This window comes from Paenibacillus mesotrionivorans, from assembly GCF_046098205.1.
Lineage (GTDB): Bacteria > Bacillota > Bacilli > Paenibacillales > NBRC-103111 > Paenibacillus_AR > Paenibacillus_AR mesotrionivorans.
In genome coordinates, this window is sequence record NZ_JBJURJ010000006.1 from 229,828 (window position 1) to 287,498 (window position 57,671).

Here is a 57,671-nt window from a genome sequence, read left to right on the forward strand (position 1 = left end):
GTACGATTGGGCCAATTCTGCTTTTGCCACCACCATGATGGCCGCCGTTCTGCCGATTTTTTATATTGAGGTGGCCTCCAAGGGGCTGTCCTCCAGCACCTCCGCCTCCTATTGGGGCCTGACCCAGGCTGCGGGCATGCTGCTGGTGGCAATATTGGCTCCGGTGCTGGGGGCTGCCGCGGATTATGCCGGGAAGAAGATGTTTTTTCTCAGAGGCTTCTCCTATCTGGGCATCGCCGCTTCGTTTCTGTTCGTGTTTATCGGGCAGGGGGACTATCTGGCGGCGTCTTTGCTGTTCGTGCTGGGTACGGTAGGCTTTTCCGGAGGCAACAGCTTCTATGATGCTCTGCTGCCGGACCTGGTTCCGGAGGAGCAGAAGCGGGAATACATCTCCTCCAAGGGGTTTGCTTACGGCTATGTTGGCGGTGGACTGCTCCTGGTGGTAAATCTGCTCATGATTCAAAAGCCCGGGCTTTTCGGTCTGCCCGACGGTGAAGCCGGTACGCGGCTGGCCTTTGCCAGTGTGGCGGTTTGGTGGCTGCTATTTTCGCTGCCCCTCTTCCGGCACGTGAAGGACCGTACCGCGGATGCACCGATTCCGTTCCGTCAATATACGCGCATGGGCTTCTCCCGCACCTGGGAGACCTTGAAGAGTCTGAAGCAGTATCCCCAACTGCTGAAGTTTTTTCTGGCCTATTGGTTTTTCAACGACGGCATCAACACCATCATTACTATGGCTACCGCCTACGGCAAAGCAATCGGCATCGGGACCTCGGACTTGATCATGGCCCTGCTGATCACCCAGTTTGTAGGCATCCCCTTTACCCTTCTATTCGGAAAAATGGGGGAGCGGCTGGGGGCCAAACCCGCCCTCTACATCAGCCTCAGCATCTATTTGCTGATTGTGCTGCTGGGCTACTTTATGACCAGTGCCACCCATTTTTATCTGCTGGCCGTGATGGTAGGCTTCGTTCAGGGCGGAAGCCAGGCCGTGGCCCGCTCCTTGTTCAGCCGCCTGGTGCCGGCGGACCGGACGGCGGAGTTTTTCGGATTCCTAAGCGTATCCGGCAAGTTCTCCTCCATGGTGGGGCCGGCGGTATTCGCCGCGACGGGCCTGATCACCGGCTCCAGCCGGTACGGCATCCTGGCGCTGGCGCTGTTCTTCCTTGCGGGCATTGCGCTTCTGCGCACCGTGAATCTGGAGCAGGGCACACTGGAGGCCAAGAAAGCCGCCGCCGGGTCTGCTGCGCCTTCTTGTTAAAAGAGGCTGGCGGGTGCCCACGCAGGATTCTAATGGCGGTGAGAGCCTCTATTTCGGCCAAAATACCATTTCCAAACATCTACGGCGGCCACAGCCGCTATTTGGGCTCATTGCCCCGCCGAAAGCTCTTTTGGGCCCAATAAGGGCTTCTGCTTCCGTTAGCCTTTTTGGCAGCCCCTCCTTTTGGGGCAAATAGAGGCACTCAGCGCCGTTAGAAGCAAATGACCCGCAGCTGCCCCAATACTTGCTTCCGGCTGTTGCTCTTAGAAGGGAAGCGGATCCTCGTACCGGATGGCCCATTCCCCGCAAGCCCGTCCCGTCGAGTACGAGACATTCCCCAACAGGAACAGCAGCTCGGCTTCGGTTGTGGCGTTGCTGTCTCCTGGCTCCATTACCTCCAGCGCCAAAGGCAGCAGCTTGCCCGCCTCCTCCATGGCAGTCTGCCAATGATCCCAGAAGCCAGTCTGGTGCACAACCCCCTCTTCGGCAGGGTCCCGCCAGGACTTCCTTTCCACATTGCAATAATCCAAAGGCGGATTCTCCCGTTTGTAGACAAAAGGGGTGATTTGCCCTGCCGTCAGAACCCGCTTGGCTCCCGTGGGATCATGGAACAGCTTCAGCGCCAGCAGCATATCCCGAAAGCTCTCCTGCCATTGGCGGACTTTCACCTCTCCCGTAGCCTCCGAATAAAATTTCGCCGCCAGCTCCGATAGAACATTCGGCACTTCCTGGAACAACACACTGTCCCGGGGCAAAGCAAGCCCCCGCCAGACGGGAGTTTTCCACGTATCGATCCCCCTCATCCTCCGCGCAACTATGGTGTCTAGAATAATTTCGAACCGCTGGTGGTTCCATTTCTTAAAGCCTGACTTGGCAAAAATATAAGGATGGGCATTGCGGTCGAGAATATGATGCAGCAGAAAACCCGCCGCGTAGGGCCGCAATCGCCCCCCCTCCGGCTGCCCCGCCTTTCGGAGCAGCTCCATAAGGAAAGGCCCGCATTGCTCCTCATGCATCAGGTTTCCCAGGGTATCCATCCGCTTGTCCTTGCTCCAGGGCAGAAAACGGTAATAGAACAGCGGATCCGGTCCTTGGCATCCCCATGAAAACAGCCTGCTGTCCTCCTCCCGTTCCAGCCAATCCGCTTGGCCTACCGCCCGCAGCGCCTCCTGGCCAAAAATGATATGCGTCCATATATTCGGCATAACCTCATCCTCCTGTTCTTTAATCACCTGCCGGAATCGGTTCATGCATCTGCTTTCTCTAGCTACTCATTCGTCGGGCTCCACACAAAAGCCTCCGACCTCCGCCAGAAATGGCGTCAATCGAAGGCTCATGCAGGGAAATTATCCGGACCGACGTTCCGCTATTTTGAGGTAAGCGGGCGTTTTCGTTATTTCACGGACACAGGATCCCTTAATTGTTCATTTGTTCGCTAAGACAGGCCATTTTCACTCAAATAAGGTATCGTGTGTCCGTATGGCGATCCAACCGGTGGTTTTTCGCCGAATAGCGTCTCCTGAGTCCGCAGTATCGCTGGTGTTTGCCACAGGAGAGCTGTTTGCTGCACTAGTTGATGAAATCCGCAAACTTCAAGAGCCGCTTCAGCATAGCCGCCGCTTCTGCCCTCGTAGCCTGCGCCTCAGGAGCGAACCGGTTGCCCGAGGTTCCCTCCACCAGTCCTGCAGCCACACCGGCGTCAACTGCGTCAGCAGCCCACGCGAGAATTTTTCCTTCATCGGCGAATACGGCAGTGGCTCCCGACGGGGCCGATTTCCCGGCAGCCTTCAGGGCGCGGCTCATCATAACAGCCATTTGCGCACGGGTGATATTGGCTCCGCCGCGCAGTGTGCCGTCCTCGAAGCCATCCAGCAGTCCGGCCTTCACAGCCGCACCCAGAGCACCTGCGTACCACTCGGTGCTGTTCAGATCCTTCACACCTGATGCAGACGACGCATCCGGGGCCAGACCCAGCGCCCGCACCAGAAGGGCGGCGAATTCACCGCGTGTCACTTGGGCATCCGGCGCAAACCGTCCCGGCGCTTGGCCGTCGATGACCAGCTTGGCTGCCAGAAGCTCCACGTCCGGACGGGACCAGTGTCCGCTCAAATCCGCAAAGGCTGCTGCAGACGGTTTAACTACACCATAGATGCTGTTGGAGTTCCGCTTCATGGTGACTACGGTTTTACCGTCTGCTGTACCGAATACTGCCGGCACGAAGCTCATGCTGCCGCCGGCCGGGTCAAAGACAACCGCGGTGGCGGACGACGGGTCCACTGTGCCGGGGACGGTCAAGGTCCGGGACACATAGGTGCTGCCGAAGTGATTGAGCTCCACATGTTTGCCGCCTGCTTGCGCAGTGACGGTGTAGCTGACGGCTTCCGCCAGCAAAACCGCTCCGCTCTTCGCTGCGGCTGCTTCCACTGCCGCTTTGGCCGCGCCTGCCACTTCGCCGATGACCACCTCAATGCGGATATCGCCTGCCGCTGTTCCCAGTGCTGCAGCCAACTCGCTGGGCTTCACCACCGACAAGGGCAAATCATAGCTTTTGTCCGCTGTGCGGATGAGTACGGTTCCTTGGGTACTGCCAGTCAAACCGCTTACCGGAAGCACCACTTTCACCGAACCCTCCACCTCCGGCAGGATGATGATAGTTTTACCGGCTCCGGCTGCAGTCAGCGCCTTACTGAAGGAATCCGCTGCCAGGGTCAGGCTGTTGACGGAGGTACCATCTGCCGCGGTCTCCGTCTTCAGATCCTTGGTTTCCGGCTTCAGCTCCACACCGCCACTCACAACACCCGCTTCCACTTGAACACCCGGGTCCGGGGCAGTGGTGGCGGGAGGTGTGGTGCTGCCGCCGGCTGCAGGGGTGCCGGGGCTGCTTTCGTCATCATCGTCGTCGGGGTCAGACGTATTCAAACCCTTCACATCCACAATCCGGCCTTCCACTCCAGTATTGGAGGCAGTCAGCTCGCCCAGCACCTTCAGATACTGGATGAACACCTCGTAATCCGGCTTAAAGGGGTACTGCTCGCTGTACATGAAGTTGACGCGGCCCTCATTGTACGCTTTGCCGAAGGAGGCGTATGCGTCGCCGCCCTTAGCGGTAAAGATATTAGTTGCCAGGTTGTAGGTTTTCTTCAGGTCCAGCGGCACATAACCGCTGTCCGTTTTCACGCTGACGCTGGTCACCCGCTGATTGGCGGGTTTGGAGGAATCAAAAGTGAATTTCATGCCTGCCACGTGGGGGAAGCCGCCGTATTCGGAGGGCGCTTTGGATACGCCGTTCTCCAGCCCGTCCCGGATTTCCTGGCCGGTGAGCTCCAGCACAACCACATCATTATTAAAAGGAAGAATTTCCTGAACCGCACCTTGGGTAATATCCCCGGCCTTGAGATTGGTCCGGATGCCTCCGCCGTTTTGCAGGGCCATGTCCGCCTTGATCCCGGCTTGTTTCGCTTCATACAGCATACCGTCCACCACCAGATTGCCAATGGCGGTTTCCTTGGTGCGCACCGTCCGGGGGTTAGAGCCCACCGCTACCGCACCGTACAGATCCACACCGGAATGCCCGACTACCTTCTTATTCAATTCGTCCACCTTCGGCTTGTACTTGGCCAGAATGGAGGCTGCCTCCGGATCGGCTGCAAACACATACTCCGAACCGTTTTTCTGATCGATGGCGATTAGGGTGTTGTTGGTATTGTCGGTATTCTTCAGCTTCCCGGTTTCGTCTGCTTCCACATAAAGCAGCTTGCCGTCCTTATCGAATTCCACCTGGAGCTTACCCAGATTTTGCGCCCGCTCACCGGTTTGCACAATGAGCTTAGGTTCACTGTGGGTGTTGTCCACAATGGCTGCATCCAGCTTGGTATGGGAGTGGCCGCCGACGATAATGTCGATGCCCTCCACCTTCGCCGCAATCTTCCGGTCCTCATCGTAGCCCAGGTGGGATACGGCGATAATCTTGTTAATCCCCTGCTGCTCCAGCATCGCTACTGTGCTTTTCGCTTTCTCTTCCGGGTCCTGGAAGGTAACCGCGCCGGGAGAAGAGATATTGGCCGTATCCACCGTGGTCAATCCGAAGATGCCCACCTGTTGGCCGCCGATATCTTTAATGATGGCAGGGTAAATCTTACCCGACTCTGCGGGGTGACCAATGCTGCTCTGTACATACCCCTTCAGAAGAACATCCGCCGAAAAATCCACATTGGCCGATACAAACGGAAACTGTGCATGTTGGATAAAGTTCGAAAGTGCCTTAGAGCCCTTGTCAAACTCGTGATTGCCGAAGGTCATGGCGTCATATTGCATCAGATTCATAAATTCCAGGTCGGCTTGCCCTTCATATTCATTAAAATAGAGGGTTCCCGCGAACACATCCCCTGCATCCAGAAGCAGTGGATTCGGCGAGCTTGCCTTCGCCTGCTTGGTGGCCGTCACCCGGCGCAGCACATTGTCCGGGGAGCTGGTGGAGTCAATGTTGGCGTGGGTGTCGTTAGTGTGCAGGACAGTCAGCGGGAAATTGCCGTTGCCGGGGACGTTGGGGGTAATTTCGAATACCGCTACCGTACCCGATACCTCATTGCCCACCAGCAAAAGCGGCTTGCCTGTAGGACTGTCTTCAGCGGCCACAAACTGCAAACCCTCGGGGCCGGAATCCCCCTTCACCTTGTCGCTGAAATCCCGGGAATTTACATACCCGGCGAAGCCAGCTTGAGCAGGATCCGTAACATTGTAAGCCATAACACCGCCGATCCGCTCCAGACCGATAAAGGCATAGGTTTTGCCATTGATTACGCCAATTTCAGCGTCCTCGGGCTCCGGGCCTTTGTTGTCGCTGCGGTCATCCAGATTCACATTGTCGTTGGATGCGTTAAAATAAGCGGGCAGACGCTGGGCGATAATGGTCTCCAATTGGGAGCCGCTGTCAAACACCGGTCCCGCCGCAATATTGGCAGCGTCCCATATGGAGAAGGAGCGGGCGCCGAAGGCGTACAGCCCTTCATAGTAGGTTGCTCCGGTTACGGTATAAACGGAATTGGTGACGTTCAACCGGCCCAATTGTTTATTGTCGGTTAGAATGCTTTGCAGGTTCAGCTGCAGTTCATCCCACTCTGCGTCTGTATAACCCTTGTACAAGCTGCGGTTCAGCTTAACCTGGGCGGCGATATCCTTAATGCGTTTTTCCTCCGCATAATCCCCATACTCTCTGGCATCGCCCTCATTGGCGGTAACCAGATAGGTTTTCCCATCCTTTTGGAACAAGGACATGCCATCTGGCATGTACATACCCAGCACCGGCCATTTGGCAATGTGGATGGCATTGTCTTTGTCGGACGCATCCAGGCCGTTCCCCGACAGGGAGTGATCCTTTACACCAAGCCCGGATACCTTCTCAATCTTGCGGGTCTCCAAATTTAAAGTGGCAATGGCGTTGTTTTCCTGCATGGATACATAGGCATAACTCCCGGAAGAGTCCACTGCGATATACTCCGGCTCCAAATCCTGTGCCCGCTCGGTGGAATTGGTCGGTGCTTTGCCCTTGGGGAAGAGCCGGACATTGTCGCCGAACACATCGTCCGGGAGATCCAGGCTGATTTGCTCGGCAACAGCACTGCTTATTCCGTTGGAGAGATCAACTAAGGTAACGGAGCCCTCCGGGTCAAAGCTGTAATCGGAGTTGGGCTCGCCCTCGTTGGCGCTAAGAATTTTTTGGCCATCCGGGGTAAAGGTCACCATATCCGGCAGGTAACCGGCGCCGAATTCCTTGATGAGACTGCCATTCTGATCCAAAAGAAGCAGCTTGCCTTTGAGGGTTCTGTCCACAGCAGGAACGGCCAAGGCCACATATTCCCCTGAAGGGGACACGGCTACACTGGTCATATCATGGGTGCTCTTCGTAATGCCCAAGCCCAAATCTTCGAGGTAAACCCTCTTCTCAGCGGTAAGGGCGTACACCTCACCGGTTACGGTATCCCGGTGCTGCAGGCCGCCTAAATCCACAATATCCAATGAAATTTCTTTGCCGTTAATGACATAAGCCTTCATCGTTTCTTTGTTGTAGGAAACAATTTCAGCCGCGGTGCTTCCTCCCGGTGCGGTATACCGGCCGATCAGCTTCATGGACAGCTCATCGGGGGCTGTTTGTCCCCCGCTGCCTCCGGAACCACCAGTGACCGGTGCCAAAACGTACGGGAATTCCGCCGCCAGAGCGGGGACTGCCGCCCCAATCGTCAGAACCGACGACAATACAACCGATACTGCGCGTTTTCTCCACATCTGCATGCTTTTTTGCTCCCTCCATTACGAATGGACTCTATGAATCTTCCAGATCATCCCTAATTGTAACGAAGAAAGATTAACCAAACGTCAGCGCAATGTGGAGGTTTTGTAAAGACAACAAAAACCGCTCCCTCCGCAAAGCTCTGCTTTGCCGGAAGGAACGGCAGTTCTTCAAATGGGCCTTGGATTAAGGGGTGTCATCTCAGGCGCCTGAGGGTCCGGAATTGCTCACCCCCCGGCAATAGGCGGCAGCAGCGCAACCAAACTGCCTGCTTCCACCGTGCTGGTTTTCCGCGCCGATGCGCCGTTAACTGCCACCAGCACTCCATCAAAGCGGGCCTCGGGGTATTGGGAGGAAAGCTCCTCCAGCAGCTTTTCCACGGTTAGCGGCGCCCCGTTTATTTCCGTCTCCGTGCATTTGGTGTGGTTGGCCAAGCTTGCGTAAAACCGGATTTTAATCATTGCGCCTCATCCTTTCCTTGTTGAACGTTCTGTCCGGCGTCTTTGCGCGCAATCGGATATGCATCATCAGACTAAGATATGGCATGTTTACTTACATATACATTCCGTAATACATCCATTATAGTGAGTTGAGGAAATATAACAAGATGCTTTTTGTTATATTTTTTTGAGAAAATGGCTCGAAAACGAACAGAAACAATAATTTTATGGCGAAAGGTGATGTTTATGTTATGAAATATTACACATCCTAATATTTCATTCTGCTAACGAAAGCTCTAACGGACAGGATAGCCCCTATTTGCCTAATTTGGCGCCAGGTTGAGATCTAACGGACACAGGTGACCCTATTTGGCTGAAAAGAACCCTCCACCGTCCTTCCTCTCACAAATAGCGTCCCTCCGGTCCGTTCGTTTGCTAAAACACCCGTTTTTGGCTAAATAGCGTCTCTCAGGTCCGTTAGCCGCGGACGGGGGATTCCAGTGTGAGCAGCGGAGTATGGGCAGAGGGCGAGCGGCCAATGGCAGACGGCAGGGATGGGTGCGAGCGGCGGGGAGGCGCGCGGCAGATGGCAGACGGCGGGAGTTATATACTTTCAACGCAAAAAAAGACCCGGGAACCTAACGGTCCCGGATCTCTCCTATACGATTCGCCTTCCTACGCCTTTTGCGGCTCCAGAACAACCTGCTCCGCCGGAGCGGAGGGGCCTTTTTTGTGCTTGCGGATGAAGAAGGCAACGGGAATGGCCGCGGCGGCAATACAGGTGGCGATCAGATACACATCGTCCACACCCATAGTGACGGCGGACATCTGAATTTGCACCTTATCCCGTAAGCCCCCTGCCGCAAGCTCTTGGGCATGGGTAGCCGAACGACTGCTCATAATGGCGGTAAATATCGCGATAGCAAAGGAGCCGAATGCGCTCCGTGTCCAGTTATTGATGGACGAAGCATGACCGGAAAGCTCCTTCGGAATCTGCTCCATGCCATAGTTGCTGGCCGGCATCATCGTAAGGCCAATGCCCAAGCTGCGGACGACCATGCACCACAGCAGATAGCTGTGAGGTGTATTGACGGAAAGCCAGCTTAACGGAAGCGAACCCAGGGCCACCATGGACAGCCCGATTATCGTGAGAACCCGCGGCCCCACCTTGCCGTACAGCTTGCCGACGAAAGGCATGGAGATAGCCATAGCCAAGGAGGACGGAAGCAGGATCAACCCGGCGTCCATGGGCGAAACCCCCTGGATGTTCTGCAGAAATACAGGAGTCATCATCATGCCGGAATAGAGGCTGATGTTGAGAATACAGGTAATCACCAGTGCCATGGTATAACGCCCGCTGCGAAATACCCGGAGATTCAGCAGTGGAGACTTGGCGGTCAGCTCCCTCCACAGGAACAGCCCCAGTACGGCTAAGCCTCCGATCAATAGCGACAGCGTACCGGCAGAGGTCCAGCCCCATGCCCGGCCTTGGGACAGCGCGATCAGGATGGAAGCGGAGCTGGCAATAACCGTAATAAAGCCGATGCCGTCAAAGGATTGGGGAACCTTCATCCGGTAATAAGGCATAAACAGCTGCACCATAATAATCGCGATGATGCCGATAGGCAGGTTCATCCAGAAGATCCAGTGCCAGGACACATGCTCCAGAATCCAGCCGGAGAGGGTCGGGCCGATTGCAGGGGCCAGCATAGCGGAGGCCGACCAGATGCCGATGGCGACTGCCTGCTTTTCCCGTGGGATAACCTGATAAATTACCGCCATGGCGGAAGGCACGATAACACCGCAGAATACCCCTTGCAGTGTCCGGAAAGCAATCAGAGTTGCGACAGTGTTGGACAACGCGCAGAATACGGATGCCAAAGTAAAACCCGCCAAGCTGAATACGTACAGACGCTTATAGCTGAACCGTTCACCGAAATAGCCGGTTACCGGAGCAATAGTGCCCATAGCCAGCATAAAGCCGGTCATAACCCACTGGATGGTGTTCAGGTCAGTGTTGAAGTCCCGCTGCAAAACGGGAAGCGCAATATTAATGGTACTGGAAGCCAACGTGGAGAAGAAGCTTCCGAAGAACAGAGCGATCATAATCGGCCAAAATGCTTCACTGTGGGCAGCGGCCTGATCTGTTCCGGGAGCTCCTTTGCCAAGGGCCTGTTTTTTTGAGGACATACGGTTTTACCTCTCCTTGTCTTTATGTCTGTTTTTACATATAATGAATGAAGACTATGTTACACCCGCCCGATCGATATGTCAAACAAAACATATAGGGAGGAATCCATGAATAAGTTATCCTACGGCCTCCTCAGCCTCATTGCTGTGGAGCCTTGTACGGGATACGATCTCACCCAGCGGATCCAGCTGTTTTGGAACGCCAACCACAGCCAGATTTATCCGCTGCTGGCCCAACTGGAGGAAAAGGGTCTTGTCCGCTTCACCCTGGTCCCCCAAACCGATAAGCCGGACAAAAAAGTGTATACCATCACTCCGCAAGGGAAGGATGCCGTACGGCAGTGGATTACCGAACCTACGGACAACCCGGTGGTGCGTGATGAATTTGCGTTGAAAATCTTCAGCCTGTTCCTCGTGGATAAACCAGCCGTCCGCAATCTGCTGGAGGAAAAAATGCGTCTCCTCGACGAGAGGCTTGCCAGGCTGCATAAGCGGCTTCAGCAGTTGGCGGAGCGCCGGGAACCAGGCACTGAGCTTTATGACCTGGCCTCCCCCATGTTCGGAGCGCAAATTCTTATTGAGAAATCCATCGCCACCAAACACGCGGAGCGGGAATGGTGCTTGAGCATCCTCCGGAAGCTGGAGGAGCCGGAACAGGCGGCGTTATAAGCAGCGTTTTATCCCTTAATGCGCGGCACAGCCGGTTCTGCCATGAACGAAAACCTGAGCCGCGATCCGCCAGCTCCCACTTTTCTAATACAAACAAGACCCGCCGGGAATCACACACACCGGCGGGTCTTATTTACTTGCGGGGCCTACTCTCCCCTACAGATTCTGCAAAAACATGGAGGCCTGGAAATAACGCTTGGCCAAGCTTTGGAAATATGCCGTCTGTACGGACAGCATGGCAATAACCATACAGTTGCGGACCGCTTCCCGCTCCTGCGGGGAGAGCTCCGGCAGGGACGCAGCGAAGTCATCAGCTTTCTTTTTGACCAGAGCCTCCATTAAGTGGTCATGCTTGAAGTCCCGTCCCGGCGATCCCGGCAGGTCCAGCACCTGGTCGTTGTTGGGGTCAAGCTCCTCGAACAAGCCCGAATACGCAGCGTAGAAATCCACCGGGTGAATGAGGTCGTCGGCATCGCTGTCGCAATGGCGGAAGACCCGCAGAAGCAGCTTCCGGATAGACTCCAGATCCAGTGCCGCCCGCAGGTCTTCAATAATGAAGAGAATCGCAGCTTGCTGGAAGGAATATTTTTTGCCCAAGCGGGGTGACCCGATAATTTCCTTCAGGTCCCGTTTCACCCAGTTCTGAACAGCAGTGACGGCAAAATGGTTGTATTCGATCTGCCCCCCTAGGGCCACAATATCACTAAGCGACAACCCTGCTTCCTGGGCCGGGTTGATCTCCATCACCTTGGCCAGAATCGGCGAGATGGACGCGCCCACGTATGCATCAAAAGAGCGGCTCTCGCCGGGCTGCTCCCGCCGTGACTTGAGCCATATCTCCCGGAGGATGGCTTTTGGGGATTTCCCGGGCTGTCCGGTGAGGCTGATGAGCAGCTGGGACATGTCTTTGCGGGTCAATTGAAAGGTTTCCATCAGAATCCCCTCCATTTCCATTTCAAGTTCATATGAACTCATAATACGACGGAGTCCGTGAATTGTAAAGAACGGGGGTGAGGCTTTGCCTGGTCTGCCCTGACCTGCCCTAACCGGGGCTATTCTGCCGGATTTGGGTCGTTCCGGGGGATTTCGGACATTGAGCCGACGTTACATTTCCTGATAATATAGGTTCATAAGAACTTATAATGTGTAAGTTCATGATATAAATTCATTTTTATATCAAATCCATCAGATGGGAGTTTGTCCATGATCGTCCTAAATCTTCTTGCAGTCGCATTCCTGATTCTCGCCACAGCCTTTTTTGTGGGAACGGAATTCGCCGTAATCCGGCTGCGCGCCAGCCGGGTTGACCAATTGGTGATGGAGGGGAAGAAAAACGCCCTTGCCGTCAAACAAATCACCTCCAACTTGGATGGTTATCTGTCCGCCTGCCAATTGGGTATTACCATCACCGCCCTGATTCTGGGTTGGTTGGGCGAGCCTACCGTAGAAAAAATTCTTCATCCCGTATTTGAGCGTTATGAATTCCTCCATGACATAAGCGGAATCCTCTCCATCGTCATCGCCTTTGTTTTCATTACCTTCCTGCATGTAGTACTGGGGGAGCTGGCGCCTAAGACCCTGGCCATCCACAAAGCGGAAGCCATCAGCTTCCTGGTGGCGAAGCCCATTATTTTCTTCTATAAAGCCATGTACCCGTTTATCTGGGCCTTGAACGGCTCTGCCAACTGGATCGTGCATCTTTTCGGCATGAAGCCGGCCAAGGAGCATGAAGAAGCCCACTCTGAGGAAGAGCTGCGCCTGATCCTGGCGGATAGCTACGAAAGCGGCAAGATCAACCAAGCGGAATACGGCTATGTAACCCGCATTTTCAACTTTGACGAGCTGCTGGCCCGGGAGATTATGGTGCCGCGGACGGACATGGTCTGCATCGATCTGGATGTGGAACGGAAGTTCAACCTGCGGGTTATGAAAAAGGAGCAGTACACCCGTATCCCCGTGATGGCAGGGGACAAGGACCATATCCTCGGCTTTATTAATACCAAGCAATTGTTCATGCAGCTGAGCGATGACCCTAACCTGGATATCTCGACTCTGGTGCAGCCGGTGCTGTCCGTCTCTGAATCCATTCCGATCAAGAGTCTGATTCAACGGATGCAGCAGCAGCAAATTCACATGGCTATTCTGGTGGACGAATACGGCGGAACCTCCGGTCTGATTACGATCGAAGATATCCTTGAGGAGATTGTCGGGGAGATCCGGGATGAATTCGACGCCGAGGAAAAGGCGGACATCACCCGTATCGGTGAGCAGCACTATGTGGTGGATGGAAAGCTGAGCCTAGACCGGGTAAATGATCTGCTGAACACCCACCTGGAAAGCGAAGAGCTGGATACCATCGGCGGCTGGCTGTACACCAACCAGCCCACCATCAAGAAGGGCGGCGAATGGATGTATAACGGCATTAAATTTACCATTCGCGAAATGGACCGCCACCGCATCCGCCGCGTGGAGATTCTCAAAGTTCATTAATGATTGGGACAGCAAAACAAACAGCCTCGGGCATTTAGCCTGAGGCTGTTTGCTTATGTATGGTGCAGCGGTCAACTGAAATATGAAATGAGCGGCACCAACAGGGCAGCTATTACAACGGAGGGCAGCAAATTGGCCACATTGATTTTTTTGATTTCCAATATGTTCAGGCCGATGCCGATGATCAGAATGCCGCCGACGGAGGTTACCTCCGCGGTAATGGCGTCCAGCATCCCCGGGCTGATAAACGACGTAATCAGCGTGGCCGACAGAGCGATAGCCCCTTGGTACACAAGAACCGGAAGCGAGGAGAACAGCACCCCCACCCCCATGGTGGAGGCAAAAATAATCGCCGAAAATCCGTCCAGCATGGATTTGGTGTACAGCATGTCATGATTCAGACGGACACCGCTGTCGATGGATCCGAGAATAGCCATGGCTCCCACACAGTAAATCAGCGTCGTGGTTACGAATCCCACCGCCACCTTCCCCTTGGCCCGGCTTCCTACCAGACGCTCCAGCTGGCTACCCAGCTTTTCCAACCCCCGCTCCACCTGCAGCAGCTCGCCCAGCACACCTCCGATCACCAGACTTCCGATGACAATCAGCAGATTGCTGGTTTTAAACGCCATCATCAGCCCCTGCACGGAAACCGCCAGACCCAGCCCCTGCATAACCGTAGACTTGATGCCTTGGGACAGCCTTGGCAGCGCCAGCCCCAGAATGCCTCCCAGAATAATTGCAAACGTATTGACCAATGTGCCCCACAGTACCATAACCGCTCTCCAACCCTCTCCCGCTTCCGACTGCGTCTGTAATGTTCAACTGTATAATGCATTCATTATAACCGGGCGGTCAAGCCCTGGGAACCTACACAATAACTTAACGTGGCGCATATCCCGGCTTTACGAAGCCTTGCTACGATAAATTCCAGTAAAGCTGCATTTCCACCCCGTGCGAAAGGTGTGAGATGAATGACAGAACAGACGAATGCCGCCTTGAACCTCCGGCGTCTTACAGCAGGTCCGGCCCGGACGGATGATGATGTGGAAGGAGCACTGCGCCTGCGTTACCAGGTGTTCGCCGAGGAAGAAAAGAACCTGCGTCTGTACAATCCCGAAGGCCTGGAAACGGACCGGTATGACGAATATTGCGATCATCTGGTGGTGAAGGATGAGGACTCCGGACAGGTGGTGGGCACCTACCGGCTGCTGCCCGGCCCGAGGGCGGCTTTGCATGGGGGGTTTTATTCTGAGAGCGAGTTCGATCTGGCCGGCTACCGCCCTTGGATGCGGGAAACCCTTGAGCTGGGACGCAGCTGCGTCCACCCGGACTACCGCAGCGGCAGAGCCATCCGCCTGCTGTGGGAGGAGATTCTTCACTATGCCGACAATGGTGGTTTTTCTCGTCTGGTGGGATGCGCCAGTGTCCATTCCCGTACCCGTGACGAAATGCTGGAGACCTATTCGCTGCTGCACAAAAGAGGTGTCATTACCGCCCGGTACGGCATCAGGCCGCTGGACACGCATACGATCCCTGATCTGGCACCGGTGGAATTAACCGCTTCTGAGGAGGAGCTGTTCCGGCGGCTGCCGCCCCTGGTTAAGGGCTACCAGTGGCTCGGTGCGGAAATCGGTGGCGAGCCTGCCTACGATGCCCTGTTCGGCACTGTGGACTATTTCGTGATTCTGGAGAAGGCCCGCATCTCCCGCCGTTATCTCCGCCTGCTCCAAGGAGGCGTTTAGCCCATGTACCAAACCATCGCTCTGCTGACCCGGCTCCAGCAGGCTCAGGGCCGCGGACCTGTGCTGCTCCGCAGGGCACTGGGCAAACCGGCGCCGCTGCTGCTACCAGGGGCTGCGTTGGCTCTGCAGACCCTTCTGCGCGGGCAAACCGCGATGATCCGCCACAACATGGCGGAGCTGCTGCCCGCAGAAGGGCGCACCGCTGCGGAGCAGCAGGCTTACGTCAGCACCTGTGTAAGCGGATTTTACCGGCATGCCGCCCGAACCCTGTACGAATTGCTGGCGGCGGAAACACTGCTGCCCTCCAGAAGGGTGGACATCCGGCTGGAGGGCGAACACCATCTGGCCGAAGCCTTGAAGCAGGGCAAGGGGGCTATCCTATACGCGCCTCATACCGGAAATTTCTTTTACGGCTATTGGCATCTGTCGAGAACCTATCCCAGTTTAACCGTCGCCACCGCCTCCGACCCGGAGCTTGCCCCCTTATACCGGAGCTTCCAGCGGCTGGGCTGTCCCGGGTTAGATTATGATAAAACCCCGCCCATGCAGCTGGTCCGGAAGCTCAGGCACCATTTGGAGGGCGGAGGTGTTCTTCTGCTCCTTGGGGATTTCTACCGGCCGGGGTTTCCCCGAGCCCGCCTGTTGGGCCGAGCCACCCGCCTGCCCGCCGGAGCCGCCAAGCTGGGGCTGGAGCTGGGCACGCCAGTTGTGCCGGCCCGCTGTGTCCGGGAGGCTGATCATACCCACCGTTTCGTTATGGAGGAACCGGTGCAGCTCCGGGAGCGCTTCGGGCCAGGGGAGCAGGCAGACGCTGCGGCCTTCCTGAATCTGCTTCTGGAACAACAGCTGCTCAAGAACCCGGAGCAGTGGTTTTATTGGTTCAACGCCCACGAGAGGTTTGCCGGGGGTTCCCGGCGGGAAGGAGAATAATTCATGGATACAGCCAGCCATTTGCTGTTTGGCGCTACATTGGGTGGTCTCGCCTTTTTGCACCCGGAGGTCGCGGCCCAGCCCGGATTGCCCCAGGCAATGCTGCTTTGTACAGTGGTCGGGTCACACGCTCCCGATTTTGATACCATCGTCCGCCTGAAGAGCTACCGCCATTATCTGCGCTATCACCGGGGTGTCACCCATTCCCTGCCTGCACTTGGTATCTGGCCCGCCCTTATCGCCCTTCCGGCAGCCTGGGCCTTCGGAGTATTGGAATCCTTCTGGCTGCTTTACCTGTGGACCTTCGGAGCCGTGGTGCTCCATGTGTTTCTGGATTGGCTTAATGTGTACGGGGTGCAATGCTTCCGGCCCTTAAACCGCCGCTGGCACCATCTGGACATTCTGCCCCTCTTCGATCCGTTCCTGTTTACCCTGCATACGGCCGGACTGGCGGGCTGGCTGCTGGCAGGCTGGAGGGCAGCTGCCGTCTTCCCCGTTATATACGCCGCCTCATGCGTCTATGTCTTGCTCCGTATGCTGTACCAACGCCGGCTCCTGCGGCGTATCCGGTCGGAGTACGAGGCGGAAGCGGCAGCGGTTCAACTGGTCCCAGGTCTCATCTGGGGCTGGGGCCAGTTCCTGCTGGAGACGGAGCAGGAATACCGGACCGGCTCCCTGCTGCGGGGCCGCGGGGTTCTGGAGGGCGCCTACCCCAAGGGAAACGGCCATCCCGCCGTTGAGGCCACATTGGGCGGTGACAGCGTGCGGACCTTTCTGGGTTTTGCCGAAAAGGTGCATGTAAGCATCTCCGAGGGCCAGGACGGCTTTCTGGTGCAGTGGCGGGATGTACGGTTTTGGCATAACAGCAAGCTCCCCTTTGGGGTGGATGTGAAGCTGGACTCAGAGCTCCGGATCATGCGGGAGAGGCTTTATTGGAACAAAAAAGCATGGGATCCCCCTTACGTGTGAGCTTCGGGGCCACGGCGCCTCTGGAAGCGGGCTACTGTATAGAAAGCCGGCCGCCAGCGGAAAATAACCGTGGAAGCGCCAGAGCTGTTCATTGGGCTCGTGCTTCAGGAGCCGGTCCTGTTGGGGCCGGCTGCGCCGCACCGACGAATATGACGCGAAGCAGGAGGAATGTCCCTTGTCAGAGCAAAAGCGTATGGACCCCATGTCCGGGGAGCCGGTAGAGACGGACGGTGTGTATGAGAACGAATGGGGTCGGGAAGCGTATTTTAACCGCGGCGAGCTGTTTCCTGCGGATCCGCAGCTGGGCACCTCCACCTGGAAGCTGGTAGGCCTGGCCCATGACACCCATACCGGCATCGCCGTGGACCCCCGCTTCCGGGAGGAAATTACCTATCCCGACCGGTTCAAGGAGAAGGGCCACGATAAAGGGGATTGATTCGGACACCATCTTCGAAAGGAGGATGTTCTCTATGGCAAACGGCATTTATCCATCCAAACGGAAGCGTGAGGCCTCCGATCTCCAATCCAAGGCGGACCGCACCGGACAAGGCAAGGCCCGTGCCCGGGCAGCCCAATCCGAAACCGATCAGCTGGATCTGAAAAAGCACTAGGGGCTGTCTTCTCACCGGTAGATGAGCCGAAACCAGACCCTAGTTCCGGCACTTTTCCCTACCCTTCCAGCACCCATGCAGCACAAGGACAGGCTCACGCAGCCTGTCCTTTTCTGTCTTTTTCGCAAATTCGCCATGAACCCTCTTTTTCTGCGCGGCTATTCTATTGTATAATCGCAAATGTACCTGATCCTTTCATATGTTCTCGTATAATAGCAGGAATGGGCCTGCAAGTTTCTACCGGGGCACCGGAAATGCTCCGACTACGAGTGTTTACGTGTCTGTCCGTTTAGAGGGGAGCCTGTTCGCCGCCGCGTGTTTTGCGTTTGTGGTGCGCCGGGACTCTCAGGTGATACGGATGGAAGCCCGCGTTTATCCGACACTCGATTGCGTTGTCCCCGGAGGGGCTGCGTTTTGGAGTGTTTTTGTTTATTGACTTCGAGTGCTGGAAGGGAGAAAGCCGCAATGGAGCTGCTGAAGCAAAAGATTATGAAAGAAGGCATCGTGCTGTCCGGCCAGGTCCTGAAGGTGGATTCCTTCTTGAACCATCAAATGGACCCGCAGCTGATGATGGAGATGGGCAGGGAGTTTGCCCGCCGTTTTGCGAATGAGGGTGTGAACCGGATTCTGACCATCGAATCCTCCGGTATTGCACCAGCAATCATGACCGCCCTGGTGATGGAGGTGCCGATGATTTTTGCCCGGAAGCAGAAATCGCTGACCCTCCGTGACGATATCTACGTGCAAGAGGTGTTCTCCTTCACCAAGCAGGAGAAAAACGAGATTACCATTGCCAAAAAATTCATCAAACCCGGGGACCGGGTGCTGATTATCGACGATTTCCTGGCCCATGGGGAAGCGGCCTTCGGGCTGGCCCGGATCGCCGAGCAGGCTGGCGCGGTGGTGGCCGGCATCGGCATCGTTATTGAGAAGTCTTTCCAGCAGGGAGCGGACAAGCTCTCCGCCGCCGGCTACCGGGTGGAATCCCTGGCGCGGATCGCTTCGTTGGACAACAACGAAGTCCGGTTCGTGGAGGAGTAAGCGGGGAGTGAGCGGAAACCGGGAGAGAGTTGGCCCACAAACCGGTTTACGGGCCTGCCCCAAATTGTAACGGCGGCTACAGCCGCTATTTGGCCCAAAACCGGCCTTTGCCAATTCTAACGGCGGCCACAGCCGCTATTCGGAGGAAATGGCCGGGTTGGAGGTTATAAAAGCACAAATAAGGGCGCTCAGTTCCGTTAGAAACTGAAACGCCCTTTTTTAGCTACAATAACGGCTGTGGCTTCCGTTAGATTTCCCCGCTGTTGCACGTTATCCAACCGAATCACACTGTTTACAGCATCCGGGTTCTGCTCTGCAGGGCCTTCTCCTGAGCGTCTCCGCATTGCTCCCCCAGGAAAACGTCGAAGTCCCGGGTAATCGCCCCGTAGCGGAACTGCTCCTTGGCCCGCTTGTAGCCGGTTTCGGCCAGTCGCTCCGCCAGCGCCGGGTTCTCCCGCAGCCGGATTACTGCTTGGGCAATGGCCTCTGTCGAGGACGGGTCTACGATCAGCCCCGTCTCCCCGTCCAGCACCGCCTCTACCACACCGCCGGAGTTGCCGCCGATCACCGGCTTGCCGCAGCTGGAGGCCTCCATGTAGACGATGCCGAAGCCCTCCACATCCCCCTCCGCTGCGATATAACGGCTGGGCATCACGAACACATCGCACAGATTATAATACTTCACCAAATCCTCATCAGCGGCGCGGCCCGCAAACACCACACAGTCCGACACTCCGGTTTCCTTAACTAACCGCTCCAAAGCCTCTCGCTCCGGCCCGCCCCCTACGATGAGATACACCGCGTCAGGGATTGCTTTGCGGATTTCCGGCATGGCCCGGATTACCATATCGAAGCCCTTGCGGCCCACCAGCCGCCCAAGGGTCATGAGCACATATTTACCTTCCAGGCCGTGCTTGCGGATCAGCGCCGGGTCCTTCTCCATCCGGTCATACTGCTCCTCCACACCGGGATAGACCACCTGGAGCCGCTCTGCCTTGACGCCCAGCTCCATCATCAGCTTTTTCACGTAGGCGCTGTTGACGATCACCGCATCCGCCCGCTGGAGAATGGCCTTCACAATACTCCGCAGCACCGCATACCGGGTCAGCTTCAGCACATCCATACCGTGGACCGAAACCCCGTATTTCCGGCCGCGAAACACACTTTGGAACCACCCGATCAGCCCGTACAGAATATATCCGTACACCGTGATATCGATGTTCTCTTCCTTGATCACCCGGCCCACCTGGGGAATCATCCGCAGGGTATGCCAGGCACTGACCTTCTCATCTTGCAAAAAAGACTTCCGGATCACCTTGAAGGCTTGTCCCGCGTCGAAGGCGGGCGCCCCCTTGTAATCCGAGGCGAACACCGTGATCTTGTGCCCGGAATGCCGGCACAGATTATAATAATAGTTCTGCATGCCGCCGACTCCCGGCGGGAATACCCCGGCGACAAGCAGAACGTTGCGTTTTTTCATCATCAGGCGGCCATCCTTTTCCGAATAAGATCAATGCTGTTCAGCAGGGTGAAAAGCACCAGCTCCCCCATCAGATTCCAGATGCGCGTAATAATCGAAATCTGGGTCGCCACCGGTACAGGCACCTGGAAGGAAAGCAGGAACACCAGCGCCCCCTCGCGTATGCCGATGCCGCCGGGCAGCGGACTGATCAGGCCAATCAGCCACGAAACGGCAAAAATCCCCGCCGCCGTAACAATGTTAACTGACTCCACGCCGAAGGTCTGCAGCAGGAGCCAGAAGGCAATCCCCTGGAGCAGATGGCTCAGGAAATAATAGGACAAATACAGGAAAAACCGCTCCCTCGGCAAGGAAAGCTCCATTCCCCGGAAGCGTTTGGACAGCTTATGGATCATCTTTTGGCTGAATACCCGCACGGGCTCGTAAAAGAAATAAGCAATAGGCAGCAGCACCGCCACCGCCAGCAGCACCGGCAGGAAGATAAAGTGGAAGCTGTAGAGCAGAATAATGCCGTAGATCACCGACACAATGCCCAGCATCATATTTTCATAGAGAATCGCCGTCATCTGGGTTCCCAATACTACGCCGTGTTTACTGGTCAGATACACCCGCCCCACCAGGTTCCAGAAGCCGCCGGGCAGATACTTGGCGAACTGGGAGGTCATATAGATGACCAGCCCCCGGTAAGAGGAAATCTGCTTGCCGGAGTCATTCAGGATCTGGACCCAGATCCAGGCCTGCACCGCCAGGAAAACCACGAAGATGGACAACGCCAGATAAAAAAAACTCTTGGCTTGCAAGAGGTAGTCCACAATGTCCATGGGCCTCATTTTGAGGTTGACCACAATAAAATAGACGGTCGCCACCAGAACCACGACCTTCAATACGTTCAAAAGCTTTTTCTTCATAACCGCATCCTTTCTCTGTATGAAAGGGAGCCATTCCGCTGCCTGCAAAGTAATACCATCATTGTACACATCTTCATACCCACGCGCAACGAAGGCAAGCCCGCCCTAACCCGCAGTTTCCTTAGGAAAACCGCCGCTTTATTATCCATCGTTTCCAAAATCCCGCCTTCTAAGCCATCCAACAGGGTATGGGCATATGCCTACAAAAGTGACTTTGGTGCTTCTTAAATTTTTCTTAAGGTGTATACTGCTTTCTATAACAGTCGGAACAAAGGAGGAATACGCGATGTACATACGTGTACTTGAAAAAGAAGATGCTGCGCTCTACCAGGAGCTCCGGCTTATGGGGTTACAGCAATGTCCCGAGGCCTTCGGCTCGGATTACGACAGGGAGGTCCGTTTCAGCAGGGAAACGGTGATCGAACGGCTTCAGCCTGTGGACGACCAACAGGCCACGGTGGGAGCTTTTGGAGAGGACGGCCGGTTATGGGGCATTGCTGCGGCTATCCGTATGGGAACGGTGAAAGAGCGGCATAAGGCAGATGTCTGCCGGGTGTTTGTCCATCCGGAGGTCAGAGGCGGTGGAGCAGCCCGTCAGTTAATGACGGAGCTGATCCGGCTGGCCCAAGGCTGGACGGGGGTGGAGCAGCTGAGGCTGGCGGTAAATGCAGCCAACGAACCCGCCCGGCGGCTTTATATGGCCTTGGGTTTCCAGGTATACGGCACCGAGCGGGAGTCGCTGAAGTGGAACGGTGTGTATTACGACGAGGAATTGATGGTTTTGCGGCTTGTAAAGGCATAATGGGAGATTTAGGCCGCGTGATTCTGGGCCGCGTGGGGATGCGGGCTATAATGGAACACGCCATAACGGAACTAAGCGACTGTTAGAAGCTAATATCCGGCTTTTATCGCGTGTAACGGAACTCACCGACTCTTACAGGGGTCCCCATGCGCAGAAGTGGATGAATATCAGGCCTAAGAGCTTCTGAGTTCCGTTACATTTTCAAAACCGCCGATTTGAGCCGCTAAGAGCTTCTGAGTTCCGTTACATTTTCAAAACCGCCGATTTGAGCCGCTAAGAGCTTCTGAATTCCGTTACAGCAAAACTGTAAGCTGTCTGGATCGGCTGTTCTGCTGCTACCTCTACTCCTGCCGCTCCTTCCACCGCCGCTCCTTCTACCCCAACTGCTCCTCCTACCCCTGCTGCTCCTCCTACCCCTGCTGCTCCTCCTACCCCTGCTGCTCCTCCTACTCCTGCTGCTCCTACTAAATCTTCCAATCCTGCCGCTTAGATAGGCAATAACGGAATCTGCTGCCGGGTGCCGGCTTTTTCTACCATCTCCGTCCATGCGGCGGGTTTGTTAGGCAGAATGGCGTAGTAGGTGGTGAGGAATTGTGCTACCAGGCTGCCGGGCAATGTATCCGTCTCTTCATAGGGAAGATAACACAGGTCCAGCTCCCCTACCGCCTCTCCGTCACCCAGCCAGGAGGGATGGACATAGTCCATGTCCAGCTTGCGGTAGCCCAGATGAGCCAGCACCTCACGACGGACAAAAGGGTCCATCGGCTTAATCCCGCCGAAGCTGTGATCCTGAATCAGGTAGGGGTTATAGATTTCGGCGAACATGCCCTTCAGCCTCCGGCCGCTGCCTACCGCCCATTCGTTTAGTTCCTGCTGCCTGCGCTGCGCCAGAAACGGACCGATCCCCAGCCCCTCCCGCCCGATTATCGTAAAATCCGTCATCGCCACTTCCATCTCCGGGTAATAGCGGTATTCCGTGGCACCCACCACCTGGCCCCGCTCCACGGCAACATACACCCGCAGACCGTTATCCTGCAGCGGCTCCTCCCACAGGGGCGCCTCGAGCACCTCCTCCGGGGGAAACACCTCCTGCATCAGACGGTGCATCGCCGCAAAATAAGGATCATGAATGGATGTGATCCGGATAAATTCCATGGATATGTCTCCTCCTTGCAATTATGGCTGACGCCGATTGCCTGCTATTGTTACGGCGGTAGTTGGCGCATCTGGTTAAACACCGGTTATAGCACCCTTTTGAAACTACCGGTTGGCGCATCTGGTTAAACACCTGTTGAAGCATTTGTTGGAGCATTTTTTGAAACACTTTTGAACATCTGTCCGAAATAGGTGAACTCGATTTTTCATATTTAATTCTGCCTTGGCGTCGGTTTTCGTGCATTGTAGTCGGTTTTTCATATACATTCTGGCCGTTTCCCTGTCCTGTCCAGGCCGTTTTTGTATATGATTTTTCATATTTAATTGCCAAAAATGAGCGGCGAGCGGCTTTTATACTCGATTTTTCATATACAAATAGGTGCAGCAATGGGAGCGGAGACGTATAGCTGCAGCAATAGTAGGTATGTACCTCAACATCCGCGTAGCTCACCGGGTTGCACCATCCATAGGCTAGTATTCTACGACTTTCACGCCGGCCCTTATCTAGCCCCTTCAGTTCCATGGGCCCCGTTTACCGCCCCCTCCCCATCAACGTGCGCCGTCTATCCCCTCACCGTTCAAAAACGGGTTCCGCCACTCCATCAGCACCGCATGGTTCAGCGACTCCTCATCCTCCAGGTAGTTGTCCAGCACCGCCACCGGCGTCCGGCCGCAGCGCAGGAGGAAGGTAATCACCGGGTCCTTCAGCCGCCCGGCCAGCACCTCCTCTAGATACTGCTGCGGAGTCAACCGGTCCGCCCACTTATAGTAGCCCGACATCGCGCCGCCCAACAGACGCTCCAGTCCAAGCTGCACCACCACCTCGTACATGGTCTGCATCATCCACTTGCCCAACCCCAGCTTCCGGTAACGGGGCGAGACGCTAATATCCACCACATACAGGCTGTTACCTTGGGGGTTATGGGTACGGATGTACCCCTCGTCTGTGATCTCCGCCCAGGTATGCTGCGGATGGCCTTCGTCATAGGCCACCACCAGCCCGGTCATGGACCCGGCCAGCTCCCCCTCCACCTCCAAACACAGCGCCCCTTCCGGAAAAAGCGACACATGGTTGGCCAGCTGCTCCTTGTTCCACCACAGCTCCGAAGGAAACGGCGGCGGAAAGCATTCCGCCTGAATGCGGATGAGCCCGTCGAAGTCCCTCTCCGTATACCGCCGGATCACCGTCCGGTGGGGCTGACCCTCCGGGGTAAACGTGTATAATTCCTTTATCATAAAAACGCCATTCCTTTCCCCTACATCGACGTCCAATCGGGATACAAATCCGTCCGGCGGTCCCGCCACGTAGTTACGCTGCCCCGCTGGCGGACCTCCTCCAGCAGGCTCAAATCCAGATCAGCCGTGACGATCATATCATCATTGATTTCCCCCTCGGCCAGTACCCCCCGGGGAGGAAACGGGATGTCGTTGGGGCTTAAGATCGCGGCCTGGCCATAGTTGGCCCGCATAAAGTCCACATTTTCCAAAGCGCCCACCGTTCCAGTCGTCACCACATAAATCTGGTTCTCCACCGTCCGGGCATGGCAGGAATAACGCACCCGGTAAAACCCGTGCCGGTCATCGGTGCAGGACGGGCAAAAAATCACATCCGCCCCCGCGGCGCGCACCATCCGCACAATCTCCGGGAACTCGATGTCGTAGCAGGTCAGAATGCCGATCCGCCCTTTGGCCGTATCGAACACCCGCACCCCGTCCCCGGCGCTCATCCGCCATTCGGTGACCTCGGTCGGCGTAATATGCAGCTTGTCCTGACGCTCCACCCGGCCGTCGGGATAAAATAGGTGGGCCGTATTGTACAGCCGTCCCTCCCGCTCCGTCACATGGGTGCCCCCGATAATGTGCACGCCGTGGGTCTGTGCCAGCCCCCGAAACAAGGCCGTATACTGCTCCGTAAAACCCGGTAGCGCATGAATGGGCAGCCCTTCCCCTGCACCGTTGCCGATGGACAGAAGCTGGGTCGTAAAAAACTCCGGGAACAAAATAAACTCGGACCCGTATTCCATCGCCGTTTTCACATAATGCTCCGACTGTCTGGCGAAATCCTGAAACCCCTCCGCCTTGCGAAGCCGGTATTGTACGGCGGATACCCGCATTTTCAATGGAACCCCTCCTGTCCGCCGCCGGCCATCAGCCCGCAGCCCGTTATGCCGTTATGGTACCAAAGTTATCCGCCCTCCGCCACTTTCCGGATACTGTCCATGTTGGCCTTGGCACATTCGTAGCCCAGCTCCATACAGCGGTCCGCACAGGGGAAGTCAAGGATGCCGATGGAGCCCAGCTCCGGGGAGAGGATCAGCTCCGGGTAGCCGGAATCCGCCTGGGACATCCGGTGCAGACCGAGACTGACCGACCGGGACAAAATGGAGGAAAAGCTCCACTTGGACAGGTGCAGGGGCGCCACCGTCACCAAATCCACCGCCACAATCCGCTTGGCGCCCATAGCCTTCAGAGCAGCGGCCGGACAGTTGTCCATCAGGCCTCCGTCCACCAGCAGCCGCTCCCCCATACGCACCGGCCGGAAAATGCCGGGAATGGACATGCTGGCCATGACCGCATGGGCCAGACTTCCGTCCGGGACCACCTCACAATGGGGGCCAAGAATGCCCGTTTCCGCAGGACGGTTGGCGAACAGCACCTGGCAGCCCGCCGCCAGATCCGTGGCTGCCACCGCAAAGGGCAGCTGCAGCTCTCCGATCCGGCGGTCCCCAAGCAGCTCCTCCAGCAGCTTGGCCAGCCGTTTGCCGCGGATGAGCCCCGGCAGGGAGCCCTTCGGGGCCAGCCAACGGCATGCCAGGCCGGCATAATCCACATCCATCAGCCTGGCGCTGAGCCGGGAGGTCAGCACTGCCAGCTCCCGTGCGGTGGCACCGCAGGCCACCATAGCTGCGGCCAAGGCTCCCGCGCTAGTTCCGGCTACCGCCTGAACCGGGATGCCCTCCTCCTCCAGCGCCCGGACCACTCCGGCGTGGCAGCAGCCTGTTACCCCTCCTCCGCCCAATGCCAGCGCGATGCCCCTTTGCTGCTCCTGCTTCACGGGAACCCTCCTTTTTTATGGATGATGCTTATAGGGTTTCCGAACTGCCGGGACTTTACCGGAAGAAACGGTTATATCGGTGTTTCACCTAGAAGTCCGGGCTTTCACCGGGTATAATAAAATGAAGACTATTATTGAAGCAATCCGCAGGATAAGAATAAAGGAGGCCAAAACCCGATGAACTGCCCGGTATGCGATAATGTGAGAATGCGTGAAGTGGAAAAAGCAGGCGTTACCATAGACACATGCCCCCAGTGCAAAGGGGTCTGGCTGGACCGTGGGGAACTGGACAAGTTAATGAGCGACGTGCGCGAGGTCCGGGAGGACTTCAATACGTGGCAGAAGCAGCGTGACGATGATTACGAGCGCCGCGATTACGACCGTCGTGACGGTGAACGGCGCGACTACGAGCAGCGGAGCTACGAGCATAACCCCTCCTACGACAAGAATCATTACCCTCAGCAGGGCTACAAAGGCAAAAAGAAAAAGAGCATTCTGGACAGTCTGGGCGATCTGTTCGACTAAGAAGATACGTCTCCATTCCATAATTGCTATACTCGCAAGCTCACAGCAGTGTTTTATCGGAAACCAGCCGCTGCCCCCAGCACGGGGTAACAGTCGGCTGGTTTTCGCGTCATCATAACCGGGAGGATTGTTCCACATGTCTTCATCGAAACCAAAATTCAAGCTCCCCCTCCGGGAGTATGCGGGGCTTCTGGCGCAATACCTGATCCCCCAATGGCCCGCCATGACCGCTCTTGGGCTGCTGCTACTCTCTGGCATCGCCATGCAGCTGATCAGCCCCCAGCTGATCCGGTATTTTATCGACACGGCCCAGTCGGGCCACGGCGGTGAGAAGCTGATGCAGGCTGCCTTGTGGTTTATCGGCTTGTCCGTGCTGACCCAGGGTGTCCGTGTCATCGCTGCCTACATCGGAGAAAATGTGGGCTGGACCGCCACCAACCAGCTTCGCAGCGAGGTAGCCGCCCACTGTCTGAAGCTGGATATGTCTTTTCACAAGAAACATACCTCCGGGTCCATCATCGAACGGGTAGACGGGGATATTAATGCCTTGGGCAACTTCTTTTCCAACTTCGTTATTCTTCTATTAAGCAATATGGTGTTGATGACCGGTATCCTGATTTTGCTGTTCCGGGAAAATGTTCTGATCGGCGCTGTGATGACCATTTTCGTTATCTTCGCCCTGACAGTCATCCAGCGCATCCGGCGTTACGCCGCCCCCATGTGGACCAAAATGCGCCAGATCAGCGCCGAATTCTACGGGTTTCTGGGAGAGCATCTGGAGGGCACCGAGGATACCCGGGCCAATGGAGCCACTGCCTATGTGCTGCATCGTTTCCACAGCCTGCTGCGCACCTGGCTGCCGATCCGCATCCGGGCGTTTTTCGGCTTCGCCGCCATGTGGATCACCGCCATTGTGGTATTTGCCCTGGGGAATGCCATGGCCTTCGGCATCAGCGCCTATCTGTGGCGACAAGGGAGCATTACCATCGGCGCTGTGTATATGGTTTTTCACTATACGGAGCTCCTGGCTCAGCCCATCGAAAAAATCCGCCAGCAGCTGGAGGATCTGCAGAAGGCGGATGCCAGCATCACCCGGATCCGGGAGCTGCTGGGGACCGAGTCCTTGATCCGGGACGGCGACAGCGGCAGACTGCTTCCGGAGGGGGCGCTGTCGGTGGAGTTCCGCAGCGTTACCTTTGGCTACGAGGAGGATAACACTACTCTGGAGGGACTGAACTTCCGGCTCGAGCCGGGGAAGGTGCTGGGGCTTTTGGGCCGGACGGGAAGCGGCAAGTCCACCACTGCCCGGCTGCTGCTTCGTTTCTATGATCCCGGGGAAGGAGCCATTCTTCTGGGGGATACGGATATCCGGGAGGTGCACCTGCATGATCTGCGCAGCCGGATCGGCTTCGTTACGCAGAATATTGAGATTTTTCAAGGAACGGTCCGGGATAACCTGACCTTCTACGATTCCAGCATTGACGACACCCTGATCCGGCAGGTACTGGAGGAGCTGGGGCTTGGCAACTGGCTAGCCTCCCTGCCCAAGGGTCTCGACACCCTCCTGGAATCCGGAGGCGGGGGTTTATCCGCAGGGGAAGCGCAGCTCTTGGCTTTCGCCCGGGTATTCCTGAAGAACCCGGGACTGGTGGTGCTGGACGAAGCCTCCTCCCGGCTGGACCCAGCCACTGAGCAGCTGCTGGAGCGTGCAGTGAACAGGCTTTTGAAGGACCGCACCTGCATCATCATCGCCCACCGACTCTCCACCATCCAGCGGGCCGATGATATTCTGATGCTGGATGACGGGCGGATCGCCGAACACGGCAAACGGCTTGCGCTGCTGGCCGATCCCGGCTCCCGGTTCAGCCGGGTGATGGAAGCCGGACTCGAGGAGGTGCTCGTCTAATGAAAGCAACATCCGCTCAAACCGCAGCCGGAAACCGGCGCTTCAGCACCTTCCGGCTTTTTATGGGACTCATCCGTTATACGCCTTGGCTGTACAGCTGGAACCTGTTCAACTGGATTCTCATCACGCTGGTGCCGATTCTCCCCGGTTTGGTTACCAAGGAATTCTTCGATATCCTCTCCGGGGCATCGACCACCGGCTTTAATGTGGCGACGGTCATCGCTCTGCTGCTGGCTTCGGCTATGGCCCGGGTCGCCGCCATTCTCGTCGGCTTCCTCTCCGACGTCCACTTCCGCTTCCGGGCTGCGGGACTCTTACGCCGCAATATGCTGGAGCATATTCTCCGGGAGCCGGGGGCCAAAGCCATTCCCGGATCGCCGGGTGAAGCCATCAGCCAGTTCCGGGACGACGTGGAGCAGGTGGAGGAAGCGGTCAGCTGGTCCGTTGACGCCATCAGCATGATCTTTTTTGCCGCGGTATCCGTATATATCCTGGCCCGGATCGATGCCCAAATGACCCTGTGGGTATTCCTGCCTCTGGTTGTGGTTGTGGCACTGGCCCAGCTTTCCACCGGTTGGCTGCAAAAGTACCGTGCCGCCAGCCGCGAGGCCACCAGCCAGGTGACGGGGGCCATCAGTGAGATGTTCACCTCTGTCCAGGCCATCCAGGTGGCAGGCGCAGAGGACCGGGTAATCGGTCAATTCCGGGAGCTGAATGATACCCGGCGCAAGTCCATGCTGAAGGATAAGCTGTTCAGTCAGGCGCTGGACTCGGTTTTTTCCAACACGGTGAATCTGGGAACAGGCTTCATTCTGATCCTGGCCGGACAAAAGATGCAAAACGGCACCTTCCAGGTGGGGGATTTTGCGCTGTTCGTTTATTATCTGAATTTCGTCACCACCTTCATCCAGAATTTCGGCAAGTTCCTGACCTACTACAAACAAAGCACGGTTTCCACCGAACGGATGGGAGCGCTGCTCCAAGGGGCGTCCGGGGAAAAGCTTATCCGCAAGGCCCCGCTTTATTTGCGCGGAGAGATGCCTGGACCTGCTGAGATTGCGTCGGAGGCGGTGCCCGGCACTGCCTTTAAGGGGTCCGCCGCGGCTGCCGGTTTGGCGCTGGACGAGCTGAAGGTGGCGGGTTTAACGTACATGTATCCTGCGACCGGACGGGGAATCAGTGAGATTGATTTTACACTGCAAAAGGGCTCCTTCACCGTCGTCACCGGCCGGATCGGATCAGGCAAAACCACGCTGGTCCGCACGCTGCTTGGGCTGCTCCCTCCCGACGGCGGACAGGTGCTGTGGAACGGGCACCAGGTGGAGGACCCGGGTAATTTCTTCGTCCCGCCGGTGAGCGCATATACCCCGCAGGTGCCCCGGCTGTACAGCGACACCTTAACGGAAAATATCCTCCTGGGCCTGCCCAACGAGGGCGGACGGCTGCAGGAGGCGGTGCACGCGGCGGTGCTGGAGCATGACGTGGAGGAGCTGCATCTGGGGCTGGACACGGTCATCGGCCCCCGGGGCGTGAAGCTCTCCGGCGGCCAGGCCCAGCGTACGGCGGCCGCGCGGATGTTTGCCCGGGAGGCGGAGTTGTATGTGTTCGACGACCTGTCCAGCGCGTTGGATGTGGAGACGGAGCAGAAGCTGTGGGAGCGGCTGTTTGCCGGGCGCAAGGCCGCATGCTTGGTGGTCTCCCACCGCAAGGCGGTGCTGCAGCATGCCGACCGGATTTTGCTCCTGAAAGACGGCCGGCTCCACGCCTCAGGAACGCTGGCGGAGCTGTTGGATTCCAATGAGGAAATGCGGCGCCTGTGGAGCGGGGAAATTTCGTAAAGCTGGAATGTGCGGGGCAGGTACTATGAGAAGGCACTTTGGGGACGCATTATCCATAGGCACTAGAAGTTTGTCCGGGAAGTGAGTTTTGCCGCCAACCGATTCCCGCCCGCCTGCCTGCCTTCATCTAACGGACACCATGGATCTTATTTAGCTTAAAACCTGCCTTTTGCAAATCTTACGGACACCACAGCCGTTATTTGGCACTTTCCTTCTCCTGCTCAGGGTTTTGGGGAGGAATAAGTTCTCTCCAGTCCGTAAGTTCCCCAAAAACGCAATTTTCCGCTAAATAAGGTCTCTCCCGTCCGTTACGCCGACTTGCAAGACCGTACACCTGCCGCCATCACGTTACGACTGCTCGCGCATCCGCACGTCTGTCTGCCAACTCATCACGACTACTCGCCATCACGTTGCGACTGCTCGCGCGTTCGCTACCCCTACCGCTAATCCGTACGCTTGCCCGCGAGTAACTGCTTGCTTCCAAGGCCGCGGCGCCCTCCCCACCCTACAAACGGCACCCCTGGCCCCCATACCAGGGGTTTTATTGGCTTGCGCCCCGGTAAACGGATGTGTAAAGGCCAGGCGGAGCGGGTAATACTCTTTAGTGAATGCCTGCTTTGTGGTATGATATTAATCACAGTATCTAACAATTGTCACACTATTCAATCATTTTACCCAAGCTATGCGCTTTCATCCTCCAACTGTGTCTTTCTGTTATACTGTTTTCTGAATTCTGTTTCATTTCCATGGGAATGACGAAACTTGTCAAAAATCTATTTGAGGACTTTGTGACCGTTTTCACAACCTTATTTTTCCACCCTTGCGCCTCAAGGATTTGCTTTTGATTCGAAGAATTCGTTATTTGTAATGATTTTCACAAATACGTCACGAATGACCTCTTTTCAAAACAGCTAAACCGTATTATTCTATAGTCATAAGAACTGTATCAATAATTTAAATTATCTGTTTTCGGGAGGGTGACCGCAATGAAACAATGGGACGGATTCCAAGGCGGCGCATGGGAAAAGGAAATTAACGTAAGAGACTTTATTCAACAAAACGTAACTGTATATACAGGTGACGATGCTTTCCTGGCACCAGCCACGGATGCAACCAACCAATTGTGGAAGCAAGTCATGGATCTCTCGAAGCAAGAACGGGATAACGGCGGCGTGCTGGATATGGATACCGAGGTGGTTTCCACTATTACCTCCCACGGCCCCGGCTACCTGAACAAGGACCTGGAAACTGTTGTCGGCGTTCAAACTGACAAACCCTTCAAACGGTCCCTGCAGCCCTTCGGCGGTATCCGCATGGCAGAGCAAGCCTGCGAATCCTACGGCTTCAAGGTAAGTGAAGAAGTCAGCCGTATTTTCTCCGACATCCGCAAAACTCATAACCAAGGCGTATTCGATGCCTATACCGACGAAATGAAGCTGGCCCGTAAGGCCGCCATCATCACCGGTCTTCCCGACGCTTACGGCCGCGGCCGGATTATCGGCGACTACCGCCGCGTTGCTCTTTACGGTATCGATCACCTGATCGCCGAGAAAAAGAAGGACCTTTCCAACACTGGCCTGCGTACCCTGAGCGATGACATCATCCGCCTGCGTGAAGAGCTGAACGAGCAAATCCGCGCTTTGAGCGAGCTGAAGAAGCTGGGCAAGGCTTACGGCTTCGACCTGTCCCAGCCGGCACAAACTGCCAAGGAAGCCTTCCAATGGCTGTACCTGGGTTACCTGGCTGCCATCAAGGAACAAAACGGCGCTGCCATGAGCTTGGGCCGCACCTCCACATTCCTGGACATTTATGTAGAACGCGACCTGAAAGCAGGCGTCATGACCGAGCAACAAGCTCAAGAGCTGGTTGACCACTTCGTTATGAAGCTGCGTCTGGTGAAGTTTGCACGGACTCCGGAATACAACGAGCTGTTCAGCGGCGACCCCACCTGGGTAACCGAGTCCATCGGCGGTGTAGGCATGGATGGCCGTCCGCTGGTCACCAAGAGCTCCTTCCGCTTCCTGCACACCCTCGACAACCTGGGCCCGTCCCCGGAGCCGAACCTGACTGTGCTCTGGTCGACACATCTGCCTGAAGGCTTCAAGGACTACTGTGCCAAGATGTCCATCAAAACCAGCGCTATCCAGTATGAGTCCGATGATCTCATGCGCAACGAGTTCGGCGACGACTACGCCATCGCCTGCTGCGTATCCGCAATGCGTGTCGGCAAGCAAATGCAATTCTTCGGCGCCCGCGCCAACCTGGCCAAGGCTCTCCTGTACGCCATCAACGGTGGTGTGGACGAAAAGCTGAAGATTCAAGTCGGCCCGACCTTCGCTCCTATTACTTCCGAGTACCTGAACTTCGACGAAGTGATGAAGCGGTTTGACGATATGATGGAGTGGTTGGCCGAACTGTACATCAACACTCTGAACTGCATTCACTACATGCATGACAAATACAGCTACGAGCGCATCGAAATGGCTCTGCACGACACCCATATCCTGCGCACCATGGCAACCGGTATCGCCGGCTTGTCCGTAGCGGCTGACTCCCTGTCCGCCATCAAGTACGGCAAGGTAAAGACCATCCGTGACGATAACGGCCTGGTTGTAGACTTCACCACCGAAGGCGAGTTCCCGAAATACGGCAACAACGATGACCGTGTGGACCAACTGGCAGTGCAACTGGTAGAATCCTTCATGACCAAGCTGCGCAAGCACAAGACCTACCGGGATTCCGTACATTCCATGTCCATTCTGACCATCACCTCCAACGTGGTGTATGGCAAGAAAACCGGTAACACTCCGGACGGACGCCGTGCCGGCGAACCGTTCGCACCTGGCGCTAACCCGATGCACGGCCGCGACGAGAAGGGCGCATTGGCTTCCTTGTCCTCCGTCTCCAAGCTGCCTTACCAAGCATCCGTAGACGGCATTTCTAACACCTTCTCCATCGTGCCGCATGCACTGGGCAAGGATGACCATTCTCAAATCAAAAACCTGGTTGCCATTCTGGACGGTTATGCCGTGAAGCAAGGCCACCACTTGAACATCAACGTGTTCAACCGCGAGACCCTGACGGACGCTATGGAGCATCCGGAGAAGTACCCGCAACTGACCATCCGGGTATCCGGCTATGCTGTTAACTTCATCAAGCTGACCCGCGAACAACAGCAAGACGTCATCAACCGTACCTTCCACAGCAGCCTGTAAAACAACACGAAACGGAAGGCCCTCGAAAAGCCCGGAATGCGCCGCGTGCGTATTCCGGATTTTTTCCCCGGGGGGAACCGCGGCGCAAACCGGGAGGTTTATCCGGCTGCATCATATATGCAATACATCTCAATGACTGCAAGAAAGCACACTTGAATTTTTTTGCAAAATAGACTACTGGACACCCGGGTTTACGCATGCTATGCTGACGGCTTGGGATGATGTTCATAAAGGAGGCGGCATACGATGAAGGGAAATATCCATTCCATTGAAACCTTCGGTACCGTAGACGGACCCGGCATTCGCTATGTGGTGTTCACCCAGGGCTGTCTGCTTCGCTGCTTATACTGCCACAATGCAGATACATGGGAAATCGGCACGGGCAAGGTGATGACAACGGATGAGATTATGGCTGATTTCGAAAGCTACCTTCCTTTCATCGAAGCTTCCGGCGGCGGAATTACCGTCAGCGGCGGCGAGCCGTTGCTCCAGATGGATTTTATGGTTGACCTGTTCCGCAAGTGCAAGGCCCGCGGCATTCATACTACCGTGGACAGCTCCGGCGGCTGCTACAGCACCGAAGAAGGATTTCAGGCCAAGCTGAAGGAGCTGATCCAGTATACGGATCTGGTTCTGCTGGACCTGAAGCATCTGGACGACGATGCCCACCGCAAGCTTACCGGACGGAGCAACGCCAACATTCTGCAATTCGCCCGTTTTCTTTCGGATAACAAGGTGCCTGTATGGGTCCGCCACGTGCTGGTTCCCGGCTGGACTGACAGCGAGGATCATCTGCGGCGGATGGGGGAATTTATCAAGACCCTGGAGAATGTCAAGAAAATCGAGATTCTTCCTTACCACAAGCTGGGTGTCTACAAATGGAAAACCCTGGGCTACAAGTATGCTCTGGAAAATGTGGAGCCGCCTTCAGCCGAAAGCGTCCAGCTTGCCAAAGAGCTGCTTGGTGCCGCGGATTCCACTTTATCCGGTTCTGCAGCCAAATAAAAGAATACAACAAAGCCGGGACTGCCCTTGGGCGTGCTTGCAAACTCCTCAAGCGGATTTGCAAACACGGCCTAATGGGGCTGGCCCGGCTTTTCATCATTTTCCTTGCTAGAAGCGCGAATATAGGAGGTGCGCCCATGTGGCCTTCCCGTCCCAAACACCGCCATGCCCAATCCGCATCCTTGCCGGAGAACGAACCACGCCCGACCATTCCGCTGCCTGCCGAAGTCTATGTGGATCAGGACGCGGTTTCCGCAGGTCATACCCAAGTGGCCCATTGGCTGGATGAAAAATATGAGGAGTTCGTAGCCGGCGGCGGTCTGGATCGTCTGCCCGGCAAGGGCAAACCCCTGACGGTGCCCACAGGAGATGTGATGAACACCATCCTGAAGCAGGCCGGCGTCCCCCACCCTTGGGTGCTCCTAAGGCTGACCATCAAGGAATCCATCGAGGATATCGCACATCTGTTGAAGCGTGCACCGGATGATCCATCCATTGACGGACAGCTGGCGGAGGTGAACAAACGCATTGTCCAATACAATGTGGAGTCTCCGAGTATGGCATTACACAGGCGGAAGCTGACCCGGGAGAATATCCGGGCTGAGCTGGAGAAGTGGAAGTAACTGTTTAATTCTATCGCGGGTGCCTGCCGTACCCTCGCGGCTGCCCGATCAGCGGATACATCGATGGGCAGCTGAAGTTAACGGGTGAGCCGATGGACAGCTTAAGTTGGCGGGTTGCGCCGATGAGTAGCTTAAGTTAGCAGCATGAGCCAATAGAAAGCTTAAGTTAGCGGGTTGCGCCGATAGGCTGGGTAATTTGTGGGGAGGCATATCGTTGGGCAACTGCAAAAGTGCAGTTATTTCTACCCGTTCATCCGATTTCAGCCTGTATAACTGCAAAAGTACAGTTATTTCTCTAAATACACGGGAAATGACCCTGAAGTAAGCAAAATAACTGCACTTTTGCAGGATGCGACCGCGACGGGTTATTATCGGGAGAAATAGATGCACTTTTGCATTTCACGGCACCTTGCCAGCATATTTAACTCACCTTCAACCTAATTTCGCCCTCCCTTTCCCCCGCTTCCATCCACCTTTAATCTACTTTCAACCCGCCTTTACCCCCACTTTCAACTTACCTTTCTCGCCGCTTTACCGCAGCAGCATGTTTCCCGTTTTATACGAAGGCGTCCCTTCCGATTTTAGCCATTATCCCTCTCAGCTCCGATGAGCTCACACCCCCGGAGGTTCTTTGCGCTGACGGAAACCCGATAGGTCCGGGCAGATTCCAGGGGCTGCCGCCATATTGTGCGGGGAGAGGCTGGTTCCAACCGCTTCCCCCGATTATGGTGCGGTACAGCTTCGGGTAATCCGGGTGGACCACGATATCCATCAGATAAGCGGAGGTCTGGCTGAAGGGACGGCGCTTCCGGTTTAAGGACTCGATAATCTCCCCGCCCGTTTTGATGCCAATGCCATGTCCATAATAGAGACCGTTAAACATCAGCAGCACATTCTCCCCCTGCCATTCCGGGTGGTCCGGCGAAACATCGGGATTCTTGAAATACTGCACATCTCCCGGCACCGCATCCTGAGGTTTTTTGGAATCCACCAGCATCAGGTCCTCATCATAGTGCCAATCGTACAAAAGCAGTCCTCCGAACCACAGGTTAAACAGCCCGTCCCCAAGACTGTCCAGCATGCCTTTGTACAGCACAATCACCATGGCCGTCGCACACTCAAAGGCATACAGCGGCCCTTCCTGAAAAATATTGCGGATCCCGTCTGCAGGGGTCACATTCGGCAGAAGCCGGAAGCCCCCCCTTTCATCCCGCCTCCAATACAGGGGATTGCAGCGGGAATCCCGGAACACCGCAAATTGGGCTCCGCTTGTCTGCAAGGCCTGAGCCGCCTCTGTAAGCAGGACCCTGGTGCGGAGCTCAAAGCCCAGCTCCTCCCATGAAGCATACCGGTACATGGTCTGTTGGCCGGCCTTCATCCAGAAAATCTCCGTCTCCGCAGGAGTCGCTCCCGCCGGCGGCTGGTTTGCTATTGCACCTTTAACCTCAATCACGCTGTTTTCGCCCCCTCCTGTAGCATGAAGCCGCTCATTACGGGAACGTAAGAGCGGCTCTTTCGCAGCTGTACATGATATCAGGATATGGGCGAAAGCTTGAACAGGTTACTCCCCGGCAAAAGAAGCCCGGCTGCCAATCAGAAATCAACCGAAGAAAAAGTCCAGTGTGGAACCAAGCTCCCCCGATTTTTTACCCCGTAAAATATTCGGGTCATAAATCTCCACAAACCCGCAATCCGTGCACGAAACAAATAAGTAGTGATGATGCTGGATATCCAACAGCTTGGATAAGCCCGTTCCGGTCATCGCCACCTCCTGGATGCTGCTGGACCTGCCCCCGCACTTGGTACACCGGAAGCGGCTGGCGATGATGTCTTCCACTCTATCCGTGGGATCCCGCTCCTCCCCCGTCTCTTTGCCCTCCAGTTCCCCGGACTCCGCCTCCAATACGGCCTCCTCCGGCAAAAAAATGGCCGTCTTACAATGAGGACAACGGTCATGGACCGGTTCCATCTCCTTATAGCACCATGGACATTCCATATGGGTATCCCTCCATCACGATATTAATGGCATAGATCATTCATATGGCAAAGCAGTGTAAGGCAGAACAATGTAGAGCGGCGGCGACCCCAAACGCTTATTTGTCTGTGCTCCTGCTGCGGAACCGGGCCACCTCTGCGTCATCCGGCTCCTGTCCGCCATAACGGGCCCGTTCGTAGGCATCGCTCAGCTCCCGGTCCAGAAGCTTCGCCGCCGTCTGTCCGGCAGCGGCGGCCTGCAGCCCGGGCTTCGGCTTGGCCGCTTCCCGGGCAGCTGCCGCGGCTGCTTCCGCCGGGGTCCATTCCGCCTGCCAGCGGAAGCCCACCCGGACGGCCCGGCGCACTGCCTGGGCATAGAGGTACCGCATCCGCTGGCGGTTGTCCGCGAGATCCTCCCAACGGGCCTCGCGGCGGCCTTGGAACAAGCGTTTCAGCCGTCCCAACGGACCGCCGCCGCCGGGTTTCCCCTCCCGGGTGGACAGCACCGTATCCACATAACCCGGGTCAGGGTCCTCCGCCTGGCCTTTGCCTCTGCGGGCGAACCAGGCCGCAACGCGTTTCAGCCAGCCCGGAAACCACCGTGACAATCCCTTGACGCAGTAATAAACGAAGGCTGCTGCTGCTGCAATAAAGACCACCATCAGCAGGTATTCCAGAATGACCCAAATGAGGGCCGGGTCACCCTTGGGTTCAGGCAGGCCGGATTGCTGCGGCCCCGGTGTAGCTGCCGGCTCCGGCGGCAATTCCACCGGTTCTCCGGCCATCAGTCCCAGCAGCCAGCGCAGCGCTTCCTTCACCGCCGTGCCGATGGCGCCGTCCACCAACCCCCAGAAGGAGAGAAGAAAAATCGGAAGGCCGAATACGGCCACCAGAAGCCGATTAAAGCGCCTCATGTGGCGGGCGGAAGCACTCCTGCCCCTTCCTCCATAAGCGCCCCCGGACATAGAATACGAATTACCGATCAGGATCGCCAGCAGAAACAGCACCGACGCAATCACCGCAAGACCGTCGGAATAGCTGCCCAGCCCTTCGGCCCGGTGGATATAAAAGCCGGAGGGGGCGCATAAGGCCAGTCCCATCCAAGGAAAGATGGGCTGGATTTCGCCTTTGCCGGAGCGGACGGCCCCTGCGGCCCGGATGGCCAGGACAGCCCCCGCCACCGCCGATAGCAGCGCGTTATACGAAACGCCGTGCAAGAGCCACGCCCAGCCCACCACCAAGGGTGCCGTCCAGAGAATCAGCAGCCCCCGCCTGTTCAAAAAAGGTATCGCCGCCGATAAGGCACCCCATACGGTGTAGCCTGCCAACCCCGCCAGCCAGCCCCAAGCCCAGGCGCTGCCGTTATACATCGAGCCGGCTATCCCCAGCAGCACCGGAGACAGGGATATCAGCTCCAGCCAGCCCGGAGCGATGCCGGTCCAGCTTTTTTTTGCATATGCCAAAAACGGATTGCCGGTCTTCATGGTCAACCTCCCTACTTACGTAAATCAAACCCGGTAACAGCCTCTGCCCCCGGTCCTCAGCCTGCTTGCGCCTGGTCATCCGGAGAACCGGGCCGGACTTGGTCCGCTTGATGCTTGTCCCCGGCTAAACGCTCCCGCTCCAGCGGCAAAAGCAGCACCTTGCTGCCCTGCTCCTCCAGCGCCTGCATCTGCTCCTCCAGAAGCGGGCTCTTGTAGGCGGAAATGAGAACATAATCGCAGGATTCCTCCAGCCGTTCCCCTTCCAGCCGCAGATACTCGGCAAAATGCACCTGCTGCTCCAGCTTCAGCTGGGCCATGGCATCCAGCACCTGTTTATGGTGCACATTGCCTGCTCCCGGAGCCAGCCGGATGCTGGTCTCCGGCTCATCCACAGTCGGCGCGTTGCAGCCGAAGCCAACCGGCATCCCTTCCGCCAGCGCCTGCTCCACCAGGGTTAACGCACAGCGGATGCCCCACTCCATCAGGGCCTCCTCGTTTACCTCAGCCCACATGTCTTCTTTTTCCGCAATGTTCAAAAGAATCATCAACCGCCGGTCGGCGGTATAGCCATGCTCCCGGACCTGAAGCTGCCCCGTGCGGGAAGTGGCCTTCCAATGAATGGACCGCAGGGAATCCCCGCTGCGGTATTCCCGGACCCCCAGCATCAGATAGGGGTCCTCCACCATCCAGCGCTTAACGGCAAATTCCCCCTGCCAGCCCCGCCAGGGCAAAGGCAGCTCCTCCACGGGGACGGAGCGGGGATACACCAAAAGCCGCTGATTGACCCGGTCCGTGCGTACCGACTGGGAAATCCCGAACAGATCCCCGCAGCTGAGGGTAACGGTCTCCAGATCATAGCAGCCCCGTCTTATACAGCGGACCTTGTGCTGGCGGATCACCTCGGTATGGCCCCACAGGGAAAACAGACTCCGGTGGTTCTGCAGCCGTGCGCCGGTGGCGATGCTGAGATTCTCCTGGCTGACAAACTGGAGGCTGGACGACAGCAGCGCTTCCAGACGCAGCCAGGGCAGGGGCAGGGCCTTGTCGTTGACAATATGCTCCTGCATCTCCACCATATCGCCTTCCACACAAAAGTCACGGTCAAACTTGCGCCTGTAATCCAGCCGCTTGAGCCCCCGCCGGCGGAACAAAACCGACTGGCCCCACAGGGCAACCAGCGCCACTATCGCCAAAAGGGAAACACTCACAGATGTATTGCCTCCTATCTTGAATCACTTGGTCGATGCCGCAGGCCGGACCCGTTATGATGAGCCACGAAACTAGGGTGTGTCTGAAAGCTCCGAGGGGAGCAAATGTTAGCCAGACACAGCAGTCAAGTACGTGATATTGTGCCACTGCCCAAAATCGGCGGCCGCTTGCCAACATATAACGGAACTTCTGTGCTCCACAGCCCAGTAACCAGCTCCTCGCTGTGTAACGGAACTCACAGCACCTTAGAGGCCAAAAACCGGCTTTTTCGGCGCGTAACGGAACTCACAGGCTCTTAGAAGGTTTATTAGCGTGAATTGCGACCAATTTTGGCGTCTAAGAGCTTCTCAGTTCCGTAAGAAATTCAAACGTCTCCATTTTTGCCGCTAAGGTGTCCTCAGTTCCGTTAGGCCCTGAAGCTTATACGCCATTGCCTCCAATGTAACGACACGAGGACAGCGTCCGCAGGTTCGGTCCATACAGCGCCCAAGGGGCGTGTTTGGATCAGTTGGTCCGTACAGCGCCCAGGGCGTGTTTGGATCAGTCGGTCCATACAGCGCCCAAGGGGCATGCTTGCATCAGCGGGCCCCGCAGAACTCCCCTGGGCCCAACTACCGCGCGCCCAGCTCCTCGGCGGATTCGGTGGGCACCGGGGTTTCGGCGAGAATCCGCCGGATCGCCGATTCCGCCACCCGCTCGAAGGGGTTGCCCCGGCGGGCCGGCAGCACCCGGTGGGCCCAGACAGGCACCGCCATAGCCTTCACATCATCCGGCGACACATAGTCTCTGCCGGCAAGCGCAGCCCGGGCCTGGACCACACGGAGCATGGCCAAGCAGCCCCGGGGGCTGACCCCCGAAAGCAGGTCCTTATCGCTGCGGGTCCTCTCCGCCAAGTCCAGAATATACCCGTATAAGTCGTCATGGACGGTAACCGCCGTGTAGCTCGCCTGGGCTGCACGGATCTGGGCCGCATCCGACACCGGGGTAAGGGATGCCAGCGGGTCCGCGCTCCGGAAGCGCCGGAGGATTTCGATCCCTTCCTCACGGCCGGGATACCCCATGCTGATCTTCAGCATAAACCGGTCCAGCTGTGCCTCGGGAAGGGGAAAGGTGCCCTGGTTCTCCAGAGGATTCTGGGTAGCCACCACCAGGAACGGCTGCTCCAAGGGATAGGTAACTCCGTCAATGGTCACCTGGCGCTCCTCCATACATTCCAGCAGTACCGACTGGGTGCGGGGAGTGGCCCGGTTGATTTCGTCTGCCAGCAGCAGATTCGTAAAAACCGGCCCCGGCCGGAACTGGAATTCCGAACGTTTCATATCAAAAAAGTTGATTCCGCTTACATCTGCCGGCAGCAAATCCGGAGTAAACTGGATGCGGCTGAAGCCGGTGTCCAGCGACCGGGCCAGCGCCTTGGCCAGCATGGTTTTGCCTGTTCCCGGCACATCCTCCAGCAGCACATGCCCCGACGCCAGCAGCGCCATCAGCAGCTGGTCGATAACCTCCTCCTTGCCTACAATCACCTTTTCCACATTGCGTTTGACCTGTTGGCCCCAATCCTGAATTTCCTGCAACCTCATGTTGCACTCCGCCTCCCTTGCATCTCACAATCTATTATCTTATCATACCACAGGAAGAAGGCAGGACGTGAGCCCTTCCGCCCAGAAATTACCTTTTCTCCATAAATCCGCTCCAGCATCGTCCATTCTTCCAAAAAAATCGACAGATTTTTGGCCTCCTTTTTCCAGGGGATGTATACTAATAAAAGAGGGAGTTATTGGACAAGGAGGCGATATGATGCATATGCTCCGCGGCTACAGGCGCGCAAGCTTTCTGCTGCTGGCTTTCCTGCCGGTGCTGGGTATGGCCTTTATCCGGGTTATGCCGGAGGGTGGGGCTTTGCTCGTCCAAAAGCCGGCCTACGGCATGATGCTTGCCGCTGCCGTGCTCCTGTCGGGCTGCCTGGGGGTAGCCGCAGGACGCTCTTACCTGATGGAGCTGGATGTTTCCCTGCGGTATTTTGCCCTGGCGTTTGCCGGCTTTGCGTTTATGGCCGCGTTCCAGGCGCTCCTGACCCCGGCAGCCGAAAGGGAAACCGCCCTTTTCCTGGGCATCGGCTCCTTGTCGCGGCTAATCCTATGTATCTACAGCTATTTGGGGCTGCGTTCCCAGCTGGCCAAACGGTCTCCGGAATTCCGCAAAAAACCGCTCTCCTGGTGGCACAAGCATTTTGCCGCATGGGCGTGCGCCATACTCCTGACCGGAGCCATAGCCGAAGCAGGCCTCCTCCATTCTTATGTCATTACCGTCATCGAGCTGCTCGCCCTGCTCACTGCTTTGGCGGCATCGGCCCATCTGCTTATGGTGCGCAGCTATTCCTCCTTGGGGCGGAATCATTTGTTTGCCCAGCTAATTTTGGCCCAGGCTTCTCTGATTGTTATCCTTGCGGCTCCCTGGAGCGCTCTCTGGTGGTTTGCCCATGGCGTTACCACCGCCGCTTTCCTGGTGCTGGGTTATGCGCTGATGCGTTCCTATGAAGAAACCCGCTCCATCGGACGGGTTTATAATGAAAATCTGCTGTATCCCGCCCTGCGGAGCGTCATGCGGACCACCCACGAGGGATTTGTCATGACGGATAACCTGGGCAGAATCAACTACGCTAACCCCCAGATGGAGGAATTCTTCCAGGAAAAACCGGCCCCCGGACAACTCATCGCCGCCTATCTGGCGAGACAGAACCTGAAAACCGCCACCCGGGAGGCCCTTTCTCCCGTCGTGGAAAGCCTGCTCTCCGGGGCGGCGGCCAGCATTGACCTCCATGTGGAGGCTCCCCGGGACGGAAGCGACCCGGTCTATTACGAATTCTACGCCTCCCCCGTGCTGGACGAGCTGAGCCGGGCCCGGATCGGCTACCTGTTCGTCTTCCACAACCGTTCGGAGGAGGTGCGCCTGAACCGGATGAAGGATGATTTCATCAGCATTGTCTCCCACGAGCTGCGCACCCCCATGTCCGCCATTCAGGGCTTTACCGAAATTTTGCTGGAACGGGAGGTTCCCCCGGAGAAAAGAGTCCGCTACCTGGAAACCGTCCACAATGAGGTGGTCCGGCTGTCGGCGCTGGTGGATGATTTCCTCGACATCCAGCGCATGGAGACGGGGCGGCTGGCCTACCACTTCGAGCCTCTGGATTTGGGCGGGCTGGTGGCGGAGGTCGCCGGGCAATGGCAGGGGACGGACAAACATACCCTGCGTCTCGACCTGCCTGCCCACGGGTTTTTCATCCGCGGGGACAGGGAACGGATCATCCAGGTGCTGCACAATCTGATCAGCAATGCGGTCAAATACTCCCCCGGCGCTGAGGCGGTGGATATTTCCTTGTCCTGCACCGACGGCCGCGCCGCTATCCGGGTGAAGGATTACGGGCTGGGCATTCCCGAGGAAAGCCTGACCCGCTTGTTCCAGAAGTTCTACCGGGTAGAGACAACCCGCCACCGCAAAATCCGCGGCACCGGGCTGGGGCTGTCCATTGTGCGGGAAATTGTGGATACCCACGGCGGGGAAATCCAAGTGGAATCCGTTTCCGGAAGCGGCTCCGAATTCTCCGTGCACCTGCCTGCTTATGAACCGCCGGAGCTGAAAGGGAGAATCGCCGTCCTGCAGGAGCCGGACGAGAAAAACCCGCTGCTCCTGGACACCGCCGCAGAGCGTGCCGGGGAACCCTTGCGGTTTGTCAGCCGGGAGGAGCTGTTGTTCGTGCTGGAGCAAACCCGCTCCCTGCCCAAGCTGTGGATCGCCGACATCCCCTTGGAGGAGCAGCGGGACGGCTGGAGTCTCCTGCGGATGCTGCTGGAGGAGAAGCGGTACCTGACAAGCCCGCTGCTCATGTCCGTAAGAGGAGGGACACCTAGCAACGGCTATGGACATGGCAACGGCTCCGGGGATGGGGGAGCCAACAGCCTCCCGGACCGCCACTCCTGCTTGGACCGCATGGCCCGGGAGCTGCTGCGGCGTCCTGAGGAGGGCCAGCTGCTGGCCGCCGCCTATGACGAGCAGGCTCTTCTCCAGCTGCTCCACCGCCAGGGCATCGAGATCGCCGGCATTGAGCGGAGCAGCGGCATCAGCACCTTTGCCATTTTCGCCCATCCCAAGGATTCAGAGGAGCCGGCTTCTTAGCACAAACCCATGTCCGCTTCCTGCCATCTCCTTGATGACGCGGCGCATCCGGAACGCTATAATGATGGAGAAGCGCCGGTGAACGCTTACACCAAGAGAATGGCGGGAAGAATGGCATGACTCATCCCCATAAGGCCCGATGGCTGGCCAAAAGCAGCAGCATGCTGAAAAATAGAGGCAAGGCGGTATTCCGCCAGGCCTGGTTCCGCTTTGTCCTGAAACGGGCAGCGCTTGTTGTACTCCCCTTCCTGCTGGTTTTCCTCACAGAAGCCTTAACCCGTCAAAGCTGGTATGCGGCCTTTGTCTGGATGGCTGACTATAACAATGAGTTTGTATTGAACTACTGGATCGCTTTTTGGGTCACCCTGGTAACAGCCGCACTCACAGGCCGCACCCGTGCCGCCTCCGTTTTGCTGCTTGCCGGGATAACGGTAACCGGCATATGGAGCGGCATCAGCATGAACCGCACCGGACTGCCTCTTTTGCCTTGGGTCATCATGCTTCCCGGAGGGGAGCCGGACCCGGTTGCCGGGCTCAATCCCCACCTCACTTCCGGGCTGCTTGCAGGAGTGGTTATTGCAGCCGCGGTACTGATGCTGGCCTTCCGGATCCCCGGAACGAGGCTGGGCCGGCGGGAACGGCTTTTGTACGCTGCTTCCGGCTTGCTTATTCTGGGCTCCGCTTATCTCAACAGCCCGCTTCCCTTTACGGACCATCTGCGCCTGCCCTGGATCCATTATGAGCAGGAGGCCAACTACAGCCGCAACGGCTTCTGGGCTTCGACCCTGGACAACCTCCATTTCGTAGCGCCGGTGCGGCCGGCCGGCTCCGCCAAAGGAGAGCTCCGCAGCCTGATCCGTTCATTGCCTGCTTCGCCCTCCTACGCAGAGCAAATCAGATCTCAACCCGAGAAGGCTTCCCATGAACACCCCAATGTGATCGTGCTGCTCTCCGAAAGCTTCTGGGACCCGACCTTGCTTCCGGAGGTGCGCTTCAGCGAGGACCCGATCCCCTTCTTCCACTCCATGATGGCCGAAACCACCGGTGGCTGGATGCTCAGCCCCCAGTTCAGCGGCACAACCGCCAACGTGGAATTTGAGGTGCTGACGGGCAATTCTGTCCGTTTTCTGCCCAAGGATGCCATCGCCTATATCAGCTATATGGGCCGGGGTGTGGATTCGCTGGCCGGCATCTATGCCCGGCAGGGTTATACCACCACGGCCATTAACCCGTACTTCAACTGGTTCTTCAACAGCCGCAACGTCTACCGCAATATGGGCTTCTCCCGGTTTATCAGCTGTGAGTTCTTCGAACCCCGCTTCCACGGGCCCAATTTCGAGGACAGCCAGGTGATGGACAAAATTATCGAAGCCATGGACAGCTCACCCGGTCCAGATTTCGTATTCGCCAACACCATGGAAAACCATGGCAGCTACGAAAACAAATTTTACTCCAACCCCATCTCCGTAAGTGGTCCGTTAAGCGCCAAGGCCAAGAACATCCTGGAGAATTACGCCACAGGCGCCCAAGCCTTCGACCAGGCCTTCCGGAAGCTGGTGGAGCATTACCGCAAGAGCGGGGAGCCGACGGTCATTCTCTCCTTCGGCGACCACCTGCCCGGTCTCGGTCCGGATTATCTGGCTTACCGGGAGGGGGGGTTCCTGCATAAGGAGGACTCGGATGCCCAGAAGATGGAGAAGCTGCATTATACCCCCTTCGTCATCTGGGATAATATGAAGCTCCAGCCTCGTGAGAGCCTGCGGATGAATGCCAGCTTCCTGGGCCCTTATCTGCTCCATTACGCCGGAAGCCCCGGCACTTATTACACCGATTACCTGTATGCCTTGTCCCAGAAACAGCCCATCATCCCCATCCGTCCTTATGCCCATGCTTACCCGGCGGACAACAAGGAGCTTGCGGATTACAAGCGGCTGCAATACGACATTCTCTTCGGCAGTCAGGAGGGTTACCGCCTTCAGGGCATCGCAGGTTCGGTTCCGGCGGCCAGGTTCGAGATGGGCTACGGCAGTCCCGCCCTGGCCAAAATCTTCCGGGACACCACCGGCAAGCTTGTGGTGGAGGGAGGACGGTTCAGCAGCGACTCGGAGGTATGTCTTGACGGCAAACCCCTCCATACGGTCTACGACAGCCCCCAAAGGCTGACCGTGTGGCCGGAGGACCTGCCTCCGGTCCTGGCCGGCGCCTGGAGCGTGCAGCTGGCGGACCGGAAGCATACAATTATCTCCAGATCCGGCGAGCTGGTCCTGTCCGCAGAGGAACTGGAGGCACATTGAAATCATGAAGCGTTAACCCTTCAGCAAAGGAGCTCCGGCTATGGTTGAATTGTCCCATCATCAAGCCCAAAACATTGTGGATCGTATGATGAAAGACATTCCGTACAATATCAACATTATGGATCACACCGGTACGATTATCGGCAGCGGAAACAAAAGCCGGATCGGCACGCTTCATCATGGGGCGGTGGAGGCCATCCGGCAGCGGAAGCCCGTGGATATTTACGAGGATGAAACCTATGTGAAGAAGGGCATCAATCTGCCCATTGAGCTGAACGGCCGGATTGTAGGTGTGGTGGGCATCAGCGGCGAGGTGGAGGAAACACGTCCGTTCGGGAATTTGCTGAAGTCCGCCGTGATCCTGCTGATTGAGCAGAGCATAACCCTGGAAAAGGAAAATGCCAAAATGAATCAAAAAAGACAATTTTTTGATCTCATTGCCGAGATGGACGTGGAATATACCAAACCCGTCATCGACCAGGCCCTGACCTATGGCCTCCACCTGTCCAAACCCTCCCAGGTGATGGTCGTGGAGTTTCCCCGGGAAACCTCCGAGGACCTTATCGACAGCTATCCCTGCTTCAAATTGTCCAACCATTCCCTATGTATCATCGTGCAGGACAACGACGGGATCGCCCGGCTGCAAAACCTTCTGCGTACCCAGCACCCGGCAGCATTCATGTCTGTTAGCAAAATGAATGACACGGTCTCCATGGGCTACGGGCAGGCCAAGGCCGCCATGCGTGTGCTCAAGGGTGTCTTTTATAACGAAACCGTCATCTTCTATGCCCAGTGTGAATTCATTGCCGATATGGCCAAACCGCCCAAGCCGGGAGACGCCATCCAGCAGATCACCGACTTCCTGCACATGGACGGAGAATTGATTAAGACCCTCCAGATATATATCAACTGCAACCTGAACGCCAACGAAACAGCCAATCAGCTGATCATCCACCGCAACACCTTAAATTACCGCCTGGCCAAAATCCACAAGCTGACCGGCAAGGACCCCAAGAATATTCTGGAGCTGGTGGAATTGGTATTTGCGCTTATCGCCCGGGTGAAATAAACCTAAACCCGCTTACGAAAAAAAGGATGCCCCCGCTGCACCGGGGACATCCTTTTATTTATTTCAACAATCGGGCGACACTCTCCGCCGTACGGGCCACATTGGCCTTGCCTTGGGCCAGCAGGGTTTCCAGCTCCGCCGCTCCCGGCACGATGCCGAAGATGGCGTCGAAGCCTTCCTCATACAGCACCTCGATGTCCTGTCCGATATAACCGGCCAAGGCAATTACCTTCATGCTGCTGTCAACTTTTTTGGCCGCTTGAGCCACACCGAAGGGAGCCTTGCCGAACTTGGTTTGGAAATCGATCCCGCCTTCGCCGGTGATGCAATAATCCGCTCCATGGAGCTTTTCCTTCAATTGGGTATACTCAATCACAATATCGATACCCTTGCGCATGTTGGAATTGGTGAAGGCCAATAAACCTGCCCCAAGACCGCCTGCACCGCCTGCACCGGGCACATCGATGATTTCAATGCCCAGCTGTGCCTTGACCACCTCACCGTAATGGCGCAGGTTTTGGTCCAGCGTTTGCACCATTTCCGGGGTTGCTCCCTTCTGCGGGCCGAATACAACGGAGGCTCCGCGTTCGCCGCACAGCGGATTGGTCACATCCGATGCCACCAGAATATGGATGTTCTTGATCTGCGGAATAACACCGCTGGTATCAATTTTGTCCAGAGCGCCCAGGAACCCGCCCCCGAAGGGCAGCTCCCGGCCGGCCTTGTCCAGGAACCTGTAGCCCAAGGCTCTCGCCATGCCTGTCCCGCCGTCATTGGTGGCACTTCCGCCAATTCCCAGGATGATCTCGGTAATACCCTTCTCGATACAGTCCCGGATCAGCTCCCCCGTTCCATAGGTGGTGGTAATCATGGGGTTTTTGGTTTCCTTGGTCACATGATGGATGCCGCTGGCCGAAGCCATTTCAATGACGCCGGTTTTCCCGTCGCCCAGAATGCCATAGCGGGCAAGCACCGGATTACCCAGAGGACCGGTGACCTCCTTTTCAATCAGGGTGCCGCCGGTGGCGTCCACCAGGGACTGGACAGTGCCTTCGCCGCCGTCCGCCATGGGCACATGAATACAGGTTGCGTCGGGAATGGCCCGTTTAATGCCTATTTCCATGGCTTCGCAGACTTCCTTGGCCGTCATGCTTTCCTTGAATGAATCCGGAGCCAAAACAAATGTTTTTTTCATGATGTTTACTCCAATCTTTTAAAGGATAAATCCGTACAGAATGACGGCCACGATGGTCATGGTCAAACCGACCATGCTTTCGTACATAACCACCTTCATTCTGTCCTTCATGCTCATGCCCATTGCATTACGGGTAACATGGAAGTAGGTTCCATGGGGCAGATGGTCGATGACGGTTGCGCCGGCATGGGTCATCACCGCTGCGGACAACGGGGCTACGCCGGTGTTCAGAATGGCATTGGAGAAGGAGCCGGTGGCCAGAATAACGCCGGTGGACGTGGAGGCCGTTGCGGCTGCCATCAGAATACCTGCAATGGGAGCCAGGAAGGTTCCCGAAAGTCCGGAGGCTTCTACAAGGGACACAACCTGGGAGGGCAGGCTGGAGGCTGTAATCAGTCCGCCGATGGCGCCTGCGCCGATAATGATCAGAATGGTGGGAGTCATCCGGTTAAGACCGGAGCTGCAATACTCCAGAATTTTCTTGCGTTTGCCCAATGCCAATGAGCCCACAATCCCCGCAAAAGGCAGGATATACAGGGAATCAATCTTAAGCTTTGCCAGCGCATCCAGACCCAGCATGGAGCCGACAGGGCTGATCATCAGGAGCACAATGGCGATAGCCGGTGTAACCAGCGATTTTGCCAAAGACGGGAGATTGGTAGTGCTGACCTTCTCCAGCTCGGCCGCTTCTTCGTCGGTTACCTTGGTGCCTTTATACTTAATCATGGAAGCAATGATAACCGCTACGATCACACCGCAGATAGCCGGAATCAAACCGCCCAGCATCACCTGGTTCACATCAAGCTTGTAGCCGCCCGCCGCCGCAATGGTATTGGGGTTCGGGGAGATAATGTTGCCAGCCTTGCCGCCGCCGGACAAAGCTACCAGCAGGGCTACCTTGGAGTAACCCATCTTGTTGCCTACAGACAAGGCAATAGGGGCCACAATCAGCACAGCTACGGGAATAAACACGCCTACAGCAGTAATAATCATCGTAGCCAGGGCCAGCGAGAGCATGGCTTTGGTGCCGCCCAGCTTGTCTACAATGGTCTTCGCAATGGCTTCGGCCGCCCCCGATTCCATCATAACCCCTGCAAAAACACCGGCGGCGATAATGCGGACAACGGTCCCCATTACGCTTTGTGTACCGGAGATCACAATGCTGACCGCTTGGGCAAAATCGGCTCCGCCGATAAATGCGCCTACAATCGCACCCAGAATTAATGAATACGTGGGAGCCAGTTTGAAGAGAATTAAAAGGATGGCCAGCAGGAGTCCGATCAAAGCCCCGACCCAACTAATAACCAATGGTGTCATGTCAAATCCTCCTTGTTAGTCGTGTAATCAATATTTCCCTACTATTCCTGGAATCTCATAATTAATCCGTTTATTCTCTCTCGTGGGTGCCCCCTTTATTCAAACCGTCTTTCTGAATACGTTTTCATTATAAAAAGATCATCAACTTTAAACAATTGATGATCCACTGAATTTTATTGTGCAAATGCACTATCCCTCTTCTGCCACATTGCCCACGGACAAGGCTCCATGCTGCCACAATACGCTGCGGAGCCGGTTTGTATCCTCCGGCCTGCAGCGGATGATGACCATTGCTTCCGGATGACGGCCGGGAGTCATTCTCCGCCAGAGCCGGTATTGGAAGAGCGCGCAGAGCCCAAACCCCAGGAGGAAACCGGATATTGCTGTAATCAACCCCCAAATCAAGGGGCCCCACTCCCGTATAAACCCCTGGCTGATCCCCACTACCGCACTGGCTGTCCCCAACGCCATTCCCGTTTCGAAGGAGGTTTGGACCCAATCGGATTTCCAGCCTGTCCCATCCCCTTCAGGTCCGGTGTGTAAGGGCACTACCATGATGCCGCGCCGCTCCACCCCGTCTTTCTCCAGGACCAGAAGCGCTTCCTCCAGTTCCAGAGACAGGTGAAAGGCTGCCATAATCAGCACTCGCCACTCCCCCTCGTCTTCAGCGCAGGAAGATCCGGACATCCGTATCCCCGTACCGCTCCTGCAAGTATTGGCGCTGCTCCATACGCAGCAAATTATTGCGTTCCCCCGCCGTTTCGAAGGCATGGTAGGCCGCCCCTCCCGCCACCGAAGGCATAAACAGCAGCCAGTGGCATCTCAGGACCTCAAGAGAGCCCGGCAAATCCCCCAATAGCAAACGGTGCAGGGAAACCGGTACAAAGGACAGACTGGAATAAACGCCCCACCAGAATACCGCATAAAGCGCCAGGCCGATCCGCTGGTTATAAAACTGTCCCATTCCCGGAAAAAACAGCGACATCAGCGCGGCGGAAAGCCTGCTCCGTCTGTCGAGAACCTGAATCTCCCTGGCATACATTGACCCGGGAGATATTCTCGCATTCTCCAGCACCGCCATCCGGTAAGTCTTGTTCAAGGTTTTGGCATTGACGTAGCTGTCCCAAATGGAAAGCATATAAATCAGCATGTATGCGACAGCCCAGCGCATCTCCAGAATATCCTTCGCCATCTGGAAACGTCCGGTGTACGAATACATCAACGCCTGGTTAATATGGGCCAGGGTGTTCAATATCACCTCAGCCAGGGTCAGCAGGACGCCCCGTATATATTGATTGATAAACAGATGTCCGAAGCCGGGGAAAGCGGCCGACCACCAGACAACCATCAGCGGGTTTTTGTATTTGAGGTACGTGACCCCACCCGGGCTAATGACGGACATAATTCTGCGAGGCGAAGAGCTATTCATGATGTATCCATCCCCAACCCTTTTTACCATCCATATTTTCCAACATTTGTAGTATGCCTCATTTTGAATAGACCGATACATCTAGCCCGTGTTTGCAAATACGGCCTAGCCCAGCCCGAAACAAAAAGACCGGAGGGTTTCCCTCCGGTCTAACCTGTGTACGACTATTAAGAGACTGCGCCGAAATAAGTACCGCGAATTTCCTCGCAGCTCCTAAGACGAAACCGGCAGTTTGTTTTCCTTGTTGCGGCGGTTCATCACCACATACAGGGGAAGCCCCAGCAGGGTGATGAGAATGGCCCACAGGCAATCATAGAACTGGTTGAACAAGGTGCTGCCCACCACGAACAGGGACCCGCCGATGGCCACCAGCGGAATAACAGGATACAGCGGAACACTGTACACCCGCTTCATTCCCGGATGGCGCCTGCGCAGGATGAAGATGGCGATAAACGCCAGAATATAAAAGATGTAGATGGCGAAAATAGCCATTTCGGACAGATAGTCCGGGTTGGTCAGGGTCATCATCACAATGGCGATGACTACCTGCAGCAGGGTTGCGCCTACAGGTGTGCCCAGCTTGGGATGCACCTTGGCGAAAACCCGGGAGAACGGCAGCTGCCCCCGCTCCGCCATTGCGAAGGTTACCCGCGGGAACGCCAATATCTTGCCGTTCAGACAGCCAAAAATGGAGATCAGAATGCCGATGCTGATCACCTTGCTGCCCAGTCCGCCCATGACCTGCTGGGCTACCGTACTGGCGGCGTTCTCCCCCAGCAAGGCAATCTGCGAGGCGGGCAGCACATGCAGCATGGCCAGGTTGACCAGTACATAGGCCACCATAACAATGGTCAATCCGCCTACGATGGCGATGGGCAGATGTTTGCCCGGATTTTTCATTTCCCCAGCCACATTGCCTACCAGCATCCAGCCGTCATAGGCCCACAGGGTGGCCAGAATGGCCGCTCCCATCCCCATCTGCTCGGCAATGCCGCTTTCCGCTCCCCAGATGGCAGCATCTCCCTTGATCAATCCAAGGACTGCAATCAGCACAATCGGCACAAACTTGGCTACGGTTGAAGCCGTTTGCACAAAACCCCCGTAGCGGGTCCCCAGGCTGTTCACCGTAAACAGGAAGAGTACAGCCGCCACACCCAGCCAAGGCTTCAGCGAAGCGTCCCAATGGAAGAAATTCGCCAGAAGGGAACCAAAATACAGACCCAACGCACCCATGATGGCCGGTCCGTAAATAATGGTCTGCATCCAGCCGGATAAAAATCCCCATACCTTGCCGTACACTTCCTCCAAATACACAACCAGTCCGCCCGTTCTCGGGAATTGAACGCTGATCTCCGCCATCGTCAATCCGCCCGCGATGCTGAGAAGGCCGCCCAGGATCCAGGCCAGCATAGCCAGATTGGAATCCCCCGCGTATTCAATAACCCGGCCCGGCTTCATAAAGATGCCCGAGCCGATAACCGTACCCATCACCAGCGAGATGGCTACCGAAATGCCGATTTGCTTCTGCAATTGTCCGCTCATGCGAATGTTAGTCCCCCATGTCCTCCAGCAGTGTACATCCGTCCTCCATTATAACGGACGGCATCCTCCGCCAACAGGGGCAATCTTGACAAATCGGTTAATTAACCACTATCTAATAAATAATCTTTTCCCCGTCTGGAAGGCCCTTTTAAGCCGTTGTCATTCGGAGATGGAATCCGTATTCAAGCCCACCCGTTTGATCCGGACATGGGTCTCCACAGTGACCTCCGCCCTTGCAAAATAGGTGTTCCATTCCTCCCGGATCGGCTTGAGAAACTTCGGCTGCTGGCGGTACATATGATTGCCGAAGCCGAAAATATCGGTCTTGTAGGTCTCTTGGGCTTTTTTCAGCGTCTGCCGGATATCCGACTCAATGGTTTCCTCCGCTAAGCGGGCATATTTTTCCAATTCCATGGTAGTGAGCGCATCGGGGGATTCGGTCATCTCCAGGAAGCTGTCCATCCGGATGGTGACATGGAAGCGGGGAGTGTTCCCTTCATGGGAGGCCTTGACCTCCGTTTTGGATTTGATGATCCGGATCGTAAAGTCCCTGCCTCCCCCGAGGGGGGCGGTGACCGACGTGTTGCGCAGCCCTCCCTTCAGCCACAGGTAGCTGCGGGTATCCTTGATGTCCATAAATCCCAGCAGCTTCATATCCTGTATAACGGCAAGGCCGGAAATGATGGCATTGGACGGAGGCATGGAGTTCTCGATATTCTCCCTCCCGTTTTCCGGATTGCCGGTTACCTGAACCCCTACGATAACGGCGCCTTTCCCGGGACTCATACGGGCGTTCAACAAATCGCTCAGCCGGATGTCCGGATCGGACCCCCATTCCCTCACCGCGATCTGCAGCTGTTTGTTGAGTTTGCCTGTGGCGTATTTTTCCGTAGGGTTGGTGATCTTGAGGGCCTCCTCCGCCTTTTTGCCCCGGACCACCACTACATTAAAGTTATCCCGGGTCTCCCGCCCCCGCTCCAAATAATCGAAAAACTGAACCTCTCCCTCCCGGAGGATGGTTTCACTGATGGCCAGCAGCTGCATGTGGGAATAGATCAGCTCCCGGCCCAGTCCAACATTCATTTTGCGCGACAGATCCGCCACCGTATTGCCCTGCATGGAATACAGCTGGGAGGGGGCTACCCGTCCTCCTGTGGTTTTGTCGTATTCACTGGGAACGATACATTCCACTGTGAGCTTGTATTTGTAGGGAGGGCTTCCCTTGTCCACCGCCATGCCCACCACAAAAAATACGTCGGACAGCTCCGTATAATCCCAGCACCCGGACACGGATACGGCCAGAAGCACCACCATCAGCCACTTCCGGATCATGGTCGCTGTCCCCCCTTTTTCTTTTTGGGCGGAGAAGGATTATGGGCATCAGGCTGCTTTACAGGTGAGGGAGATTGCAGATAAGCCGGCCGCTTCTTCAGGAGCCACAAGGGGAAGCGCAGCAATATATCCTCATGATCCTTGATATTCAGCGGGCCGAAGGGTGCTGTATAAGGGACTCCGAAAGAGCGGATGGAGCACATATGCCCGATCATGACCATCATCCCCATCATGACCCCATAGAAGCCGGCCAACGCTCCCAGAGTAAGCAGGCCGAACCGCAAGAGCCGCGAGGAAACCGATAAATTATAAATCGGGGATACGAAGCTGGAAATGGCGGTTAAAGCCACAATAATGACCATGATGTTGGAGACAATACCTGCTTCTACCGCCGCCGTGCCGATGACAAGACCGCCTACAATGGAGACGGTAGGGCCCACAGCCCGCGGCATACGCACCCCCGCCTCCCGAAGAATTTCGAAGGTGATCTCCATCAGCATCGCTTCCACAAAAACCGGGAAGGGCAGATTTTCCCGCTGGGAGCTTATGGTGAACAGCAATTCCGTCGGAATCAGCTCCATGTGATAGGTAATGGCCGAAATGTAAATGGCCGGAAACAAAAGGGCGATCAGAAATGACAAATACCGGATAAAGCGGACAAAGGTGCTGATCAAAAAGGGCTGGTAATAATCCTCCGACGACTGGAAGAAATCGCTGAATACCGTGGGGATGGTCAGCACAAAGGGACTGCCGTCCACCAAAATGGCCGCTTTGCCGCTGACCAGATGGCCGCATACGCCGTCAGGCCGTTCCGTCGTATAGATTAGAGGAAACGGAGTCAGGGTTTTGTCGACAATGTAGTCCTCCAGCATTCCCGAATCGAATAAGGCGTTGGGCTTGGCCTTTGCCAGCCGTTTACGCGCTTCCTCCAGGATTCCGGGATTCACGATTCCCTGGATAAAAGCCAGATAGACGGTAGTGGAGGTATCGCTGCCCAGCACAAATTTTTCGAAGCACAGGCCCGGATGGGTTATTCTTCTGCGCACCAGCCCGAGATTAATATCGATGGATTCGGTGAACCCTTCCTTGGGTCCCTTGATAATGGTCTGGGTGCTGGGCTCCTCCACCTGACGGTACGTGTTGCTGTTGACCACTCCGATGCAGATGCCGCCCTCCAGTCCGTCGATAAGCAGGATAGCCTTGCCCCGCAGGCATTCATCAATAAGCCTGGACTGGTCCCGTTCCACCGCACAGCCGGCTCCGGGCATGGCCCGGTTGCACAGCTCCTCCAGAGTAAGGTTGTCTTGAAGCTCTTCTTTCTGCTGGAAAAAGTTATCCATAGCGTGCTGCAGCTTGTCCGACAGCACCGCCTGATCGGCCATGGAGGCAAACCATAACACGGCGCATTCCTTGTTTCCCAACCGGAACTGGTTGATCCGGAAATCGGCCGATTGAACAAAGGTGTTCCGGTACTTATTCAGGCGTTCATTCCATATTGCCGCTGCATCCACATTCGTCATCCTTTCCCGGAAGCTTTCGGGCGCCTGCTGCGCTTCCACAGGGTCAGCAGCCATAGTCCCCCGGGCAGCACCAGCTGAAAGGGGATATGGAGATAGTAGGGCACAACCTCCAGCCCCTCCGCTATATGCTCCATATAGTCACTGGCCAGCAGAAGCGAGGTCAAGGCCACCAGAACCGCCACAGGCACGGAAAAATAACGGTAGCCCACACCCGTTATATATTCAGCACCCTTCAATCCGGCATAAAACAGGGCGGCCACCTTCACAAAAAGCCCCAAGAGCATCAGAAACACCACCACACCGTCCAAACGTTCGAAGAGAAACCCCACATCGATGGAGCGGTTTACACTCAGCAAGGGAAACACCGTCCGTTTAACGCGCTCAGGGGTCAGAACGGTTACCTGCAGAACGGACACAAAAGCCAGCACGCTGCCGCTGATCAGTAGCCCTGTCCACATAAATTTGCGCAGCTTTGCCTGTCCGGCGGTTTGGCTCATGAGAATCGTCAGGGCGATGCTTTCTCCAAAGGGAAATGTGAGTATTTTGGGGTAGGCCTCCGTCAGCACAGGCCTCCAGCCTTCGGCAAGAACCGGCTGCAGGTAGCTGAAATGAATCGACCTGTTGATGACGAGGAGCACCAGCATCAAAAGAAAAAACAGCATAAAATAAGGGATGATCATCTCGGTGGTACGTGCAAAAACCTCCACTCCCAGGTAGAGGATATAGGCAATAACCAGGATGAAGGAAAAGGAAATGAACTCATTGGGGGAGGCCGGATAAACCGCTGTATCCAAAAGCTCGATAAGATCCCTCATGACCACTGCCGCCATATACAAAAAATAACCGATGTAGCACACCCCGACGGGAACGGCTCCCCATTTGGTCAAAAACTCCTCATACAGCAGGTACAAATTCTTCCCGTTCCCGTAGCGTACCAGCGACAGGTACATGGTGATCAGCAGGAAAGCCCCCGCCAGTGCGCATAATACCGCAAGCCATGCATCCTGCCCCGCCGCCGGGGCCACTCCGACCAGTACGGAGGAGCCGATTTCGAAGGTGATGAGGATAAGGAACATCTGGGTCAAGGAAATTTGTTCAACCGATGTATCCTGCATGAAATCCCCTCCCCCAATGCACGGCTAAGACTGCTTGCTCCGTTTGGCCTTCCAGAACCGGTAATCCGTAACCCCTCCCCACAAGAGGCCAAACATCCAAAAGAACAAATAATAGATAATGTTCATATTTTCATTTTTGCTGAAGACGCTTAACAGCTCCAGCTGGATGCTTTGCTTGCGCAGCAGCATGTCAACCAGGGCAATAAGCGCCGCCAAGGTAAAGCTCAAGATGAAATACATTACGGTAACCATGCCGCCACTTCCCACTTTCGTATTGGTTTACCTTTTCCCCGATACAGACACTCTATGCGGGCCAAAAAACCAAACAAAGAAAAGTCTGGATACCGCCAACGTCAGGCCGACGCTGATGGTGGTCCAATACCATTTCCAGCCCGTGTATCTCACCAGATCGGTATAGGCCTCGATCAGCAACTCGGGTATGGTGATGCCGAAGGCAAACAATGCGGTCCAGCCCAGTTTGGCTCTGGCGGAGCCTTTTTCCGGGTAAAAAAAATTATAATAAACGGCTACAACCGGATAGCATAAATATTCGAACAAAAAGCTGGTGCTGCTGGACTTGGCCAGCTCCCGCACCGGGTAGATGAGCCAGCCGGCCTCCACGGCGATCAGCCCCAGAAACCAGGCCAGCATGTTCTGAAACAGGAAAACAGCATGGGCCTCTCTCCGCCTATGGGCGGGAACGGCAGCAAACCCTGCGATGCCAATCAGGTAAACCACTCCCAGAAACCCGTACTGCAGGCTAACGCTCATGCCCCGCCCCCTCCTCCGTTCCGCTTGAGCCCCCGAAAGTACCAGGCGGCATATATGCGGGTGACGTTAAACGCCAAAAACATAATCAGAAAGCTCAGCAGCC

48 protein-coding genes and 1 riboswitch (2 of these 49 only partly in view) are annotated in these 57,671 nt (G+C 56.3%); of the genes, 19 read left to right on the forward strand and 29 right to left on the reverse strand.

What is annotated here, in order from left to right:
• A protein-coding gene (locus ACI1P1_RS11010) for an MFS transporter (RefSeq protein WP_416216432.1) crosses the window boundary here: on the forward strand, window positions 1-1,261 show its 3' portion. The gene continues 32 nt to the left of window position 1, outside the view; 1,261 of the gene's 1,293 nt are visible here — the last part of the coding sequence; its start codon lies beyond the left edge, outside the window; the stop codon is at window positions 1,259-1,261.
• A 263-nt stretch (window positions 1,262-1,524) separates the two neighbouring features.
• On the opposite strand, the gene ACI1P1_RS11015 is transcribed toward ACI1P1_RS11010, so the two are convergent.
• The 4 genes from ACI1P1_RS11015 to ACI1P1_RS11030 form a co-directional block, all read right to left on the reverse strand.
• Window positions 1,525-2,466, reverse strand: coding sequence for a zinc dependent phospholipase C family protein (locus ACI1P1_RS11015; protein ID WP_416216433.1), 942 nt, complete (start codon window positions 2,464-2,466; stop codon window positions 1,525-1,527).
• 364 nt (window positions 2,467-2,830) lie between these two features.
• A complete protein-coding gene (locus ACI1P1_RS11020) occupies window positions 2,831-7,549 on the reverse strand; it encodes a choice-of-anchor I family protein (RefSeq protein ID WP_416216434.1) in 4,719 nt (1,572 codons plus the stop codon).
• Between the two features lie 225 nt (window positions 7,550-7,774).
• Complete coding sequence (locus tag ACI1P1_RS11025) at window positions 7,775-8,008, reverse strand: MoaD/ThiS family protein (RefSeq protein WP_416216435.1); 234 nt, start codon at window positions 8,006-8,008, stop codon at window positions 7,775-7,777.
• Between the two features lie 654 nt (window positions 8,009-8,662).
• Window positions 8,663-10,177 carry a DHA2 family efflux MFS transporter permease subunit gene (locus tag ACI1P1_RS11030; protein WP_416216436.1) on the reverse strand — a complete coding sequence of 505 codons (1,515 nt, stop codon included), beginning with the start codon at window positions 10,175-10,177 and terminating at the stop codon, window positions 8,663-8,665.
• Between the two features lie 108 nt (window positions 10,178-10,285).
• On the opposite strand from ACI1P1_RS11030, the gene ACI1P1_RS11035 reads away from it, so the two are divergent.
• The gene (locus ACI1P1_RS11035; RefSeq protein WP_416216437.1) at window positions 10,286-10,846 is read left to right on the forward strand and encodes a PadR family transcriptional regulator; all 561 of its coding nucleotides are present in this window, start codon (window positions 10,286-10,288) and stop codon (window positions 10,844-10,846) included.
• A gap of 156 nt (window positions 10,847-11,002) precedes the next feature.
• On the opposite strand, the gene ACI1P1_RS11040 is transcribed toward ACI1P1_RS11035, so the two are convergent.
• Window positions 11,003-11,779: a DUF1836 domain-containing protein gene (locus tag ACI1P1_RS11040; protein WP_416216438.1), complete on the reverse strand. Its 777-nt coding sequence runs from the start codon at window positions 11,777-11,779 to the stop codon at window positions 11,003-11,005.
• 270 nt (window positions 11,780-12,049) lie between these two features.
• Here ACI1P1_RS11040 and ACI1P1_RS11045 point away from each other — a divergent pair, with 270 nt between their 5' ends.
• On the forward strand, window positions 12,050-13,336 hold the full coding sequence (locus ACI1P1_RS11045) for a hemolysin family protein (protein WP_416216439.1): 1,287 nt from the start codon (window positions 12,050-12,052) through the stop codon (window positions 13,334-13,336).
• A 71-nt stretch (window positions 13,337-13,407) separates the two neighbouring features.
• Here ACI1P1_RS11045 and ACI1P1_RS11050 read toward each other — a convergent pair whose 3' ends face one another.
• A complete protein-coding gene (locus ACI1P1_RS11050; protein WP_416216440.1) occupies window positions 13,408-14,112 on the reverse strand; it encodes a DUF554 domain-containing protein in 705 nt (234 codons plus the stop codon).
• Window positions 14,113-14,310: 198 nt separating this feature from the next.
• Here ACI1P1_RS11050 and ACI1P1_RS11055 point away from each other — a divergent pair, with 198 nt between their 5' ends.
• From ACI1P1_RS11055 to ACI1P1_RS11080, 6 genes are all read left to right on the forward strand, one after another.
• Complete coding sequence (locus tag ACI1P1_RS11055) at window positions 14,311-15,081, forward strand: GNAT family N-acetyltransferase (RefSeq protein WP_416216441.1); 771 nt, start codon at window positions 14,311-14,313, stop codon at window positions 15,079-15,081.
• A 3-nt stretch (window positions 15,082-15,084) separates the two neighbouring features.
• Entirely contained in the window at window positions 15,085-16,011 is a 927-nt protein-coding gene (locus ACI1P1_RS11060) for an LpxL/LpxP family acyltransferase (protein WP_416216442.1), read from the forward strand.
• Window positions 16,012-16,014: 3 nt separating this feature from the next.
• The gene (locus tag ACI1P1_RS11065) at window positions 16,015-16,980 is read left to right on the forward strand and encodes a metal-dependent hydrolase (RefSeq protein ID WP_416216443.1); all 966 of its coding nucleotides are present in this window, start codon (window positions 16,015-16,017) and stop codon (window positions 16,978-16,980) included.
• 175 nt (window positions 16,981-17,155) lie between these two features.
• The gene (locus ACI1P1_RS11070; RefSeq protein WP_416216444.1) at window positions 17,156-17,416 is read left to right on the forward strand and encodes a transposase; all 261 of its coding nucleotides are present in this window, start codon (window positions 17,156-17,158) and stop codon (window positions 17,414-17,416) included.
• A gap of 34 nt (window positions 17,417-17,450) precedes the next feature.
• Window positions 17,451-17,591, forward strand: coding sequence for a hypothetical protein (locus ACI1P1_RS11075; protein ID WP_416216445.1), 141 nt, complete (start codon window positions 17,451-17,453; stop codon window positions 17,589-17,591).
• 185 nt (window positions 17,592-17,776) lie between these two features.
• A riboswitch (purine riboswitch) is annotated at window positions 17,777-17,877 on the forward strand.
• 179 nt (window positions 17,878-18,056) lie between these two features.
• Window positions 18,057-18,632: a xanthine phosphoribosyltransferase gene (locus tag ACI1P1_RS11080; protein ID WP_416216446.1), complete on the forward strand. Its 576-nt coding sequence runs from the start codon at window positions 18,057-18,059 to the stop codon at window positions 18,630-18,632.
• Window positions 18,633-18,924: 292 nt separating this feature from the next.
• Here ACI1P1_RS11080 and ACI1P1_RS11085 read toward each other — a convergent pair whose 3' ends face one another.
• A complete protein-coding gene (locus ACI1P1_RS11085; RefSeq protein ID WP_416216447.1) occupies window positions 18,925-20,115 on the reverse strand; it encodes a glycosyltransferase family 4 protein in 1,191 nt (396 codons plus the stop codon).
• Window positions 20,115-21,020, reverse strand: coding sequence for a lysylphosphatidylglycerol synthase transmembrane domain-containing protein (locus ACI1P1_RS11090; protein ID WP_416216448.1), 906 nt, complete (start codon window positions 21,018-21,020; stop codon window positions 20,115-20,117). The genes ACI1P1_RS11085 and ACI1P1_RS11090 overlap by 1 nt, the downstream gene beginning before the upstream one ends.
• 286 nt (window positions 21,021-21,306) lie before the next feature.
• Between ACI1P1_RS11090 and ACI1P1_RS11095 the strand changes: the two genes are divergently transcribed.
• Window positions 21,307-21,822 (forward strand): GNAT family N-acetyltransferase, encoded by a 516-nt coding sequence (locus tag ACI1P1_RS11095; RefSeq protein WP_416216449.1) that lies wholly within the window; start codon window positions 21,307-21,309, stop codon window positions 21,820-21,822.
• A 273-nt stretch (window positions 21,823-22,095) separates the two neighbouring features.
• Here ACI1P1_RS11095 and ACI1P1_RS11100 read toward each other — a convergent pair whose 3' ends face one another.
• The 5 genes from ACI1P1_RS11100 to ACI1P1_RS11120 all read right to left on the reverse strand — a co-directional run bounded on the left by ACI1P1_RS11100 (window position 22,096) and on the right by ACI1P1_RS11120 (window position 26,032).
• A complete protein-coding gene (locus ACI1P1_RS11100) occupies window positions 22,096-22,299 on the reverse strand; it encodes a hypothetical protein (RefSeq protein WP_416216450.1) in 204 nt (67 codons plus the stop codon).
• Window positions 22,300-22,308: 9 nt separating this feature from the next.
• Entirely contained in the window at window positions 22,309-22,977 is a 669-nt protein-coding gene (locus ACI1P1_RS11105; RefSeq protein ID WP_416216451.1) for a GNAT family N-acetyltransferase, read from the reverse strand.
• Between the two features lie 549 nt (window positions 22,978-23,526).
• Window positions 23,527-24,213 (reverse strand): GNAT family N-acetyltransferase, encoded by a 687-nt coding sequence (locus tag ACI1P1_RS11110; RefSeq protein ID WP_416216452.1) that lies wholly within the window; start codon window positions 24,211-24,213, stop codon window positions 23,527-23,529.
• A gap of 20 nt (window positions 24,214-24,233) precedes the next feature.
• On the reverse strand, window positions 24,234-25,097 hold the full coding sequence (locus ACI1P1_RS11115; protein WP_416216453.1) for a carbon-nitrogen hydrolase family protein: 864 nt from the start codon (window positions 25,095-25,097) through the stop codon (window positions 24,234-24,236).
• A gap of 65 nt (window positions 25,098-25,162) precedes the next feature.
• Entirely contained in the window at window positions 25,163-26,032 is an 870-nt protein-coding gene (locus ACI1P1_RS11120) for a patatin-like phospholipase family protein (RefSeq protein WP_416216454.1), read from the reverse strand.
• A 177-nt stretch (window positions 26,033-26,209) separates the two neighbouring features.
• Here ACI1P1_RS11120 and ACI1P1_RS11125 point away from each other — a divergent pair, with 177 nt between their 5' ends.
• The 6 genes from ACI1P1_RS11125 (at window position 26,210) to ACI1P1_RS11150 (ending at window position 35,144) form a co-directional block, all read left to right on the forward strand.
• Window positions 26,210-26,557 (forward strand): TFIIB-type zinc ribbon-containing protein, encoded by a 348-nt coding sequence (locus ACI1P1_RS11125; protein ID WP_416216455.1) that lies wholly within the window; start codon window positions 26,210-26,212, stop codon window positions 26,555-26,557.
• 136 nt (window positions 26,558-26,693) lie between these two features.
• Entirely contained in the window at window positions 26,694-28,463 is a 1,770-nt protein-coding gene (locus ACI1P1_RS11130; RefSeq protein WP_416216456.1) for an ABC transporter ATP-binding protein, read from the forward strand.
• Complete coding sequence (locus ACI1P1_RS11135; RefSeq protein WP_416216457.1) at window positions 28,463-30,301, forward strand: ABC transporter ATP-binding protein; 1,839 nt, start codon at window positions 28,463-28,465, stop codon at window positions 30,299-30,301. Before ACI1P1_RS11130 ends, ACI1P1_RS11135 begins: the two co-directional genes overlap by 1 nt.
• Before the next feature lie 986 nt (window positions 30,302-31,287).
• Window positions 31,288-33,516, forward strand: coding sequence for a formate C-acetyltransferase (gene pflB / locus ACI1P1_RS11140; RefSeq protein ID WP_416216458.1), 2,229 nt, complete (start codon window positions 31,288-31,290; stop codon window positions 33,514-33,516).
• Window positions 33,517-33,762: 246 nt separating this feature from the next.
• Complete coding sequence (gene pflA, locus ACI1P1_RS11145) at window positions 33,763-34,521, forward strand: pyruvate formate-lyase-activating protein (RefSeq protein ID WP_416216459.1); 759 nt, start codon at window positions 33,763-33,765, stop codon at window positions 34,519-34,521.
• 137 nt (window positions 34,522-34,658) lie between these two features.
• On the forward strand, window positions 34,659-35,144 hold the full coding sequence (locus ACI1P1_RS11150; RefSeq protein ID WP_416216460.1) for a DnaJ family domain-containing protein: 486 nt from the start codon (window positions 34,659-34,661) through the stop codon (window positions 35,142-35,144).
• A 556-nt stretch (window positions 35,145-35,700) separates the two neighbouring features.
• On the opposite strand, the gene ACI1P1_RS11155 is transcribed toward ACI1P1_RS11150, so the two are convergent.
• The 5 genes from ACI1P1_RS11155 to ACI1P1_RS11175 form a co-directional block, all read right to left on the reverse strand.
• Complete coding sequence (locus tag ACI1P1_RS11155; protein WP_416216461.1) at window positions 35,701-36,597, reverse strand: protein-glutamine gamma-glutamyltransferase; 897 nt, start codon at window positions 36,595-36,597, stop codon at window positions 35,701-35,703.
• A gap of 147 nt (window positions 36,598-36,744) precedes the next feature.
• On the reverse strand, window positions 36,745-37,140 hold the full coding sequence (locus ACI1P1_RS11160) for a zinc ribbon domain-containing protein (RefSeq protein WP_416216462.1): 396 nt from the start codon (window positions 37,138-37,140) through the stop codon (window positions 36,745-36,747).
• 97 nt (window positions 37,141-37,237) lie between these two features.
• Entirely contained in the window at window positions 37,238-38,602 is a 1,365-nt protein-coding gene (locus tag ACI1P1_RS11165) for a DUF4129 domain-containing protein (RefSeq protein WP_416216463.1), read from the reverse strand.
• A 56-nt stretch (window positions 38,603-38,658) separates the two neighbouring features.
• Window positions 38,659-39,810: a DUF58 domain-containing protein gene (locus tag ACI1P1_RS11170; RefSeq protein WP_416216464.1), complete on the reverse strand. Its 1,152-nt coding sequence runs from the start codon at window positions 39,808-39,810 to the stop codon at window positions 38,659-38,661.
• A 612-nt stretch (window positions 39,811-40,422) separates the two neighbouring features.
• Window positions 40,423-41,391 (reverse strand): AAA family ATPase, encoded by a 969-nt coding sequence (locus tag ACI1P1_RS11175; protein ID WP_416216465.1) that lies wholly within the window; start codon window positions 41,389-41,391, stop codon window positions 40,423-40,425.
• Window positions 41,392-41,605: 214 nt separating this feature from the next.
• On the opposite strand from ACI1P1_RS11175, the gene ACI1P1_RS11180 reads away from it, so the two are divergent.
• The 3 genes from ACI1P1_RS11180 to ACI1P1_RS11190 all read left to right on the forward strand — a co-directional run bounded on the left by ACI1P1_RS11180 (window position 41,606) and on the right by ACI1P1_RS11190 (window position 47,347).
• A complete protein-coding gene (locus ACI1P1_RS11180) occupies window positions 41,606-43,984 on the forward strand; it encodes a sensor histidine kinase (protein ID WP_416216466.1) in 2,379 nt (792 codons plus the stop codon).
• Window positions 43,985-44,100: 116 nt separating this feature from the next.
• Window positions 44,101-46,278 carry an LTA synthase family protein gene (locus tag ACI1P1_RS11185; protein WP_416216467.1) on the forward strand — a complete coding sequence of 726 codons (2,178 nt, stop codon included), beginning with the start codon at window positions 44,101-44,103 and terminating at the stop codon, window positions 46,276-46,278.
• A 40-nt stretch (window positions 46,279-46,318) separates the two neighbouring features.
• On the forward strand, window positions 46,319-47,347 hold the full coding sequence (locus ACI1P1_RS11190) for a CdaR family transcriptional regulator (protein ID WP_416216468.1): 1,029 nt from the start codon (window positions 46,319-46,321) through the stop codon (window positions 47,345-47,347).
• 58 nt (window positions 47,348-47,405) lie between these two features.
• On the opposite strand, the gene ACI1P1_RS11195 is transcribed toward ACI1P1_RS11190, so the two are convergent.
• The 11 genes from ACI1P1_RS11195 to ACI1P1_RS11245 form a co-directional block, all read right to left on the reverse strand.
• Window positions 47,406-48,542, reverse strand: a complete 1,137-nt coding sequence (locus ACI1P1_RS11195) for a glycerate kinase family protein (protein ID WP_416216469.1) — start codon at window positions 48,540-48,542, stop codon at window positions 47,406-47,408.
• 18 nt (window positions 48,543-48,560) lie between these two features.
• The gene (locus ACI1P1_RS11200; protein WP_416216470.1) at window positions 48,561-49,859 is read right to left on the reverse strand and encodes a GntP family permease; all 1,299 of its coding nucleotides are present in this window, start codon (window positions 49,857-49,859) and stop codon (window positions 48,561-48,563) included.
• Between the two features lie 189 nt (window positions 49,860-50,048).
• On the reverse strand, window positions 50,049-50,504 hold the full coding sequence (locus tag ACI1P1_RS11205; protein WP_416216471.1) for a hypothetical protein: 456 nt from the start codon (window positions 50,502-50,504) through the stop codon (window positions 50,049-50,051).
• Between the two features lie 19 nt (window positions 50,505-50,523).
• A complete protein-coding gene (locus ACI1P1_RS11210) occupies window positions 50,524-51,288 on the reverse strand; it encodes a hypothetical protein (protein WP_416216472.1) in 765 nt (254 codons plus the stop codon).
• A 213-nt stretch (window positions 51,289-51,501) separates the two neighbouring features.
• Window positions 51,502-52,830, reverse strand: a complete 1,329-nt coding sequence (locus ACI1P1_RS11215; RefSeq protein WP_416216473.1) for an APC family permease — start codon at window positions 52,828-52,830, stop codon at window positions 51,502-51,504.
• 159 nt (window positions 52,831-52,989) lie between these two features.
• Entirely contained in the window at window positions 52,990-54,162 is a 1,173-nt protein-coding gene (locus ACI1P1_RS11220; RefSeq protein ID WP_416216474.1) for a Ger(x)C family spore germination protein, read from the reverse strand.
• On the reverse strand, window positions 54,159-55,736 hold the full coding sequence (locus tag ACI1P1_RS11225; protein ID WP_416216475.1) for a spore germination protein: 1,578 nt from the start codon (window positions 55,734-55,736) through the stop codon (window positions 54,159-54,161). Before ACI1P1_RS11225 ends, ACI1P1_RS11220 begins: the two co-directional genes overlap by 4 nt.
• Window positions 55,679-56,797 (reverse strand): GerAB/ArcD/ProY family transporter, encoded by a 1,119-nt coding sequence (locus ACI1P1_RS11230; protein ID WP_416216476.1) that lies wholly within the window; start codon window positions 56,795-56,797, stop codon window positions 55,679-55,681. The genes ACI1P1_RS11225 and ACI1P1_RS11230 overlap by 58 nt, the downstream gene beginning before the upstream one ends.
• Before the next feature lie 24 nt (window positions 56,798-56,821).
• The gene (locus ACI1P1_RS11235) at window positions 56,822-57,049 is read right to left on the reverse strand and encodes a hypothetical protein (RefSeq protein WP_416216477.1); all 228 of its coding nucleotides are present in this window, start codon (window positions 57,047-57,049) and stop codon (window positions 56,822-56,824) included.
• A 27-nt stretch (window positions 57,050-57,076) separates the two neighbouring features.
• The gene (locus ACI1P1_RS11240; protein ID WP_416216478.1) at window positions 57,077-57,568 is read right to left on the reverse strand and encodes a CBO0543 family protein; all 492 of its coding nucleotides are present in this window, start codon (window positions 57,566-57,568) and stop codon (window positions 57,077-57,079) included.
• Window positions 57,565-57,671: the final stretch of a CBO0543 family protein gene (locus tag ACI1P1_RS11245; protein WP_416216479.1), read on the reverse strand. 385 nt of this gene lie beyond the right edge of the window; the window shows 107 of its 492 coding nt (coding positions 386-492); the start codon falls outside the window, past its right edge; the stop codon is at window positions 57,565-57,567. Before ACI1P1_RS11245 ends, ACI1P1_RS11240 begins: the two co-directional genes overlap by 4 nt.

Excerpts from the sequence above, each read along its gene's own strand:
- ACI1P1_RS11015 (WP_416216433.1), bottom strand. The coding sequence starts at position 2,466 with ATGCCGAATATATGGACGCATATCATTTTTGGCCAGGAGGCGCTGCGG.
- ACI1P1_RS11020 (WP_416216434.1), bottom strand. The coding sequence starts at position 7,549 with ATGCAGATGTGGAGAAAACGCGCAGTATCGGTTGTATTGTCGTCGGTT.
- ACI1P1_RS11025 (WP_416216435.1), bottom strand. The coding sequence starts at position 8,008 with ATGATTAAAATCCGGTTTTACGCAAGCTTGGCCAACCACACCAAATGC.
- ACI1P1_RS11030 (WP_416216436.1), bottom strand. The coding sequence starts at position 10,177 with ATGTCCTCAAAAAAACAGGCCCTTGGCAAAGGAGCTCCCGGAACAGAT.
- ACI1P1_RS11035 (WP_416216437.1), top strand. The coding sequence starts at position 10,286 with ATGAATAAGTTATCCTACGGCCTCCTCAGCCTCATTGCTGTGGAGCCT.
- ACI1P1_RS11040 (WP_416216438.1), bottom strand. The coding sequence starts at position 11,779 with ATGGAAACCTTTCAATTGACCCGCAAAGACATGTCCCAGCTGCTCATC.
- ACI1P1_RS11045 (WP_416216439.1), top strand. The coding sequence starts at position 12,050 with ATGATCGTCCTAAATCTTCTTGCAGTCGCATTCCTGATTCTCGCCACA.
- ACI1P1_RS11050 (WP_416216440.1), bottom strand. The coding sequence starts at position 14,112 with ATGGTACTGTGGGGCACATTGGTCAATACGTTTGCAATTATTCTGGGA.
- ACI1P1_RS11055 (WP_416216441.1), top strand. The coding sequence starts at position 14,311 with ATGACAGAACAGACGAATGCCGCCTTGAACCTCCGGCGTCTTACAGCA.
- ACI1P1_RS11060 (WP_416216442.1), top strand. The coding sequence starts at position 15,085 with ATGTACCAAACCATCGCTCTGCTGACCCGGCTCCAGCAGGCTCAGGGC.
- ACI1P1_RS11065 (WP_416216443.1), top strand. The coding sequence starts at position 16,015 with ATGGATACAGCCAGCCATTTGCTGTTTGGCGCTACATTGGGTGGTCTC.
- ACI1P1_RS11075 (WP_416216445.1), top strand. The coding sequence starts at position 17,451 with ATGGCAAACGGCATTTATCCATCCAAACGGAAGCGTGAGGCCTCCGAT.
- ACI1P1_RS11080 (WP_416216446.1), top strand. The coding sequence starts at position 18,057 with ATGGAGCTGCTGAAGCAAAAGATTATGAAAGAAGGCATCGTGCTGTCC.
- ACI1P1_RS11085 (WP_416216447.1), bottom strand. The coding sequence starts at position 20,115 with ATGATGAAAAAACGCAACGTTCTGCTTGTCGCCGGGGTATTCCCGCCG.
- ACI1P1_RS11090 (WP_416216448.1), bottom strand. The coding sequence starts at position 21,020 with ATGAAGAAAAAGCTTTTGAACGTATTGAAGGTCGTGGTTCTGGTGGCG.
- ACI1P1_RS11095 (WP_416216449.1), top strand. The coding sequence starts at position 21,307 with ATGTACATACGTGTACTTGAAAAAGAAGATGCTGCGCTCTACCAGGAG.
- ACI1P1_RS11105 (WP_416216451.1), bottom strand. The coding sequence starts at position 22,977 with ATGGAATTTATCCGGATCACATCCATTCATGATCCTTATTTTGCGGCG.
- ACI1P1_RS11110 (WP_416216452.1), bottom strand. The coding sequence starts at position 24,213 with ATGATAAAGGAATTATACACGTTTACCCCGGAGGGTCAGCCCCACCGG.
- ACI1P1_RS11125 (WP_416216455.1), top strand. The coding sequence starts at position 26,210 with ATGAACTGCCCGGTATGCGATAATGTGAGAATGCGTGAAGTGGAAAAA.
- ACI1P1_RS11130 (WP_416216456.1), top strand. The coding sequence starts at position 26,694 with ATGTCTTCATCGAAACCAAAATTCAAGCTCCCCCTCCGGGAGTATGCG.
- ACI1P1_RS11135 (WP_416216457.1), top strand. The coding sequence starts at position 28,463 with ATGAAAGCAACATCCGCTCAAACCGCAGCCGGAAACCGGCGCTTCAGC.
- pflB (WP_416216458.1), top strand. The coding sequence starts at position 31,288 with ATGAAACAATGGGACGGATTCCAAGGCGGCGCATGGGAAAAGGAAATT.
- pflA (WP_416216459.1), top strand. The coding sequence starts at position 33,763 with ATGAAGGGAAATATCCATTCCATTGAAACCTTCGGTACCGTAGACGGA.
- ACI1P1_RS11150 (WP_416216460.1), top strand. The coding sequence starts at position 34,659 with ATGTGGCCTTCCCGTCCCAAACACCGCCATGCCCAATCCGCATCCTTG.
- ACI1P1_RS11160 (WP_416216462.1), bottom strand. The coding sequence starts at position 37,140 with ATGGAATGTCCATGGTGCTATAAGGAGATGGAACCGGTCCATGACCGT.
- ACI1P1_RS11165 (WP_416216463.1), bottom strand. The coding sequence starts at position 38,602 with ATGAAGACCGGCAATCCGTTTTTGGCATATGCAAAAAAAAGCTGGACC.
- ACI1P1_RS11175 (WP_416216465.1), bottom strand. The coding sequence starts at position 41,391 with ATGAGGTTGCAGGAAATTCAGGATTGGGGCCAACAGGTCAAACGCAAT.
- ACI1P1_RS11180 (WP_416216466.1), top strand. The coding sequence starts at position 41,606 with ATGATGCATATGCTCCGCGGCTACAGGCGCGCAAGCTTTCTGCTGCTG.
- ACI1P1_RS11185 (WP_416216467.1), top strand. The coding sequence starts at position 44,101 with ATGACTCATCCCCATAAGGCCCGATGGCTGGCCAAAAGCAGCAGCATG.
- ACI1P1_RS11190 (WP_416216468.1), top strand. The coding sequence starts at position 46,319 with ATGGTTGAATTGTCCCATCATCAAGCCCAAAACATTGTGGATCGTATG.
- ACI1P1_RS11195 (WP_416216469.1), bottom strand. The coding sequence starts at position 48,542 with ATGAAAAAAACATTTGTTTTGGCTCCGGATTCATTCAAGGAAAGCATG.
- ACI1P1_RS11200 (WP_416216470.1), bottom strand. The coding sequence starts at position 49,859 with ATGACACCATTGGTTATTAGTTGGGTCGGGGCTTTGATCGGACTCCTG.
- ACI1P1_RS11210 (WP_416216472.1), bottom strand. The coding sequence starts at position 51,288 with ATGAATAGCTCTTCGCCTCGCAGAATTATGTCCGTCATTAGCCCGGGT.
- ACI1P1_RS11215 (WP_416216473.1), bottom strand. The coding sequence starts at position 52,830 with ATGAGCGGACAATTGCAGAAGCAAATCGGCATTTCGGTAGCCATCTCG.
- ACI1P1_RS11220 (WP_416216474.1), bottom strand. The coding sequence starts at position 54,162 with ATGATCCGGAAGTGGCTGATGGTGGTGCTTCTGGCCGTATCCGTGTCC.
- ACI1P1_RS11225 (WP_416216475.1), bottom strand. The coding sequence starts at position 55,736 with ATGGCTGCTGACCCTGTGGAAGCGCAGCAGGCGCCCGAAAGCTTCCGG.
- ACI1P1_RS11230 (WP_416216476.1), bottom strand. The coding sequence starts at position 56,797 with ATGCAGGATACATCGGTTGAACAAATTTCCTTGACCCAGATGTTCCTT.
- ACI1P1_RS11235 (WP_416216477.1), bottom strand. The coding sequence starts at position 57,049 with ATGGTTACCGTAATGTATTTCATCTTGAGCTTTACCTTGGCGGCGCTT.
- ACI1P1_RS11240 (WP_416216478.1), bottom strand. The coding sequence starts at position 57,568 with ATGAGCGTTAGCCTGCAGTACGGGTTTCTGGGAGTGGTTTACCTGATT.